The sequence below is a fragment of the Dakarella massiliensis genome, assembly GCF_001182045.1.
GTDB classification, from domain to species: Bacteria; Pseudomonadota; Gammaproteobacteria; order Burkholderiales; family Burkholderiaceae_F; genus Mesosutterella; species Mesosutterella massiliensis.
Genome location: NZ_CVTY01000005.1, coordinates 1 through 52,168, shown reverse-complemented (window position 1 = coordinate 52,168; position 52,168 = coordinate 1). Strand labels below are relative to the sequence as shown.

The following is a 52,168-nucleotide window of genomic DNA, read 5'->3' as shown; positions in this document are numbered from 1 at the left end:
GCTTTCTCCCGTACGGGACCAATACTGTCCGCATTTTGCGGCATAAGTTGGGTATTTGTAGCCATGATTCAGATGCAAACCAATCTGGACGTCGCCGACAACACCGGCGCTCGTTCAGTAATGTGTATCAAGGTGCTTGGCGGCTCAAAGCGTCGCTATGCCACCGTTGGTGACATTATCAAAGTGACGGTTAAGGACGCTGCCCCCCGCGGCCGTGTCAAGAAGGGCGAAGTCTATGACGCAGTCGTAGTTCGCACCGCCGCCGCCATCCGCCGTCCGGACGGCTCCTGCATTCGCTTCGACAAGAATGCGGCCGTTCTGCTTGACAATAAGAAGGAGCCTATCGGCACCCGTATCTTCGGACCGGTCACGCGCGAACTGCGTACCGAGAAGTTCATGAAGATCGTGTCGCTTGCTCCTGAAGTGATCTAAGGAGCGTAACGATGCAGCGTATCCGTAAAGGTGACGAAGTCATCGTTACCACTGGTAAGTACAAGGGCACCAAGGGCACGGTAACTGCCCGCGTTGATGAACGACACATCCTCGTTGAAGGCGTGAACGTCGTTAAGAAGGCTGTCCGCCCGAACCCGATGATCAATCAGCCTGGCGGCATTGTTGACAAGACCATGCCGATCGACCAGAGCAATGTCATGCTGTTCAACCCGGCTTCCAAGAAGGGTGAACGCGTGTCCTTTAAGATCGTTGATGGCAAGAAAGTCCGTGTGTTCAAGGACGGTTCTGTCGTCGGCGCCAAGGCGTAAGGAGTCAAGATGTCTCGTTTTCATACTCTGTACTCCGAAAAGATTGTTCCCGAACTGACCAAGAAGTTCGGCTACAAGTCCATTATGGAAGTGCCCCGCATCACCAAGATCACCCTGAACATGGGTGTTGGCGAAGCGGTGAATGATAAGAAGGTCGTCGACAACGCCGTTGGCGATATGACCAAGATCGCTGGCCAGAAGCCGGTTATCACGTACACCCGCAAGGCCATCGCGAACTTCAAGATCCGCGAAGGCATGCCGATCGGCTGCATGGTCACGCTGCGCGGCGAGCGTATGTATGACTTCCTGGACCGCCTCGTGACGATCGCCTTCCCGCGCGTTCGTGACTTCCGTGGCGTTTCTGGCCGTGCTTTTGACGGCCGCGGCAACTACAACATCGGTCTCCGTGAACAGATCATCTTCCCGGAAATCGAGTACGACAAGATCGATGCTGTCCGCGGTATGAACATCAGTATTACTACTACGGCGAAGACCGACGAAGAGTCCAAGGCTCTGCTCGCCGGGTTCAACTTCCCGTTCCGCAATTGAGGCAGGTAACAAATGGCTAAACTCGCACTTATTAATCGCGAAAAGAAGCGTGAAGCAACTGTCGCTAAGTTCGCTGCCAAGCGTGCTGCCCTCAAGGCGATTATCAATGACGCTACCCGCTCTATGGAAGAGCGCATGGAAGCACGTGCCCAGCTGCAGGCTCTGCCCCGCGATACCTCCCCGGTTCGCCTGCGCAACCGCTGCACCCTGACGGGCCGTCCGCGTGGAAACTTCCGCAAGTTCGGACTTTCCCGTTCCATGATTCGTGATGCCGCTATGCGCGGTGACATTCCCGGCCTGGTCAAGGCTAGCTGGTAAGCGAGGAGATACGCAATGAGCATGAGTGATCCGATCGCCGATATGCTGACCCGCATTCGCAATGGTCAGATTGTCGACAAGACGGAAGTGGCGATGCCCTCCTCCAAGCTGAAGGTGGCTATTGCCCAGGTTTTGAAAGACGAAGGCTATATCGACGGTTTTTCTGTTGTCGCTATTGACGGCAAGGCTGAACTGCACATTGGCCTGAAGTACTATGCCGGTCGCCCGGTGATTGAGCGCATTGAGCGCGTCTCTCGCCCTGGCCTCCGTATTTACAAGAACCATCAGGACATCCCCCAGGTCATGAACGGCCTTGGTGTTGCGATCGTCTCCACCCCGAAGGGTGTTATGACTGACCGTGCTGCTCGCGCTGCTGGCGTGGGTGGTGAAGTCCTGTGCTACGTCGCTTAATCGGGAGATAAAGAATGTCGCGAATTGCAAGAATTCCGGTCGTCCTTGCTTCCGGTGTCGACTGCAAGATTACTGCCGATAGCCTTACCCTCAAGGGCAAGGTCGGCGAAGTTTCGACTCACATCCTTCCGCTTGTTGAAATCAAGCAGGACGGCAACACCCTTCACTTCGCTGCGAAGGATGAATCCCGTGAATCGAACCAGAACTCCGGCACGATGACGGCTCTCGTCCGTTCGATGAACACCGGTGTTTCTGTTGGCTTTACCAAGACTCTGACGCTGGTTGGCGTGGGCTATCGTGCCCAGGCTCAGGGTCAGAAGCTTAACCTTTCTCTCGGCTTCTCCCACCCCGTCGTGCATGAAATGCCCGAAGGCGTGACTGTGAAGACCCCGACGCCGACCTCCATCGTGCTGTTCGGTGCCGATAAGCAGAAAGTTGGCCAGACTGCAGCTGTCATTCGCAACTACCGCAAGCCGGAACCCTATAAGGGCAAGGGCATTCGGTACGAGAACGAAGTTGTGATCCTGAAAGAAACTAAGAAGAAATAAGCGAGACGGATATGATTAACAAAGAGAAAAGCCGTCAGCGTCGCGCGCGTGCTACGCGTGCCCGCATCAAGCTGCAGAAGGTGAATCGTCTTTCGATCCATCGTACCAACCTGCACATCTACGCGAGCATCATCAGCGCCGACGGCGGCCGCGTGCTCGTTTCTGCCTCCACGGTTGAGCGTGAAGTTCGCGACCAGCTGGCTGCTGCTAAGAGCAACGGCGGCAACGTGAATGCAGCCAAGATCATTGGCACCCGCATCGCTGAAAAGGCGAAGGCGGCTGGCATTGAATCCTGCGCTTTCGACCGTTCCGGATACCGTTATCACGGCCGCGTTGCTGCGCTGGCCGAGGCCGCGCGCGAAGCCGGTCTCAAGTTCTAAGGACTGAGCACAATGGCTAAGTTTCAAGGTAAGAATGCGGCAGCTGCTGATGACGGCTTCCGCGAGAAGATGATTGCGGTCAACCGCGTCACCAAGGTCGTCAAGGGCGGCCGTATCCTGGCGTTCGCCGCTCTCACGGTTGTGGGTGATGGCGAAGGCCGTGTTGGCATGGGCAAGGGCAAGTCCCGTGAAGTCCCCGCTGCCGTTCAGAAGGCCATGGATCGTGCCCGTCACGACATGAAGAAGTTCCCGCTGAATCACGGAACCGTCTTCCACACCGTCGAAGGCCATCACGGCGCTTCCCGCGTGATGCTCCGTCCGGCCCCTGAAGGTACCGGTATCATTGCCGGCGGCCCGATGCGCGCTGTCTGCGACGCGATCGGTATCACCGACGTGTACGCCAAGTGCTACGGCTCCTCGAATCCCTACAACATGGTTCGTGCGACCTTTGATGCTCTGAACAACATGCGGTCTCCGGCTGAAATTGCTGCCAAGCGCGGCAAGACGGTCGAAGAGATTGTTGGCTAATTCAGGAGATATTGGAAATGGCTGACAAGAAGACTGTAAAGGTTACCCTGGTCCGCAGCCCGATCGGCTGCAAGGCCGATCACCGCGCTACGGTGCTGGGCCTGGGACTCAAGAAGATCCGTCAGACTCGCGAGCTGGAAGACACGCCCGCGGTCCGTGGCATGATCAACAAGGTTTCGTACCTTGTCCGTGCCGAATGATCCGAGGATAAAAAATGCGTTTGAATACGATTAAGCCCGCTGAAGGCTCCAAGGCTTCGATCCGCCGTGTCGGTCGTGGCGTTGGTTCCGGCATGGGCAAGACTGCGACCCGTGGTCACAAAGGTCAGAAGTCCCGTGCTGGCGGCTTCCACAAGGTTGGTTTCGAAGGCGGCCAGATGCCGATTTATCGTCGTCTGCCGAAGCGTGGCTTTACTTCCCTTACCCATCGGTTCGTGGAAGAAGTCCGCCTGAGCGACCTCGAAGCGCTGCCCGTTGAAGAGATTGATCTGCTCGTTCTGAAGAACGCGAATGTCGTGTCTCCTCTCACCGCTGAAGCCCGCGTGATCCTGTCCGGTGCCATCACCCGCAAGGTTACGGTTCGTGGTCTCAAGGTGACGAAGGGTGCCAAGGCCGCCATTGAGGCTGCCGGTGGCACGGTGATCGCAGAGTAATTTCTTCACTAGGGGCAGAACGTGGCGTACAGCCGTAAAACTAAGGAGCAGAGCAAGGGGAAGTACACAGACCTGAAACAGCGTCTGGTGTTCCTTGCGCTTGCGCTCGTCGTCTACCGGATCGGTGCTCACATACCGGTTCCGGGAATTGATCCTGATATGCTCCAGCAGCTGTTCAATCAGCAGCAGGGCGGCATTCTCGGGCTGTTCAACATGTTCTCCGGTGGCGCTCTCTCGCGGTTCTCGCTTTTCGCGCTGGGTATCATGCCGTACATTTCTGCAGCCATTATTCTGCAGATGCTGTCCTACGTGATGCCCTCGCTCGAAGCTCTCCGCAAAGAGGGAGAGTCCGGACGAAGAAAGATCACTCAGTACACGCGTTACACGACGCTCTTCCTGGGTCTGTTCCAGGCTTTCGGTATTTCCGCGGCCCTTCAGACCCAGCCTGGCCTGGTTATCAATCCGGGCTTCGTGTTCCAGTTCTCCTGCGTTGTTTCCCTCGTCACGGGGACCATGTTCCTCATGTGGCTTGGTGAGCAGATTACGGAACGCGGTCTTGGCAACGGTATCTCCATCATCATCTTCGCTGGTATTGTGGCGGGTCTCCCCAACGCAGCTACCGGCCTGATGCAGTTGGTGAGCACCGGCGCTATCAACCCGCTCGCGGCGATCTTCGTGATCGCTGTCGTGCTGGCTGTGACCGCCTTCGTGGTGTTTATGGAACGCGGACAGCGCCGTATTACGGTGAATTACGCGCGTCGGCAGGTTGGCCGTCGGATCATGGGAGGCCAGTCTACGTACCTGCCTCTCAAGATCAATATGGCGAACGTGATTCCGCCGATTTTCGCTTCCTCCCTGATTCTGTTCCCGGCTACGGTCGCGGGCTGGATGACGGCCAGTGATTCCAATCGCTGGCTCCGTGACCTGGCTGCGTCTCTCGCTCCGGGACAGCCGATCTACACGCTGCTTTATGCAACGCTGATCGTGTTCTTTGCCTATTTCTATACGGCTCTGGTTTTCAATCCGAAAGAAACGGCAGACAACCTGAAGAAGGGTGGGGCGTTCATCCCCGGCATTCGTCCTGGCGACCAGACTGCCAAGTACATCGATCGTGTGCTTCAGCGTCTGACCCTGAGTGGTGCAATTTACCTGGTGTTCGTCTGCTTGGTTCCTGAGTTCCTCAATCTGAAGTTCAATGTGCCCTTCTACTTCGGCGGCACTTCCCTGCTGATCGTTGTGGTGGTCGCGATGGACTTTATGAGCCAGGTTCAGGCCTATCTGATGTCCCACCAGTATGAAAGTTTGCTGAGGAAGACTAACTTCCAAGGTTTTGGCCGGGGGATGTGATCCCGGCGTAATAAAGGATGCAGGCGGTTTCTGCAAACCGCTGATCTGGCGAAACGGGGAGCACCCATCCAGTAGGAATTGCGCCTAAAGAGTTGAAAAGGATGCACTACATCCCTTTTCAGCTTGTGCAAAACTGAAAAATGGTTTATGCTCGCTCGTTTCTGTCAGAATGCATCAGATCTCATGCCCGTGAGGGTATGGATGGAGATGAAAATGAAGGTAGCAGCTTCGGTTAAACGCATGTGCCGTAACTGCAAGATCGTTAAGCGCAAGGGTGTTGTGCGCGTGATCTGCAGCGACCCGCGTCACAAGCAGCGTCAAGGCTAAAGAGGTAAAGTAAAAAATGGCTCGTATCGCCGGTATTAATATTCCGCCGAATCAGCATGCCGTGATCGGTCTGACCGCCATCTATGGTATCGGTCTCACCCGTGCTCGCGACATCTGTGATGTTTGCGGAATCCCGCAGTCCAAGTTGGTCAAGGACCTCAATGATGAAGAACTCGAAAAGATCCGTGATGCGGTCTCGAAGTTCGTCGTCGAGGGTGACCTCCGTCGTGAAATTCAGCTTTCGATCAAGCGTCTGATCGACCTCGGTACTTATCGTGGCATGCGGCATCGTCGCGGTCTGCCCTGCCGTGGTCAGCGTACCCGCACCAATGCCCGTACCCGCAAGGGCCCGCGCAAGGTTGGTGTCACGCTTAAGAAGTAATTTAGAGGATTAGCATGGCTGGCAACACTAATAAAAATTCCGCGGCTTCGGCTCGCGGTCGTAAGAAGGTTCGCAAGGTTGTGACGGAAGGCGTCGCTCACGTCCACGCGTCCTTCAACAACACTATCATCACGATCACTGATCGCCAGGGCAACGTCATTGCGGCGTCCTCCTCCGGCGCTCAGGGTTTCAAGGGCTCCCGTAAGTCCACGTCTTTCGCTGCACAGGTTGCTAGCGAAAAGGCTGGCCGTACGGCTCTTGAATATGGTCTTAAGAACGTTGACGTTCAGGTTTTCGGGCCCGGCCCGGGACGTGAAAGCAGCATCCGCGCTCTGAATGCCCTCGGCATCCGCGTTACCTCCATCCAGGATGTGACCCCGGTTCCGCACAATGGCGTTCGTCCGTCGAAGCGCCGTCGCGTTTAATTTCTTTTAATTTTTCCGTGTCCTTTCTCCACAACCGGGAGAAAAGACTGAATGCGGTTTTATCCGCAGGATAAGAGAGGCTAATTTTAAATGGCACGTTATCTCGGTCCCAAGCTCAAGCTTTCGCGTCGCGAAGGGGGCGATCTTAACCTTAAGAGCGCCCGCCGTCCCTTCGAAGACAAAGTGAAGGATGCTAATACTAAGCCGGGCCAGCACGGCAAAGTTTCCGGCACTCGTATGTCGGACTACGGCAACCAGCTTCGCGAAAAGCAGAAGGTCAAGCGTATTTACGGTCTGCTCGAGCGTCAGTTCCGCCGTTATTTCAAGAACGCCGAAGCGATGCGCGGCAACACCGGTACCAACCTGCTGCTGCTCCTCGAGAGCCGTCTTGACAACGTGGTTTACCGTATGGGCTTTGCATCCACCCGTGCAGAAGCTCGTCAGCTTGTGAGCCACGGCGCGATCGCTGTCAATGGCAATCGCGTGAATATTCCTTCCGCCTCGGTTAAGCCCGGGGATGTTGTCTCCATCCGCGAAAAGGCCCGTAAGCAGGCCCGTATCGCTGAGGCTCTTGAACTCGCCGCCGGCTCTATGCCCAGCTGGGTTGCCGTCGATGCCAAGAAGTTTGAAGGCACCTTCAAGAACCTGCCTGAGCGTCAGGAATTCGATCCTGATGTGAACGAACAGCTCGTCGTCGAACTGTACTCTCGTTAATCAGGCCCCTGATGGTCCGGATCGTAGTGCGATCCGGTCCGTCAAGTGCAGGAAAAGCGCGGATAGTCCTTTTGGGGCACTGTCCGCGTTTCTTTACTTTTAAGCCCCTGACCTCCATCAGCCTTATCGGTGTAACGAGCCGAGGGTATTGAATAGGAACGTCGATTTATGTTTAATGCAGAACTGCTCAAGCCGAACAACATTGATGTCGCGCTTGATGAGAAGAATCCGAACCGTGCCGTGATCACGCTCGAACCGTTCGAGCGCGGCTATGGCCATACCCTGGGCAATGCGCTTCGCCGTATTCTCCTCGCCTCCATGGTGGGCTATGCTCCGACCGAGGCTGAGATCACGGGTATCGTGCACGAATACTCCCAGATTGAAGGCGTGATGGAAGATGCCGTCGACGTCCTCCTCAATCTGAAGGGCGTGATCTTCAAGCTTGAAGGCCGTGAGGAAGTTTCTCTGGTTCTCCGCAAGAAGGGCAATACCGTTGTGACGGCGGCCGACTTCGACCTGCCCCATGACGTCGTGGTGCTGAATCCCGATCACGTGATCGCTCACCTTACCGGCGGCCGTCTTGAGCTGAAGGTGAAGGTTGAGAAGGGCCGCGGCTATCAGCCGGGCAACGTGCGCGCTTTCGCTGACGATCATTCCCGTCAGCAGATTGGTCATCTCCTGATGGATGCTTCCTTCAGCCCGATCGTCCGTGTCGCCTATCAGGTGAGCCCGGCCCGTGTCGGTCAGAGAACTGACCTTGATAAGCTCGCGCTTGAGATCGTGACGAACGGCGTTATCACGCCGGAAGAAGCGCTCCGCGAATCCGTCCGCATTCTCCAGGATCAGCTGTCGATCTTCGGTTCCATCAAGACCGCTGCTGCTGACAAGGCTGAACCCGAGGAAGAAAGCTCCGTCAACAATCCGCCGCCGCTTGATCCGGTTCTTATGCGCCCGATTGATGACCTCGAACTCACGGTCCGCTCTGCGAACTGCCTGAAGGCCGAGAGCATCTCCTACATCGGCGATCTGATCCAGCGCACCGAGAACGAACTCCTGAAGACCCCGAATCTGGGCCGCAAGTCCCTGAACGAGATCAAGGAAGTCCTCGCTGCCCACGGTCTCACGCTCGGCATGAAGCTCGAGAACTGGCCGCCCCAGGGTCTTGAGCGTTAATTTGTAATTGCAGTTGCGCAAAGCCGGCGTTTGGTGTAATCTCCGCCTGCTTTGCGCTTTGCAAAACATTGCTTTACCCGTCCGCCTCCCGGTTTCCCGCGAGGATAGAAGAGTCGGGATTCTTCTGCCTTTGCCGGCAGATCACAAAACTAATAGGAATTTTCAAAATGCCTCATCGTTTAGGTCTTCGTAAGCTTAACCGCACCAGCGCCCATCGTCTGGCCATGTTCCGCAACATGTCCGTCTCCCTGCTTCGTCACGAAGCCATCAAGACGACCCTGCCGAAGGCGAAGGAACTCCGCCGCGTGGTTGAGCCCCTGATCACCCTTGCCAAGAACCCGACCCTGGCCAACCGCCGCCTCGCGTTCAACCGCCTCCGTGATCGCGAGATCGTTCAGAAGCTGTTCGATGAAATCGGACCGCGCTTCGCCAACCGCAACGGCGGCTACACCCGCATCCTCAAGATGGGCTTCCGCCCGGGCGACAACGCTCCGATCGCCTACATGGAACTGACCGAAAAGGCTGCTCCGAAGGCTGAGCCGGTTGAAGAAGAAAACAAGTAATTTCTGATTCAGCTTAAAGCCGCCGGCTGTCTCCGGACTGCCGGCAGTTTGAATCGAACGGGTCTTTTCCTGCGAAGGGGAAGATCCGTTTTTTCTTGCGGGGAACGCCGTGGATCAGTCTGAGAATTCAACTGTCAGAATCGATAAGTGGCTCTGGGCCGCCCGTTTCTTCAAAACGCGGAGCCTTGCGCAGGAGGCGCTTGAGCTTGGCCGCGTGCGTGAGAATGGCGATCGGATCAAACCGTCCCGGCAGCTCCGAACCGGAGAGCTCCTGTCGGTTACCCGGGGCGAGGATACGATGGAAGTCCTTGTCACGGGGCTGAGTGACAAGCGGGGATCGGCCACAGACGCCGCGAAACTTTATGAGGAAACCGAGTCGAGCAAGGCGCTGAGGCGCTCAAGGAAGGATATCCTGAAGCTCGCCGCGGAGCCCGCGGTGACCATCCGGGGAGGGCGTCCCACGAAGCGTGAAGGGCGGAAGCTCCGGAACTTCAGAAACAGCTTCTGAGAAGGCAGCAAAAAAAACCTGGCTTGCGCCAGGTTTTTCTTTACCGGAAAGCGAGTCCGGATCAGTACTCGTAGCCTTCCTTCAGCCAGCGGGCTACATCGAGCGAGCAGTACGTGAGAATACCGTCAGCGCCGGCGCGCTTCGCGCAGATCATCGTTTCCATCGTAATCTTCTTCTCATCGATCGCGCCCGCAGCCGCCGCGAACTTCAGCATGGCGTATTCACCGGACACGTGGTAGAGGAAGGTCGGAGCCTTGAACTCTTCCTTCACGCGCCACAGCACGTCGAGGTACGGAATGCCAGGCTTCACCATGACCATATCCGCGCCTTCCTGCAGGTCGTAGCCGACTTCCCAGAGGGCTTCGTTGCCGTTCGCCGGATCCTGCTGGTAGACGTTCTTGTTCGAGCGGCCGAGGTTCGAGGAGGAACCCACGGCGTCGCGGAACGGGCCGTAGTACGCGGAGGCGTACTTCGCGGAGTACGCCATGATCCGGGTGTAGATCAGGTTCTCTTTCTCAAAGGCGCGGCGGATCGTGCCGATACGGCCGTCCATCATGTCAGACGGGGCAATCACGTCAGCGCCCGCGCGGGCCTGGCAGAGGGACTGTAGCACGAGCTGTTCCACGGTCTCATCATTCATGATGAAGCCCGTGTCGTCGATCAGGCCATCCTGGCCGTGCGTCGTGTAGGGGTCGAGCGCGACGTCAGTCATGATGCCGAGCTCAGGGAACTTCTCCTTCACCGCCTTGATCGTGCGGGGAATGAGGCCATCCGGGTTGTGGGCCTCGCGGCCGTCCGGAGTCTTCAGTTCCTGTTCAATATGCGGGAAAAGCGCGATCATCGGCACGCCGAGATCAACGCACTCCTGGCAGACTTCGAGCAGTTCATCGATAGAAAGACGGGAAACACCCGGCATGGTCGGGATGGGATCACGGCGGTGTTCGCCCTCCTGGACAAAAACCGGCAGGATCAGATCGTTCGGAGAAAGCGTCGTTTCACGGACGAGTCTGCGGGAAAAGCTGTCATGACGGTTGCGGCGCATGCGCACCATAGGAAACTGACCAAGAGTCTGCATCGAATTGCCTCAAAGGTATTAAAAGAAGAGCGTCCGCAGGCGGGCTGCGCCGCGCGGAACGCGTCTATTGGGATTGGCCGGAAGGATCAGAGGCCGAGCCACCCGTCAAGGGTTGCACGGAGCTCTTCCACCCCGGTCTTCTTCAGCCCGGAGAAGTATTGCACGGAGACCGGATTCACGCAGGTTTCCGCGCGCTTCTTCACGGCCGCTATTACATCACGCCGTTCTGAAACCGTCCTTAACTGATCCTCCTTATTGATGAGCCAGACCATCTTCGCAGTAGGGCGGTTCTTCATGAATTCAATCACCCATTCGTCGGAGGGCATGAACGGACGGCGGGCATCCATGATGAGCACAACGCCGAGCAGCGCGCTGCGCTCCGAGATGTAGCCGCCGACGAGGTCAGACCAGGAGGAACGGATGTTCGATGTGGTCTTCGCGTAGCCGTAGCCCGGAAGGTCGACGAGATACGCGACGGGATGCCGTTCGTGGGTCACCTTGTCCTTGGTCGCGAGCTCAAAGAAGTTGATGAGCTGGGTGCGGCCGGGGGTCTTCGAAGCGAAGGCAAGCTTTCCCTGACGGGTGAGCGTGTTGATCGCGGTGGACTTACCGGCGTTGGAACGGCCTGCAAAGGCGATCTCCGGCACGCTCGCCGGCGGAAGGTTGTCGAGCTTGCTCGAGGAAACAGTGAAGACAGCGCTTTCGTAGATGCTCACGACGGATCCTATCGGGTATGTATGAGGTTGAATGTTCAGCTGAAGATTATCGCATTAACGGCAATCAGGATTTGCCGAACACCTCGTTCAGCTGCTGCGTCACGCGCACGAAAGTCGTACGGAGCGTGAGCTCCTTCAGACGGCGGGCGCCGACATAGGTGCAGGCCGAGCGCAGGCCGCCGAGGATCTCCTGGACGGTGCCGGCAACCGGGCCGCGGGACGGCAGGAAGACTTCCTTGCCTTCGGAGGCACGGTACTTCGCGACGCCGCCGGACCACTTCTCCATCGCCTGCTCGGAGCTCATGCCGTAGAACTGCTTCATTGTCTTGCCGTCCTTCGTGATCGTCTTGCCGGCGCATTCATCGTGGGCCGCGAACATGCCGCCGAGCATCACAAAGTCAGCGCCGCCGCCGAAGGCCTTCGCGATATCGCCCGGGGTCGTGCAGCCGCCGTCCGCACAGATGCGTCCGCCGAGACCGTGCGCGGCGTCCGCGCATTCAATAACGGCGGAGAGCTGCGGGTAACCGACACCGGTCATCTTGCGGGTGAGGCAGACAGAGCCCGGTCCGATGCCGATCTTCACGATATCGGCGCCGGAGAGGAGGAGCTCTTCGGTCATGTCGCCCGTCACGACGTTGCCCGCCATGATGACGAGATCCGGATACGTGTCGCGGACTTTCTTGATGAAGTTCACGAACCGTTCCGTGTAGCCGTTTGCGACGTCGATGCAGACATACTGCACGGCGCCCGGGGCCTTGCGGTTCACGCTCTGGAATTTCTCCCAGTCCTCGTCCCCGATGCCGAGCGTATAGAAGGCGGAGGCCTTGCGCTCGAGCTCCGTGAAGAACTTCACGAGCTCATCCTCGCTGTAGTGCTTGTCAAGCGCGGCTGACAGCATGAAGGGGTCGAGCGCCTTCGCCATTTCAAAGGTTCCCGTCGTGTCCATGTTGGCCGCGATGACCGGGATGCCGTGATAGGCAACAGGCGCATGCAGAAACTTGAAGTCGCGCGTGATATCTACTTCCGAGCGGGAAATAAGGGTGGAGCGCTTCGGACGGATCAGTACGTCCTTGAAGTCGAGCCGCAGGGTGTTGTCAATATGCATTAAAAAAATCTCCTAACCAAAATCTTGCGCGCGCAAAAAACGCCGGTTCCTTTCACAGAACCGGCGTTAACCTAGTGTACCTTGAAACAAGGCGCAGTGGGAAGCTTTTTTAGAGCGTCGGGAGATGCTCGCCGCGCCAGAGGTCTTCCGGCTTCTCACGCTCGCGGATCACCTGCGAGGTGCTGCCGCTCACGAGCACTTCAGCCGCGCGGGGACGGGAGTTGTAGTTGGAGCTCATCGCCATGCCGTAGGCGCCGCAGGACGTGATCGCGAGAACGTCACCCGGCTCAATGCAGAGCTCACGGTCGCGGCCAAGCCAGTCACCGCTTTCGCAGATCGGACCGACGACATCATAGGTGCGGGTGGCGCCATCCCGGGGCACGGCCGGCACGATACCCATCCAGGCCTCGTAGAACATCGGGCGGCCCATATCGTTCATGGCGGCGTCGACGATCGCGAAGTTCTTCGTTTCACCGGTCTTATCGCGGATCACGCGGGTAATCAGGATGCCGGCGTTCGCGATGATGGAGCGGCCCGGTTCGAGCGTCACGGCGAGGTGCTTGTAGCCGCGGGCTTCGAGATGATCGAGGATCAGGCGCACGAATTCGCGCTTGGAGGGCGGCACTTCGTCCTTGTAGCAGACGCCGAGACCGCCGCCGAAGTCGATGTGTTCGAGCGGAATGCCTTCAGCCGCGAGCTGATCAACGATATCGAGGATCTTTTCCTCAGCATCCGCGAAGGGGGAAAGCTCCGTGATCTGACTTCCGATATGGCAGTCAATGCCGACCACGCGGATGGAGGGCATCGCGGCGGCCTGCTTATAGAGTTCCACGGTCTTCTCGTAGGCGACACCGAACTTGTTGTTCTTGAGGCCGGTCGAGATGTAGGGATGGGTCTTCGCGTCCACGTTCGGATTCACACGGACCGCGATCGGCGCCACTTTCCCGAGAGAAGCGGCCACGCGGGCAATGTCATTCAGCTCCGGGACGCTTTCGATATTGAAGCAGTGGATGCCCTTTTCGAGCGCGAGAGCGATTTCCTTATCGGTCTTGCCGACGCCGGAATAAACGACCTTCGACAGGTCGCCGCCCGCGGCCTCAACGCGCAGCAGCTCTCCGCCCGACACAATGTCGAAACCGGAACCAAGCTTCGCGAGCAGGCTGATGATGCCGATATTCGAGCACGCCTTCACGGAGTAAAGAATGTGGTGCGGGTGAGAGCCGAACGCGCCGTCGTAGTCGCGGAAGGCGGTCTCAATAGCCTTGCGGCTGTAGATGAAGGACGGGGTGCCATACTTGTCGGCGAGTTCTGCTACGGGAACGTCCTCACAGAAAAGCGCGCCGTTCCGATAGGAAAATCCCGTTTCATCGGGGAGCCAGAAGGAAGTCATGATGTTTTTTCCTGATGTAAGTAAGTGCGGCGGTGCAGGGGAATCAGCGCTTCGGCGAGGGGGCCTCGGCTGCCTGGCTGCCGCCGGGCGTGAGAGTAATTCTGGTTTCAGTAGAATCGGAAGCGTTCGAAGCAGATCCGCCGTCCGTGTCTTTCTTCTCGATCGGTGTATTCAGAACGGGAATACTGTCCCCCGCCCCGTTTGGAACGGATCTCTTCTTCGGGAGATAAAGCGGCCCCTTCAGTCCGCAGCCCGTCAGCAGAAGCGGGGATGCAAGACCTAAGAGCAGGGCAGTACGTATAAAGGTTCTTTTCTGGATCATGAATCAGACTCTTTTCATTGAAAAAGCGGAGGCGCTCCTTCAGAAAGTTGAAGACTCCGATGCGCTTTCCATGGCTGACGCGGATCGCTCCGGCAATGTTCTCACTATCGAATTCGACAGTGGTGAACAAATTGTAATCAACATTCAGACACCGACTGAGCAGGTGTGGCTTGCGTCGAGAGTGACGGGAGGCTTTCACTTCTCCTGGGACGGCGAAGCCTGGAAGGATTCAGACGGTGAGGATTTCTGGAGTGTGCTCGGCCGGGCAGCTTCTCAGCTGTCCGGCGAGACTGTGACGTTTGAGTAACGGATCTAGAAGAGCTTTAGGAGGGAGTTGAGCGGATCGCTGGACTCACTCTTCTCTCCGCTCGGGGAGGCGCTGTCATGCGACACCTCTCGCGATTCGGAGTAGACCCATTCGCCGTCGCTCTGCCTTACGCCAGGCGGCGGCAGGCGGTTGAAGATCGGCTGCCCGCGGGTAGCGGTCTTCATGAAGTCAATCCAGACCGGCTGCACAAGCGTGCCGCCCGTGGCTCTCGAGCCGAGGGAATGCATCTGGTCATAACCCATCCAGCCGACCGCGACGAGGTTGCCGGCGAAGCCCGCGAACCACGCGTCGTTCGAGTCGTTCGACGTGCCGGTCTTCGCGCCGACATCCGGGCGCCCCAGAGCGGAGCCCCCAGAGCGGAGCCCGCGCGGGCCGCGGTGCCGCGGCGCGCGACGTCATTCAGAAGCGTCGACATCACAAAGGCATTGCGGGCAGGAATCGCGCGGATCGTTTCATCGCCCGACTCGCGGTTCGCCTGCGTCATGATGACGCGGCCGCTTTCATCCACGATCTTGTCGATCAGGTAGGGCTGCACGCGGTAGCCGCCGTTCGCGAAGATTGAGTAGGCTTCGCACATCTGCCAGATCGTCACCGTGCCGGAACCGAGCGCGGTGGAGAGGGTCGGGCTGTGGCGCGAGGCGGGGAAGCCGAAGCGAGTGATGAATTCCTGCGCGTACTTCGGGCCGATCGCGTCCATCACACGGACCACCGGGATGTTTTCCGACTTCTCAAGCGCGGTGTGAAGGGGCATCGGGCCCTCGAACCGGCCGTTGTAGTTCTTCGGCGACCAGGCTGTGCCGCCCGCCTGACGGGCGTCCACCGTGAACGGCGTGTCCTGCAGAATCGTGTTCGGCGTGAAGCCCTTCTCGAGGGAAGCCGAGTAAACAAACGGCTTGAAGCTCGAACCCGGCTGACGCCAGGCCTGCGTCACGTGGTTGAACATGTTGAGGTCGTAGTCGAAGCCGCCGACAAGAGCGCGTGTCGCGCCGTTCCGGAAGTCGGTTGCCATGAAGCCGGTCTGAACCTGCGGCACCTGGCCGAGCGTCCAGCCGCTGTTCGTGTGGCTCACGCGGATCACCGCGCCCGGACGGATCCGGAGCGCTTCCGGAGCGCTTGACTTCAGATAGGCGGCGCCGAAAGAGTTCGACGCGCGGTCCAGCGTGATCGTTTTGCCGGAGGCGAAAACCGCCTTGATCTGCGGCGAAGTGCTGAGCACCACCGCCGGGAGCAGGTTCGGGCTCGAAATCACCTTGCGGAGCGCTTCCTTCACGGCCTTTTCCTGATCCGCGGGGTTAGCGGGCAGCGTCATCTGGGCCTCAGCGCCGCGGTAACCGCGGGCGCGGTCAAAAGCAATGCTGTTCGCACGGACCGCGTTATAAGCGGCCTTCTGATCATTCGAATTGATCGTGAGGTAGACGTTGAGACCGCGCGTGTAGGCGTCATCCTTGAAGATGTCGTAAACCAGCTGGCGCGCGAGTTCCGTCGCGTACTCGGCGTGGAGCTGCACAGAGTGGCGGCCGGCGATCGCTTCCGCGATCGCGTCCTTCACGTAAACGGGTTTCGCCTGTTCCTGCTGGCTCGTCTGCTCGCTGATGAAGCCGAGGGTAGCCATGCGGCCGAGAACGTAATTGCGGCGCATGGTAGCGCGGCGGTTATTCACAACCGGGTTATAAGCGGAAGGCGCGACCGGAAGGCCCGCGAGCGTCGCGGCCTCACCGACCGAGAGGTCCTTCAGGGGCTTGCCGAAGTAGGTCTGCGAGGCAGAGCCGAAACCGTAAGCGCGCTGACCGAGGTAGATCTGGTTCACGTAGATTTCGAGAATCTGATCCTTGGTGAGTTCATGCTCAAGCTTCGTCGCGATCGCGATTTCGTAAAGCTTACGCATGTAGCTCTTCTCGGACGACAGGAAGCAGTTACGCGCCACCTGCATGGTGATCGTGGAACCGCCCTGGCCCTTGCGTCCGGTGATGATGTTCGTGATGAGCGCGCGGCCGATGCCGGAGAGATCAACGCCCGAGTGCTCATAGAAGTCAGAGTCTTCAGCCGCGAGGATGGCGAGCTTCACCTGGCGCGGGAGCTCCTGAATCGGGACATAGTCCCGGCGCTCCTCGCCGTACTCCGCGAGCAGCTGACCGTCCGCTGACCAGATCTTCAGCGGCAGCTTCGGCTGATAGGTACGGAGAGACGTCATGTCAGGCAGCTGCGCGTAGACAATGGCGAAGAGGAAAGTGAAAAGGAGCAGGCCGCAGGCGACACAGGCCGTGATCATCCCGCCGAGCCATACGAGGGTGCGGGACAGACTGCGCTTCTTCTTTGGTGTGTTGTCCAGATTATTCACGGAAGCAGAAATGCCGGCCGGGATATCACGCAATCAGGCGTTTTATCGCATCCGGTTTGCAAAGGAACCATGGGAAGCTTCATTATAAGAGGGAAAAAGTTTCTCCCACTGTCAGGTATTTACCAAGGTGTGAGAAATCATGAACGTTGCAAAAATATCCGTGACCGGGGAGAAGGCGGGCGGCATGAAGCAGGTGATCTACATGATCGGCATGATGGGAGCCGGAAAGACCACAGTGGGGCGGACGCTCGCGCAGCGGATCGGCTGGGACTTCATTGATATGGACCGGGAGATCGAGCGTGAGCAGGGGAAGCGGATCTCAGAGATCTTCAGTTCAGAGGGGGAGCCCGCGTTCCGCGCGATGGAGACTGACCTCCTGAAACGTCTCGCCGGATGCCGTCGGACGGTGATCGCGACAGGCGGGGGCGCGGCGCTCTCGCCCGAAAATCAGCGGATCCTCTCTCAGAGCGGTCTTGTGATTTATCTCCGGGTGTCGCCTGACGATGTCCTCGCCCGCACGCAGGGGGACGCCACGCGCCCGAATCTGATGGCGGACGATAAGCGCGCCCGGATTGAGTCGCTTCTCGAAATCCGTTCCCCGATTTACTGCGCCACCGCCGATATCAGTTTCCGGAGTTCCGGCGCCTCATCCGGTTCTCTCGTCGCCAAAATACTGAAGCATCCCAAGCTGAAGAAGCTGATCGAGGATGCCGCTAAGAATCCATAGGGAGCAGCTGATGGTTGAAATAACAGTCGAACTTGGAAGCCGGAGCTATCCGATTGAGATCGGTCCGGGGCTTCTCGCGACGATCGGTGAGCGGGTGAAGACTCTCCGCCCCACCCGGATCGTGATCGTGACGAATACCACGGTAGCGCCGCTATACCTTGCCGCGGTCGAAACTTCCTGCCGGAGCGCCGCCCTGGTGTCGAGTGTCGTGCTTCCGGATGGCGAGAGCTATAAGACGTTTGCCGCCGTGCAGCAGGTGCTCGACGGTCTGGTGGCCGCGGGAGCCGACCGCAAGTCTCTCATCATCGCGCTTGGCGGCGGGGTGGTCGGAGACATTTCCGGGTTCGCCGCGTCGATCTGGATGCGCGGGATCCGATTCGTGCAGGTGCCGACAACGCTTCTCGCCCAGGTGGACAGTTCGGTGGGCGGAAAGACCGGTGTCAATCTCCCGGCCGGCAAAAACCTGATCGGCTGCTTCCATCAGCCCTCCGCGGTTTTCGCGGATACGGAAACGCTGCAGACGCTTCCCGCGCGCGAGATTTCGGCCGGGCTCGGCGAAATCGTGAAGCATGGGCTTCTCGGGGACGCCGCTTACTTTGATGAGGTGGAGCGCCGGATGAAGGATCTCCGCTCGCTTGACCACGAGGCGCTTGCGTCCGTGATCGCAGGCTCCTGCCGCCTGAAAGCCTCCGTCGTCGCCCGGGACGAAACGGAGGAAGGGATCCGCGCGACGCTGAACCTTGGGCACACCTTCGGGCACGCGATTGAGAAGCTCGCGGGGTTCGGTACGTGGCTGCACGGCGAAGCGGTCGGCTGCGGTCTTGTGCTTGCCTCGGATCTCTCGCGCCGCCTCGGCTACCTGACAGACGCCGATGTCTCGCGGATTGAGTCTGTCGTCTCGGCGGCCGGTCTCCCGGTCCGGATCCCGGGGCTGCCGCTTGAAGCCGCCATCCAGTCGATGCAGGGCGACAAAAAGAGCTTCGGAGGTCATATCCGCTTTATCGTGCTGAAGCGAATCGGCGAAAGCGCCATTCAGGAGGTGCCGGACGCGATCCTCCGCGAGACGCTCCTTCAGGGCGGTTACATTCCCTGACCGGGAGCCGCTATGGCAAGGCTCGCGAGGCTCACGATTCCGGGGCTCCCGCACCATATCCTGCAGTGCGGGGCCGGGGTGCCGGTCTTCCGGAGTGATGACGACTGTCTCTTCTATATTGAGTGTCTGCAGCGCTGTGCCCGGGAGTCCGGTGTGGCGCTGTACGCCTACCTGCTCCTGCCGGAAAGTGTCCGGCTGATTGCGTCACCGCGGTCAGTGTCCTCTCTCAGCACCTTTATGCGGTGGTTATCCCGCCGCTATGCGGTCTGGTATAACCGGGTGCACTCGCATACGGGATCGGTCTGGAGCGGACGGTTTCACTCGTCGGTGCTGGAGCCGGCGTCGCTTCAGAGGCTCACTCTGTATATGGAGGGGCTGCCTGTGAGAGAGGGGTACGTGAAGGAGCCTGAGCAGTACGTCTGGTCCAGCTACGCGCATCACGCGGGATTCAGAACGGATCCGTTTCTTACCGAGCCGGACACGGCAGGAGAGCCCCGAACCGCAAGGCGAGCTGCGTGCAGGGTTTACCGGGAGCTCTTTAATATGGAGTCCCTTCTGCCGTTCGGCGAGGAGGCGGAGTGGAAGACAAGACGCGGCTGGCCGATCGGTTCAGCGCCGTTCGTTGACTCGCTTCCGGTGAGTGAAGGAAGAAAAAGAGCCGCGCGGGGCCGGGGCCGGCCGCGGCGGGAAGGAATCTAGAGAAATGGCAATCGCAATTTATGAGAAGAAGATCGTGGTCACGGAGGCCTCGATCGATATCCTCGGCCACGTGAATAACCGCGAGTATCTGCGGTGGATGGAAGAAGTGGCGATCGAACACTCCGCGGCGCTTGGCTGGCCGCAGGAACGCTATATGGCGGAGCAGCATGTGTGGGTCGCGCGCGAGCACTGGATTGAATACCTCCGCCCGGCGCTTCTCGGGGATCATCTCTCGGTTTACACCTGGCTTCAGGAAACAGCGGGTCCGATCTGCCTCCGCCGTTACGCGGTGGTCCGAGGCCGCACCGTGCTCACGCGCGCCGCGACCGAGTGGGCGCATATCGACTTCAAAACGAAGCGCGCCGTGATGCCGCCCGATAACCTCATCAATGACTTCCCGGTCGTACCGGCCGATTCCCCGGAACTGAAGGCGCTCGGTCTTGCCCGTCCTGTGAGATGGCTCCCCGTGAGCCTGTCGGAGCATTCCGGGAATTAAAGACCCCCAAATCCGGCATTTACAGTCCTGAGAAGCCTGCTTTTCTGTGCGATAATCCTCTCAAGCTATACCTGAACGATCGTTCAGGCAGAAACAATAATAAGGTTCGGGCGGCCCTCAGCCGCTGGACAGAAGGCTGATGCAAGAATTTCTCAAAATTGATCATATGACCTTCGGGTTCGGATCCCGCGTGATCCTGGACGATGTGTCGCTTTCCTTCGGAAAGGGGCAGGTCGTTGCGGTGATGGGCGGTTCAGGCATGGGCAAAACCACGATCCTGAAGCTGATCGGCGGACTCCTGAAGCCCTGGAGCGGTCATATTTATATGGCGGGCGAAGATGTCCACGCGCTGAGCCGGGAGAAGCTCTTCGGGCTTCGCCGCCGCATGGGTATGCTCTTTCAGTTCGGAGCGCTCTTCACGGATCTTTCGGTGTTCGAGAACGTGGCGTTTCCGATGCGTGAGCAGACGTCGCTCGACGAAGAAGCGATCCGTGACCTCGTGCTCCTCAAACTCAATACGGTCGGACTCCGTGGCGCGGCTCACCTGATGCCGTCCGAGGTGTCGGGCGGCATGGCGCGCCGCGTGGCGCTCGCCCGCACGATCGCGCTTGACCCGGAGCTGCTCCTTTATGACGAGCCTTTTACCGGTCTTGACCCGATTTCAACGGGGGTCACGGCAAGGCTGATCAAGAATCTCAACTCGGCTCTTCACGCGACGAGTGTCGTTGTGACGCATGACGTGAAGACCACGTTTGAGATCGCTGACTATGTTTATATGATTTCCAATAAGAAGGTTGCGGCCCAGGGGACGCCTGATGAACTGATGAAGTCGGACGATCCGTATGTCCGTCAGTTCCTCGGCGGCCTGCCTGACGGTCCGGTGGCGTTCCACTATCCGGCGCCGCCCCTTGCTGAAGATCTGGGGGTGTCGCGATGACTTGGCTGACAGAGCAGATCAGCGCGGTGGGCGCCTGGGTCCTGAATCAGATTGTCTACACGGGGCGCTTCGGGCACTTCTCATGGCAGGTGATCCGGAAGTTCCCAGCGAGCCTGAAGCGTTTCTCGATTGTCGTGCAGCAGATGATGTTCCTCGGGAACCACTCGCTGCTCATTATCGCGGTGTCGGGTTTCTTCATCGGCGCGGTGCTGGGGCTGCAGGGCTATGACATTCTCGTTACCTACGGGAGCGAAGAGGCGCTCGGTGTTCTCGTCGCGCTCGCGCTGATCCGCGAGCTCGGTCCCGTGGTGACGGCGCTTCTTTTTGCCGGGCGTGCCGGCACGTCGCTCACCGCGGAGATCGGTCTCATGCGGTCCGGTGAGCAGCTTTCCGCCATGGAGATGATGGGCGTTGACCCGATGCAGCGCGTGATCGCGCCGCGGTTCACCGCCACGATGATTTCGCTTCCGATCCTCACGATGATCTTCAACGCGGTCGGCATTATCGGCGGCTACGTGGTCGGCGTGTGGCTGATCGGGTCTGACAGCGGCGCGTACTGGTCTCACATGCAGGCCTCGGTCGATGTCTTCTCCGATATCGGCAACGGCGTTATCAAGAGCATTGTTTTCGGCATGATCGTGGGTCTGGTGGCGCTCTTCCAGGGCTACACCTCGCGCGCCACGCCGGAGGGAGTCTCGCGGGCGACTACCCGTACGGTGGTTGTTTCCTCGCTCCTCATCCTCGCATTTGATTTCATTATGACGGCGATGATGTTCGCTTCATAAAGAGAAACGGTATAAAAAAATGGAACAGAAAAAAACGGATTTTCTCGTCGGCTTATTCGTGATCCTCGGAGTGATCGCGCTTCTCTTTATGGCACTGAAGGCCGGCAACATGCTGTCGCTGAATATCGGGCAGAAGACCTATGAAGTCACCGCGGTCTTCGCGAACGCCGGCGGCCTGAAGCCCCGGGCCGCGGTGAGCAGCGCGGGTGTCACCGTGGGACGTGTGAAGTCGATCGAGCTCGACCCGAAGACCTTCCAGGCCGTGGTGACACTGGATATTTACAGCCAGTACCAGTTCCCGGCTGATAGCCAGGCCCGCATCCTGACCGCGGGGCTGCTCGGCGAAAAGTATATTGGGCTTGAGGCGGGCAGCGATGACGCCAACCTGAAGAACGGCGGCCGCATCGAACAGACGCAGTCCGCCATAGTGCTTGAGAATCTGGTGAGCCAGTTCCTTTTCAATACGGCTGAAAAGAGAGGAACGGCACCGGAAAAGGCGGAATAAGATGCGAACGATGAAGAGAACAGCACTGATTGCATCGCTTGCCGCGGCGATGCTCGCGGGATGCGCAAGCGTTCCGCCGAATTCGGGTGAAAACAAAGCGGACCCGTGGGAAACGATGAACCGTCAGACGTACGCCTTCAACACCACGGTGGACCACTATGTGTTCCGCCCGGTGGCGAAGGGCTACAAGGCGGTGACACCGAAGCCCGTGCGCACCTGTGTGAGCAACATGATGGATAATCTCACCGAACCCCGGAACGCCGTGAATAACGTGCTTCAGGGGAAGGGGAATGGCGCCTTCGTGTCCTTCATGCGCTTTATTGTGAATTCGACGTTCGGCGTCTTCGGCTGCTTTGATGTCGCGAGCATGGGAGACCTCACGCCTCACTATGAGGACTTCGGCCAGACGCTCGGCACCTGGGGGGTCGGGAACGGCCCGTACCTCGTGCTGCCGCTCCTCGGCCCCTCCACGGTCCGCGATACGGTGGGTCTCGGAGGCAACTATGTAACGTCGATCCAGAGCTGGATCGATCCGGACTGGATCGGCTGGACGATCTGGGGCGTCGATATGCTCGACACGAGGACAAGGCTCCTCGATCTCGATGAGGCGATTGACTCCGCGATTGACCCGTACGCCCAGATGCGGAACGGTTACCTCCAGTACCGCGCGACGCTCGTGAACGACGGCGTCCCGCCTGATAATACGTTCCTCGAGGATCCGGGTGACAGCCCGGCGCCTGATGAACCCGCGGCTTCCGCGAAACCTCAGGCGGCGGCTGCCGAACCTGCTCCTGCCGCAGCGGCCCCCGCTCCCGCTCCCGCGGCAAAGCAGAACTGACTGATTTTTGTATAAGGAAAAGAATTAAAAATGCTGACCCGTCGTAGTTTTATTGCCGGCGCCGCGCTCGGCGCTGCCGCTGTGCTGTCGCCCGCTGCGTTTGCCGCGTCCGCGACTGACAAGGATCCGTCCGCCTGGATCGTTGAGCTGATGAACGACACGCTGAATGACATCCGCAAGGATCCGGCGCTCGTGAAGGCTGATCCGACTCGGGTTCACACCTTCGTGAATAACCGCATCATGCCGGTTGTCGACTTCGCGAAGATGACCCGCACGGCTGTCGGGCCCCAGTGGCGTCAGGCCACCGCGTCCCAGCGTCAGCAGCTGCAGGATGGATTCCGCAGCCTGCTTACGCGCGTGTACTCGGGCGCTTTCAGCTCCGTGAAGGACTACAAGGCTGAGCTCGTGCCGAGCCGCGCCGCTGCCTCCTCCACGCCGATCATTCAGACCCGCATGGTCTCGAAATCCGATAAGCCGGTTTCGGTCGAGTACCGCATGCAGCGCGAAGGCAACACCTGGAAGATCATTGACGTGAATGTCGGCGGCGTCTGGATGGTGCAGAACTATCACTCCCAGTTCGCGAGCGTTCTTGCGAACGGCGGCATCCCCGCTCTGATCCGTTCCATGAACGACAAGACTTCGTCCCTCAATCAGAAGGCGAAGAAGTAAGAGGCGGAAATGAAGATTCCAGGCTCTGAGATCACGATGAGTAATGCGCCCGAGGTCATGAACCTCGGAGCGAAGGCCGTGTCGGAAGGTGACGGGGTCTTTGATTTTGCGGGGATTTCCCACGCGGATTCCTCTGCCGTCGCAGCGCTGCTGCGATGGAAACGGCTCTGCGAAAAAGGCCATGTCGCCTTTGAGATCCGCAATATTCCCTCCGGCCTCCGCGATCTCTGTCTGCTGTACGGTGTCACGGATATTCTGGGATCGGACGCTCCCGGCAGCACACGGGATCCCGCTTGATCCCGGCCAAGGTCCGTCCCGGGTTATGATTTACGGAAACTGCCCCAAGCTATAAGGGCGGTTTCCGTTTTTTATTTTTCAGCTGGTCAAATTTTTTTCTATGGAAAAGCTCAGGATTATCGGCGGCAATCGCCTCTCCGGATCTGTCAGGATCTCCGGAGCCAAAAACGCAGTACTTCCCATCTTGGCCGCAAGCCTGCTTACAGCGGACGAGCTGGTGCTGCATAACGTGCCGCATCTCGCGGACGTGAAGACGATGCTGAGCCTGCTTGAAGGCATGGGCGTTACCTGCCATCAGGAAGGGGAAACCGTCCGGCTGTGTGCCGCGAACGTGACGAGCACCGTCGCCCCTTATGAGCTCGTGAAGACCATGCGGGCGTCGATCCTCGTGCTCTGCCCGCTCGCTACGCGGTTCGGTGCCGCCCGGGTGTCGCTCCCCGGCGGCTGCACGATCGGTGCCCGTCCGGTCGATCAGCACATTCAGGCGCTTCTCAAGATGGGAGCGGATGTGCAGATTGATCACGGGTTCGTGGATCTGAAGAGCGGCCGGCTGCAGGGAACGAAGATCGTGACCGATATGGTGACGGTCACCGGAACCGAAAACATCATGATGGCGGCAGTCCTCGCTGAAGGCCGCACGGTGATTGAAAACGCCGCGCGTGAGCCTGAAGTGGTGGATCTCGCGAACTGCCTGCGCGCGATGGGGGCGAAGATTGAGGGCGACGGCACGTCGACCATTGTGATTGATGGCTGCGACTCGCTTCACGGCGCCGAGCACTCGGTGATTCCGGACCGTATTGAGGCGGGCACCTTCATGGCGGCAGCTGCCGCGACGAAGGGTGATGTGACGCTCACCAATGTCGCTCCTGACACGCTTTCCGTTGTGATCGACAAGATCCGCGAGGCGGGGGCCGAGATCGAAACGGGCCCGGACTGGATCCACGTGACGATGAACGGCCGTCCGAAATCGGTGTCGATCCGCACTGAGCCGCATCCTGGATTCCCCACCGACATGCAGGCCCAGATCATGGCGCTTGACTGCGTGGCGGACGGCACGGCTCAGATTACCGAGACGATCTTTGAAAACCGCTTCATGCATGTGCCTGAGCTCCAGAGACTGGGTGCCGATATCCAGGTGGAAGGGCACACCGCGGTGGTGCGCGGCGTGGAGCAGCTGCAGGGTGCACGCCTCATGGCGACTGACCTCCGGGCCTCAGCGTCGCTTGTGATCGCCGCGCTTGCCGCTGAAGGCGAATCAATTGTCGACCGTATTTATCACCTTGACCGCGGCTACGACCGCATGGAGCTGAAGCTTCAGGCTCTCGGCGCGGATATCCGGAGATTCTCAGAATGATCACCATGGCCCTCGCCAAAGGGCGGATTTATCAGGAAACGCTTCCCTTCCTCGCCGCGGCTGGAATTTACCCGGTTGAGGATCCCGAAAAGAGCCGCAAGCTCATGATTGCGACGAACCGCGATGATCTTCGCATTGTCGTGATCCGCGCGACCGATGTTCCGACCTACGTGCAGTACGGGGCCGCTGACATCGGTGTCTGCGGCTGGGATACGCTGTATGAGCACGGCGGCAACGGCCTTTTTATTCCGGTGGATCTGCAGATCGCAAAGTGCCGGATGAGCGTCGCGGCGCCGAACGGCCTCGACTACGACGGACTCGTGAGACGCGGCGGACGCATCCGCATTGCCACGAAGTTCATGAAGTGGGCAAGAGATTATTTCGCGCAGCAGGGCGTGCATGTCGATCTGATCAAGCTCTATGGATCGATGGAGCTCGCGCCGATCGCGGGACTGGCCGACGCGATTGTTGACATCGTGGCTACAGGCGCCACCCTGAAAGCGAATAATATGAGAGAAGTGCGGCAGATCGCCCCGATCAGCTCGCGCCTGATTGTCAATCAGATTTCAATGGGGCTTAAGCGTGTTGAGCTGAGCCCGATTATCGAGAACATCAGAAAGGCAAGCAATAAAAATGATTAAACAGTTATCCACCCTTGATCAGGATTTTGAGCCTCAGTTTGAGAAGCTCGTGGCCCGGGACGCTTCGGTTGACCCGGAAATCACGCGCCGTGCGGAAGCGATCGTGCAGGACGTCGCGGCCCGCGGTGATGAAGCCGTGATTGAATACACGAACCGCTTCGATCATCTGAATCTGAAGACGATGGAAGACGCCATCGTCACGCGTGAAGAGATGCTGCAGGCTCTTGAAACGCTGCCCGCGGACCAGAAGCAGGCGCTTGAGACCGCGGCGAAGCGTATCCGCGAGTTCCACGAGCACCAGCTTGAGAAGGGCTGGACCATCACGGACTCCTATGGCAGCGTGCTCGGCCAGCGCATCACGGCGATTGACTCGGTCGGTCTCTATGTGCCGGGCGGCAAGGCCGCTTATCCGTCCTCCGTGCTGATGAACGCGATGCCGGCCCACGTGGCGGGTGTTCCGCGGATCGAAATGGTGTTTCCGACCCCGGGCGGCGAGCGTAACCAGCTCGTGCTCGCGGCGGCGGCTCTTGCGGGTGTCTCCCGCGCCTTCACGATCGGCGGCGCTCAGGCGGTTGCAGCTCTCGCCTATGGCACGAAGACCCTGGATCCGGTTGATAAGATCGTCGGCCCGGGCAACGCCTATGTGGCAGCCGCGAAGCGCTACGTCTTCGGCCGCGTCGGCATTGATATGATTGCCGGCCCCTCCGAAATTCTCGTGATCTGCGACGGCAAGACGCCGGCTGACTGGATCGCGATGGACCTCTTCTCGCAGGCTGAGCATGATGAGCTTGCGCAGGCAATTCTGCTGACGCCTGACGCGGCCTTTGCTGCTGAAGTCCAGAAGTCGATCGAAAAGCTCCTTCCGACGATGCCCCGCAAGGCGATCATCGAGAAGAGCCTCGCGAACCGCGGCGCCATCATCGTGACGCGCGATCTGCTCGAGGCCTGCAAGGTGGCCGATACGATTTCGCCTGAGCATCTTGAGATCTCGACCGAGAACCCCGAGCAGTGGGTGGATCATCTTCGCCACGCCGGCGCGATCTTCATGGGCCGCTGGTCTGTTGAGGCGCTCGGCGACTACTGCGCCGGTCCGAACCACGTGCTTCCGACCTCCCGCACGGCCCGCTTCTCCTCGCCGCTCGGTGTCTATGACTTCCTGAAGCGCACGAGCATCATCCACGTGTCCGAAGCCGGCGCTCAGGCGCTTGCCCCGGTCGCTGATGTGCTTGCCCGCGGCGAACACCTGATCGCTCACGCGACCAGCGCCGATTATCGGCTGAAGAAGTAACTTCTGAACGTCTGAAATAACCGCCAGGAGGTGGCGCTTATGCAGTCACTACGGACCGCGGAAGTGAGCCGCAAGACGCAGGAGACCGCGATTGACGTCCGCATCAATCTCGACGGCACAGGCCGCTCCGAGATTGATACGGGAATCGGGTTTCTTGATCACATGCTCGATCAGATCGCCCGCCACGGGCTGGTGGACCTCACCATCAGCGCGAAGGGCGATCTGCAGGTCGACGGGCATCATACGGTCGAGGATATCGGCATTACGCTTGGCGAGGCGCTTCTGAAGGCGCTCGGCGACAAGCGCGGCATCCGCCGCTACGGCTTTGCCTATGTGCCGCTTGATGAGGCGCTGTCACGCGTCGTGATTGATCTCTCGGGCCGGCCCGGGCTGGTGTTTGAAGCCCCGTTCACGGCTCCGATGATCGGAGAGCTCGATACGCAGCTCATCCGTGAATTCTTCCAGGGCTTCGTGAACCACGCGCAGGTCACGCTTCACGTTGATAACCTGCGCGGCATCAATGCCCACCATCAGGCCGAGACGATCTTCAAGGCCTTCGGACGCGCGCTCCGCATGGCGCTTGAGCCTGATCCGCTCATGTCGGGCGTGATTCCGTCTACGAAAGGAACGTTATGAAGAAGGTCGTCGTCGTTGACTACGGCAGCGGGAATCTCCGCTCCGTTTCCAAGGCGCTCGAGGCGGTCGCGGGAAGCGACGCCTCAGTTGTCGTTTCTTCTGACCCGGCGGCTGTCCGGGCGGCTGACCGCATTGTGCTGCCGGGCCAGGGCGCCATGGCGGACTGCATGCACCATCTGCTCGGCTCGGGGCTCGCGGACGTGGTGCGCGACGCGCTCGTGAATAAGCCCGTTTTCGCGGTCTGTATTGGCCTGCAGATGCTTTTTGAGGAAAGCGAGGAAGGGGACGCGAAGGGCTTCGGTTTCTTCCGCGGCCGCGTGATCCGGTTCCCCGCAAGCGCCATGCGCACTGCTGACGGCTCCCGGCTGAAGGTCCCCGAAATGGGCTGGAACCGGGTGTATCAGACGCAGAAGCACCCGGTCTGGGCCGGTGTCGAAAACGGCGCCTGGTTCTACCTCGTGCACAGCTACTTCGCGGCGCCTGAAGACATGAGCATCGTTGCCGGCATGACGAGCTATGGGCTTCCCTACACCAGCGCAGTTGCCCGGGACAATATTTTCGCAACGCAGTTTCATCCGGAAAAGAGCGCGGCCGACGGCCTGAAGCTCTATGCGAACTTTATCCACTGGAATCCCTGATTCCTACACTCAATCTCATTCATCAAGACTGATTCCAAGAGGTTCACAAGATGCTTGATCTCATCCCTGCCATTGACATCAAGGACGGCGCCTGCGTGCGTCTGGTCCAGGGGGATCTCGATAAGAACATTACGGTCTACTCCAAAGACCCCCGGGACATGGCCCGGCACTGGGCAGAGCTCGGTGCGCGCCGTCTCCACGTGGTGGATCTTGACGGTGCCCGTCGCGGCCGCTCGGTGAATCACGGTGTGATCGCCGACATCATCCGTGACTTCAGCGGCGTGATGGAGATTGACCTCGGAGGCGGACTCCGCGATCTCGATACGATTGAGTCCTACATGGACGCGGGTCTCGCCTACGCGGTGATCGGCACGGCCGCGATCAAGCAGCCGGGGTTCCTCGCGAACGCCTGCGACGCGTTCCCCGGCGCGATCATCGTGTCGCTCGACGCCCGGAACGGCAAGATCGCGACGGACGGCTGGGAGAAGACCTCCCGGATCGACGTGCTCGATATCGCGAAGAAGTTCGCGGCGCATGACCCGGCGGCGTTCCTCTACACGGATATTTCCCGCGACGGCATGCTCTGCGGCGTGAATGTCGAAGCGACGAGCCGCCTCGCGCAGGCGACACCGATTCCGGTAATCGCTTCGGGCGGCGTGAAGAATATCGATGACATCGTTTCCCTCATGCAGGTGGAGTCTGACGGCGTCTCAGGCGTCATCCTTGGCAAGGCGCTTTACGAAGGCACGCTCGACTTCCGCGAGGCGTTTGAGTACGTCACCGGCGGCGGCCCGATCCGGGACGACGACGAGCTTTAAGAAAAGCGCCAATCCTTTTGATAAGAGGTTTTTCATGCTAGCTAAGCGGATCATCCCCTGCCTTGACGTCACTGCCGGACGCGTGGTGAAGGGCACGAATTTCGTTGATCTCCGGGATGCCGGGGATCCGGTGGAAATTGCCCGGCGCTACGACCGCGAAGGGGCGGATGAGCTGACGTTCCTCGACATCACGGCGAGTTCCGATAACCGCGACATCATCCTTTCGGTGATTGAAGCGGTGGCCTCTCAGGTGTTCATTCCGCTCACGGTGGGCGGCGGCGTGCGTCAGGTGTCGGATATCCGCCGGCTGCTGAATTCGGGCGCCGACAAGGTGTCCATCAACACGGCGGGCGTGCTGAATCCTGATCTGATCGGAGACTCAGCGGCGCTCTACGGCAGCCAGTGCATCGTGGCCGCGATCGACGCGAGAAAGAACGTGTCGGGCGAAGGCTGGGAAGTGTTCACGCACGGCGGCCGGAAACCCACGGGGCGTGACGCGGTCGAGTGGGCAAAAGAGGTGGAGCGGCTCGGTGCCGGTGAGATTCTTCTTACCAGCATGAACGCGGACGGAACGAAGGAAGGTTTCGATCTGGAACTCACGCGCGCGGTGAGCGACGCCGTGAATATTCCGGTGATCGCCTCGGGCGGCGCCGGGAACCTGCAGCATCTCGCGGACGCTGTGCTGAAGGGGCACGCGGACGCGGTGCTTGCCGCGTCGATTTTCCACTTCGGTGAGTACACGATTGAAGAGGCGAAGCGCTTCATGGCGGCTCAGGGAATCTGCATGAGGCTCGGCGCGGAGGCTGCGGCATGACGGACGCCTGGATTGAAGAAGTAAAGTTTGACAGCCGCGGGCTCGTGCCCGTGGTGGCACAGGATTCGGAGAGCGGGCGCGTGCTGATGCTCGCCTGGGCAGACCGCGAGGCGCTGCTCGAAGCGGTGAAGACCCGCCGCGGGGTGTATTTCTCACGTTCCCGGAACCGCCTCTGGCGGAAGGGCGAGGAGAGCGGCAACGTTCAGGAGCTGCTCTCGGTGCAGCTTGACTGCGACGGAGATTCCGTGATTTACGAAGTCCGGCAGCTTGGCGGCGCCGCGTGCCACACCGGGCATCAGAGCTGCTTCTACCGGACGCTTGATGAAAACGGCGTCTGGAAGGAAAACGCTCCGGTCCTCCGCGATCCGAACGCGATGTACGGTCATCACTGAAAAGAAGAGAATCGTATGGAAGAAAAAAACTGCACAGGCATTCTCGAAGAGATTGCCGATACCATTGATTCGCGCCACGGGGCAGACCCGGCGAAGAGCTACGTCGCGCAGCTCTTCTCGAAGGCTCCCGACGGCATGCTGAAGAAGGTGGGGGAGGAGGCGACTGAAGTCGTCATGGCGGCGAAGGACGTCGCGGACGGCAAGAAGGCGAAAGAGCATCTCGTCTACGAGGTGGCTGACCTCTGGTTCCACTCGATGGTGGTGCTTTCCTGCTACGGGCTGCGCCCTGAGGATGTCGTGCGGGAACTCGCGCGGCGTGAGGGCGTTTCCGGTCTCGTCGAGAAGGCGAACCGCAAGACCCAGGCCCCGAAAGACTAAAATCCAACCTTGGAGGATGTTTTATGCAGAATGATGACTGCCTGTTTTGCAAGATCTCCCGCGGGGAAATCCCCAGCAAGAAGATCTATGAGGATGAGGAAGTTTTTGCCTTCCACGACATTAATCCTGCCGCGCCTGTGCATTTCCTTATCATTCCCAAGCGCCACATTACGTCTCTCGCTGAAGTTTCTCCCGAAGACGGTCAACTTTTGGGTAAAATGCTAGTTCTTGCCAAGAAGCTTGCTCTCGAGCAGGGTTGCGGCAATGGTTTTCGCATCGTAATCAACACAGGCCGCGACGGCGGTCAGGAAGTACCTCATTTGCATATTCATGTGCTGGGTGGACCTCAGCCTTGGAAGCGTAGGAGCTAATAATCATGGGTTCTCTCTCTATTTGGCACTGGCTGATTGTTCTCGCCATCGTTGTCCTCGTTTTCGGTACCGGCAAGCTCAAGAACATGGGCAAGGATCTCGGCGGCGCCATCAAGGGTTTCAAGGAAGGCATGAGCGATGCCACCGACGACAAGAAGCCGGCTGCTGACGCCAAGGCTGCTGTCGCTTCCGACGCCGCGAAGCCCGCTGCCGCTAAGGAAGAAAAGGCTCCTGAAGAAAAGAAGCAGGCCTGATTCTTCTGAGTCTCTCAGACATGCTCCCCCGGCCCACACTGGACCGGGGGTTATTCCACTTTTGCCAGCGACTGGTTAGGCATTTATGTTTGATTTCGGTTTCAGTGAACTCGTAGTCTGTGGCATTGTCGGACTGGTGGTACTCGGTCCGGAAAGGCTCCCTGTCGTCGCCAAGACGGCCGGTCAGTGGATCGGAAAGGCCCAGCGGTTCGTCCAGCAGATGAAGGACGATATCAACCGCGAGTCGGAGCTTGCCGAACTGAAGAAAATCAAGGACGATGCCCAGCATATCGCTGAGGATCTGAATGAGTCGGTCCGCTCGGCCGCGCTCGGAATTGAGAAGGATGTCAATTCCGTGGCGGGCGAAGCTCAGAAGAATCTGAATGACGCCGAGAAGGCCTACGAGGCTGATAAACCGAAGGTAGCCACGGGGATTGATTCGTTCAACGACACGCCGTCTGCCGGCACACCGACCACCGCGGTTGGTGAAAGCACCGGCGCGGGAGCCGAGCAGTACAGCGGCACCGAGTTCGACAGCAGCGACTTTGCCTGGGACGACTCGGGCTCCAGCTCCAACACCAAGATTTTCGACAAGCGGTATATCGCCGGTCCTTCGGTTGATGAACTCGCCGAAGAGGTGGAGAAGATGCAGCAGCGTCTGCAGCTTGAACGCCACCAGTTCGTCGGCAACAACCGGAAGTACGCACCCCGGGCCCGCGTCAACCGTCCCCGCATTTACCGCTAGCCAGGTTCCCCCATGAGCGAGAATTCTGATAAAAATTTGCCGATCGAGGCGCCGGATGATCCGAGGAACGAAAAGCCTCTGGTCGAGCACCTGATCGAACTGAGGAACAGAATGGTGAAAGCGATCCTTGCGATCGTGATCGTGTTCCTCGTCCTCTCCCCCTTCATGAAGCAGCTGTTCGACGCGCTTTCCCATCCGCTGATGGTGGCGCTTCCGGCGGGAACGAAGCTGCTGTCAACCGGCGTCGTGGCGCCGTTCCTCGTGCCGCTGAAGGTGACGCTCTTTGTCTCATTCCTGATCGCGCTCCCTGTGGTGCTCTATCAGGCCTGGGCCTATGTGGCGCCCGCGCTTTACCGGCAGGAGAAGAAACTCGTGCTGCCGGTGCTCGTGTCCTCGGTCGCGATGTTCTTCGTCGGCGTGATGTACTGCTACTTCGTCGTGTTCCGGTTTGTCTTCCGGTTCATCGCGCAGTTCTCGCCTGAGTCCGTCAACTTCGCGCCGGATATCGATTCGTACTTCAGCTTTGTGATCACGATGTTCTTCGCCTTCGGCCTCACATTCGAAGTGCCAATCGTCGTCATGGTGCTGAACCACGTGGGTATCGCGTCGCTTGAGGCGCTGAAGAAGGCCCGTCCCTACATCATCGTGGGCGCGTTCGTGATCGCGGCTATCTTCACGCCGCCGGATGTGCTCTCGCAGACGCTGCTCGCTCTGCCGCTCGTGATCCTGTATCAGGCCGGCATCTGGCTCGTGCAGCTTTTCGGGAAGAAGAACCCGAAACCCTTCATGGAAGCTGAGCAGGAAGAAATCGCTGAGCTTGAGAAGCGTGAGCGGGAAGAGGCTGAGAAGAAGGCGGCGGAACAGAACGCTGGTTCTTCCGGATCCTGAGACCGCTGATGCAGTCAGAAAAAATGGGAGCCCCTTCGGGCTCCCATTTTTTATTCCCGATGTCTCCCCCTCTGCGTCAGACGGGGTTATCGATATCGATATGCGTTACCTGCAGCCCGCAGTTCTCCTCTACCCAGGCGCCGAGCGCCTGAATGCCGAAGCGCTCTGTCGCGTGGTGACCGCACGAGAGATAGGGAACTCCGGTTTCCTCCGCGATGTGAACGGTGGGCTCGGAGATTTCGCCTGAGAGGTAGAGATCCGCGCCCTGATCCACGGCTTCCTCGAAGAACCCCTGAGCGGCGCCTGAGCACCAGCAGATGCGGCGGACCACCTTATCCTCGGGACCGACAAGAAGCGGTGTCCTCCTGAAGGTCTTTTCGCAGAGGCGGGCAAACTCCTTCGCGGTGAGGCTGCCAGCGGACAGCGTCCCCGTCCAGCCGAGATCCATTTCGCCCCACTGGCCTTCGGGGATGATGCCGAGACGCTTCGCGATCTGAGCGTTGTTGCCGAGCACCGGATGAGCATCGAGCGGCAGGTGGTAGGCAATGAGATTCAGACCGGCGCTGAGCGCGGTCTGAATCCGCTTATAGCGGATTCCGGTAATGCAGGGTGTATCCCGTTTCCAGAACCAGCCGTGATGCACAAGCACAGCGTCGGCGTGGAGATCCGCCGCGGCCTCAAGCAGCGCGAGGCTCGCGGTAACGCCAGTCACAACGTGAGAAATTTCACCCTTTCCCTCGACCTGCAGTCCATTTGGCGCATAATCATGGAAGCGCTCCGGTTCGAGCAGCGTATTCAGTTTTTCTACGAGCGTTCGGTTCCGCATGGATTTTCCTTATGTTTAAAAGGCTCTGGCTTATTTTCGCCCAAGCAGTGACAGTCTGCGCTGCCGCGGCGCTCGTATGGGTGCTGCTCGAGCATTTCACGCATGAAGATCACGCGCCATGGCAGCCGCCCCGGACAGACAGCGTTGTGGTGTCCTACTCAGACGCGGTGCAGCGCGCGGCGCCGTCTGTCGTCAATATCTATACGACGCAGCCCGTGGATGATGAAGACCGGGAACTCGGCCAGACTCCTTCCGGCCACTCCGGTACGTCGCCCCTCGGATCCGGTGTGATCGTGAGCCGCACGGGTTTCATTCTCACGAATAACCACGTGATTGACGGTATTTCGGATATCAAGGCGGCGCTTCCTGACGGACGTGACTGTTCAGCAAAGCTCGTCGGCACGGATCCGGAAACAGACCTCGCTCTTCTTAAGATCGATGGAAACGATTTTCCGGCGATTGAATTCGGGAGCAGCGACGTGCTTCACGTGGGCGATGTCGTGCTCGCGATCGGGAACCCCTTTAATGTCGGACAGACGGTCACGATGGGTATTGTGTCCGCGCTTGGCCGTCACGGTCTTGGACTGAACAGCTTTGAGGATTTCATTCAGACAGACGCCGCCATTAACCGTGGAAATTCAGGCGGCGCACTCGTCAACACCGCGGGGCAGCTGGTCGGCATCAATACCGCGATCTTTTCGCCTGACACCAATTCGGGCGCCTCGGTCGGCATTGGGTTCGCGATTCCGTCCGCTCTCGTGAACGAGGTGCTCCCCGCGCTGATGAAGAACGGCAAGGTGCGGCGCGGCTACCTTGGACTTGTGCCTCAGGCGATCACGCCCGAGATCGCTGCCGCGAAGCATATCGAGGCCGGAAAAGGGGTCCTCGTTTCGGTGGTGAAGAAAGACGCCGCGGCCTGGGCCTCCGGGATCCGCGAAGGCGATATTCTCACGAGCATCAATGGGCAGCCGGTCTCTGACGTTGCCGCCATGATGCGTCAGGTGGCCGCGATTCCTCCTGGCACCACGGTGGATGTCAATTTCACCCGTGACGGCCGCCGGTGGAAAACCAAGGTGACGCTCCAGGTGAGACCGCCGCTCCAGCAGGCTCCCGCCGCTGACCGGCAGTAAAAGAACGCCCCGCATGAATTTCATGCGGGGCGAACTGTTTTATCCGGAATCAAGAGGCAGGCGGTCAGGCCTTCGGCTGATTCTTCATGAGGTCGCGGATTTCACGCAGCAGAGCGATATCTTCCGGAGTCGGGGCGGGAGCGGCCGGAGCTTCTTCCTTCTTCTTCTCGGCAGCTTCACGCATCGAATTCATGCCCTTCACAAGAAGGAACACGACGAACGCGAGCAGCAGGAACTGGATCACCGCGGTGAGGAAAGCGCCGTAACCGAAGACGGTGGCGCCAGCCTTGGTAAGAGCGTCGTACGTATACGCGCCGGTGTAATTCTCAGGGGCCTTCAGAACCCAGAAGAGGTTCGTGAAGTCAGGCTTCCCGACGAGGAAACCGAGGATCGGATTGAAGATATCCTTCACGAGACTCCCGATAATCTGGTTAAAAGCGCCGCCGACAATGACGCCGACAGCCATGTCCATCACGTTGCCCTTGGAGATGAAGGTCTGAAATTCTTTAAAGAATGACATACTGAGAGGATCCTTAGAGTGTGATACTGAAAATAGTAAAGCGAGTGCGCGGTTAGCGCTACCCCCTCTCTGCGGCTCCTCTATTCTCGCGATTGATTTAAAATGACATCTTTAAAACCGCATGAAAGCACTTTGACTTTTGTGTGCCGGACTGCCGGTAACCGGTAAGTTCTGTCTTTTGGTAGGGAAAAGCTTTTTATGATGGTACTGTATTCAGGCACGACGGATCCGTTCTCCCATCGCTGCCGCTTCGTGCTCTTCGAGAAGGGCATGGACTTCGAAATTCGCGATGTCGATATGTTCAACATTCCGGCTGAGGTACGGGCAATGGCCCCGTACGGAACGGTTCCTGTCCTGAATGAACGGGATCTGATCCTCTACGAAGCCAATGTAATTGATGAATACATTGATGAGCGTTTCCCGCATCCGCAGCTGATGCCGCCGGATCCTATTACCCGTGCCCGTACGCGCATGTTTATTTACGGCTTTGAGCGTGAGCTCTATCAGCCGGTCCGCGTGCTGGAAAATCACGCCGCTTCGGAAGAAGCGAGGGAAGCTGCCCGCAAGTCGATTTCGGCTCAGCTGCAGCAGTTCTCCGGTCACCTTGCGAAGAACAAGTACTTCCTTGGCGAAGACTTCTCGATGCTGGATATCTGCATCGCTCCGCTCCTCTGGCGTCTCGACTACTACAAGATCGAGCTCCCGAAGACCGCGAAAGCGATCCAGATCTATGCTGAGCGTGTCTTCTCGCGCCCGGCGTTCATGGAATCGATGACGCCTTCTGAAAAGGTTATGCGCCGCTGATATGGCTGAAGCAGACGACAACCAGATCCCCTTCAAGCCCTACATTCTGAGGGCGATGATCGACTGGTGTGAGGATAACGGGTTTGAGCCGTATCTTCTCACGCAGGTGGATGATGAAACGGTCGTTCCCCGGGAGTTTGTGCAGGATGGGAAGATCACGCTCAGCGTGGCGTCCGAAGCCGTGCATAACCCTGACTTCGGGAATGATGAGTTCCGGTTCGACGCCCGCTTCGGTGAGGCTTCGCGTCAGATCGTTCTTCCGGTAAGAGCGATCATTGCGGCTTATCCGGCCGAGCATCCTGAGAGCGCCATCGGTTTTCCCTACGAACCGCCGACGGCCGCTCCTGAAGCCCAGGAAGGGAAGCCCGCTGAGGCAAAGCGCCCGACTCTGATACAAAAGATCAAATAAATCGGGTATAGTTTCACTCTCTGCCCGTTTAGCACAGTTGGTAGTGCATTCGCCTTGTAAGCGAAAGGTCGTCTGTTCGAGTCAGACAACGGGCACCAGAATTTATCCCGTACCGCCGAAAGCGGTGCGGGATTTTTCTTATCTGTTCATCGAGTTACGTAAGATCCTGCCATTGCTTCGGGCGTGGGATCCGGCTTTTTTCCTTCGAGGGGGCCGATAGGCGGCCGTATTTAATCGGAAATTCAGCAGCCCCGTGTATTCTCTCTGCCGGATCGGTTTCTCCCGGCCCCTGGCAGAGGGAGTTCCCATCCGTCATCAGCCGCAGGTCATAGGTCAAAAGCACATATAATGTTGCAGACCCGCAGACTGATGATTTTTATCCTCAAAAATCCGGCTGCCCGGCGGTCAGAAAGGCTCGGAGAAGCCCCGCTGTCCAGGCCCAGGGTTTGAGGTGTCCGCCGCGCGGCGGACGCAGTTTCAGAATCTCAGTTTCAGAATGCCCTGTGGTAATCAGGGTTGATTACAAAAACAGATAGAAGACGGCGTTCTTCCCTCTCCTGAGGAAGAGACAGCCGTCTCAGACGCCTCCGATGCAGCTGCTTGCTTTAGGTTTAAACCATACGACGGCCCCGCTTTCCATCCGGGAAGCGGTGGCATTCTCTCCGGAAGAGATTCCCGGAGCGCTTTCTGCGCTCCGCACTACCTATGCCCGTCCTGAAGAGGGCGGAATACGGGAAGCGCTGATTCTGTCGACCTGCAACAGAACTGAGTTCTTCCTTGCGGCAGAAAACGGTGATGCCGCGCTGCATTCGCTCTGCAGCTTTGTTGCGCGGCAGAAGGGCATTGACCTGAAGGAGTTCCTTCCGCACACCTACGAGTACCGCCAGTCGGATGTGGCCCGTCACACGTTCCGTGTGGCGAGCGGCCTCGACTCCATGGTGCTCGGCGAAACGCAGATTGTGGGCCAGATGAAGAAGGCCTGGCGTATTGCCCGCGAATCGAAGTCTCTCGGGCTGATGCTGGGGCATCTTTTTGACGGTACCTTTGCTGCGGCAAAGGAAGTCCGTACGGCGACCGCGATCGGCTCTCACTCGGTGTCGCTCGCCGCGGCCGGTGTCGGACTCGCGAACCAGCTTTTCGGCAGCCTCGCCAATCAGAATGTGCTCTTCGTCGGTGCCGGTGAAATGATCGAGCTCTGCGCGGCGCACTTCTGCGCGCAGCATCCGAAGAAAGTGACGGTGGCGAACCGCACGCTTGAGAAAGGAGCGGCGCTTGCCCGCCGGTTCGGCGCTGAAGCGGTTGAGCTTCGGACGCTGCCGGAAATTGTCTCGCAGTATGACGTGATCGTGAGCTGCACCGCGTCTTCTCTCCCGATTATCGGGCTTGGCATGATGCAGCGCGCTGTCGCCGCCCGGCGCCATCGCCCGATTCTCATCATCGATCTCGCGGTGCCGCGTGACGTTGAGGAGGATGTGTCGCGGCTTGACGATGTCTACATCTACACGATTGACGACCTCGGCAAAGTGGTGGCATCCGGCAAGGAAAGCCGCCGTATGGCGGTGACGAAGGCAGAGGACATCATTGAGTCCCGGGTTCAGGCGTTTGAGGGGTGGCTCGCCGCCCGCGACGCGGTGCCCGCGATCCAGGCGCTCCGCTCGAGAGCCGAGGCGATGCGGGAGGCTGAAGTTAAAAAGGCTCAGCGTCATCTCGCGGCCGGCCGCGACGCGGCTTCCGTGATTGAGGAGCTGTCCCGCGCGCTCACCAATAAGCTGATTCACGATCCGACGACGCTGCTTCGCAACGGTACGGGCCTCAGCGCTGAGGAGCGCGCCCGCGAGAACGATATTCTGAATGAGTTCTACCGCAGCAGCCGGGATGGCGGCGTGGCGTAAAATCCGCCCTTTGAGCAGCTGCACTGAAATACCGTTACCGGGCGCTTGTCGCCCGGTAACTCACTGGAACGGATTAAAAAGTTATGAATGAATCAATGCGCGCCAAGCTGAGCTCGCTCGGCCGACGGCTCGAGGAAATCGACGCGATGCTGTCCTCCCCCGAGGTGGGAAGCGATATGAATAAGTTCCGCGATCTCTCGCGTGAACGCGCCGAAATCGAACCCGTGGTGCAGAAGGTGCGCGAGTACGAGAAGTATGAGAAGCAGCGCGCGGAGAGCGAGGAGCTCCTGTCGGACCCCGATATGAAGGAACTCGCCCAGGCGGAGTTCACGGAGTGCCGCGAGAAGCTTGAGCAGCTCGATAAAGATCTCGAGATCATGCTGCTGCCGACTGATCCGAACGATAAGCGGAACATCTTCCTTGAAATCCGTGCCGGCACGGGCGGTGATGAGTCGGCGCTTTTCGCGGGCGACCTCCTTCGCATGTATATGCGCTACGCCGAGCGCCAGGGCTGGAAAACAGAGATCGTATCGAAGAGCGAGAGTGATCTCGGCGGCTATAAGGAAGTGATCGTCCGCGTGATCGGGGATGGCGCCTATTCGAAGCTGAAGTTTGAGTCGGGCGGACACCGTGTGCAGCGCGTGCCGGCGACCGAATCCCAGGGCCGTATTCACACCTCTGCCTGCACGGTGGCGGTGCTCCCGGAGCTTGACGAGGTGGAAGAGGTTCATATCGATCCCTCTGAACTCCGTATCGACGTCTACCGAGCGTCAGGTGCCGGCGGTCAGCATGTGCAGAAGACGGACTCCGCGGTCCGAATCACGCACCTCCCGACTGGTCTCGTCGTGGAGTGCCAGGATGAACGAAGCCAGCGCCAGAATAAGGAACGCGCGATGCAGGTGCTCGCCTCCCGCCTCTACGCCATGCGGGTCGCGGAGCAGCAGCAGGCTGAAGCCTCCGAGCGAAAGAGCCTTATCGGTTCCGGAGACCGCTCTGAACGCATCCGTACCTACAACTATCCGCAGGGCCGCGTGACGGATCACCGCATCAACCTCACGCTCTATAAGCTCGATCAGATCATGGATGGGGATCTCGACGAAATCATTTCAGCGCTGATCACAGAGCATCAGGCTGAGCAGCTCGCGGCGCTTGCTGAGCGCAAGTCCTGAAAGAAGCGGCGCGATGGCTCAGGTTGAGGAACTGCTCCGCGAAACGCGGCAGACACTAGGGATCTTTGAGTCCCGGCTTCTTCTCGCGCATGCCATGCAGGTACGGGTAGAGAGACTCGTGGCGCATCCGGAGGATGAGGTGACGCCGGAGGCGGAATCATCCTTCCGGGACTACGCCGCGAGACGCCTTGCCGGTGAACCCTATCCCTACATCGCGGGTGAGCAGGAGTTTTACGGCCGAAGCTTCCGCGTGACGCCGGACGTTCTTATTCCGAGACCCGACACCGAGCTCATTGTGGAGCTCGCGCTTGAGGAACTGAAGCGTTTCACGAGTCCGACGGTGCTCGACATGGGAACCGGAAGCGGCTGCATCGCGATTACCGTGGCGCTTGAGAATCCGAAGGCGGAAGTCTGGGCGAGCGATATGTCCGAGGCGGCGCTTGAAGTGGCGCGTGGAAACGCCGGGAAGTCCGGAGTCCGGTTTCTTCAGGGAAGCTGGTACGGGGCGCTCCCGCCTGACGCTCCGAAGTTTGATCTGATTCTTTCCAATCCACCGTATATTGACCCCGAGAGTCCGTATCTCAGTGACCTGACGTATGAGCCGCAGACCGCTCTCGTGAGCGGGAATCACGGAATGGATGACCTGAAGGCGATCGCGGAAGGCGCCGCGGCGCATCTAGCGCCGGGCGGCTGTCTCATGGTGGAGCATGGTTTTGATCAGGGCGAGGCCTGCCGGAAGGTGTTCACGGAGGCGGGACTCTCTGACGCCGAGACGCTGAAGGACCTGGGAGGCAATGACCGCGTGACGCGCGGCCGCCTTCGCTGATTCCCGTAAGAGCCGGATGAAAAGAAAGGAGCATCGCGCGATGCTCCTTATTTTTTGACCGGAAAAACGAGAAAAGCCGCAGATCTTTCGATCTGCGGCTTTTGAAATCCGTGGTGGTCGGGGGCGGAATCGAACCGTCGACACGCGGATTTTCAATCCGCTGCTCTACCGACTGAGCTACCCGACCACGCATAGGAGTTGAACTTTACCATAAAAAAATTAAAAAAGCCAATTTATTTTCACTTTTTGCATTTGGTGAGGAAAAAAGTCTCAGATAAACCTGCATTGTCGGGTAATGTTCTCGTTGAATTGATTGATTCAGGAATTTGATATGCCGCGTATGTCCCAGATTGCTGCGGGCGCTCTCGCCGCAGCGCTTGCTTTCACCAGTGCCGCCTCCTTTGCGACCAGCTCCTCTGACCCGGAAACGGATCAGGTGAAGAGCCGCGTCGTGGAGCGTCTCGGCGTGAGGCCGACCACGGTTGCGAAAACGCCTTTCGGGCTCTGGGAAATTTCGGTGGCGCCGGATCAGGTGTTTTATGTCGACGGGAATGTCCGATATCTGCTCCTCGGGAACGCGGTTGACATCGCGACGCGTGAAAACCTGACAGAGAAGCGGATTGCCGAAATCAGCCGCGTGGACTGGAAGACGCTGCCGCAGAAGGACGCGATTCGCGTGGTGCACGGCACCGGGCGCTATCAGGTGGCAGTGTTCGCGGATGCTACCTGCATGTACTGCCGGCTGCTTGAATCGTATTTCGCGAAGATGAATGATGTCACGGTCTACACCTACGTCTTCCCCATGAAACAGTCGAGGAATCTCGCGAAGAATGTGGTCTGTGCGAGGAACCCGGGCGCGGCCTGGGGGAATCTGATGACGAAGGGAGTGAAGCCCGCCGAGGCGAACTGTGATGACAGCGTGCTTGACCGCAATACAGTGCTGTCGCAGAAGATCGGCGTGGCGGGAACCCCGACTCTCATCTTCCCGGATGGGAGCCGGCTGGGCGGTGTGCCTTCGTACGAGAATCTCGTGAAGGCACTGCGTGAACGGAATCCCGGGAAGTAACTCCGGATTATTTCCGGAGCACTTCAGCGGGCGAATGTCCCTTAGGCACCATGACCCAGGCGGTCACGGTGCTTTTTTGTCGTCCGGCGTTTTCACCGGCCTGGTTTCCGGAGCCCCAGAAGTAGTCGAAGCGGATGATGCCGCGGATCGCGCCTCCCGTATCCTGTGCGATGACCGGACGGTTGAAGTGCAGATCCGGGTTCTGCTGCGAGACGGAAACAAAGAACGGTGTCCCGTAGACCCAGACATGACGGTCAATGGCGACTGAGGCGCCTGGCGTGAGCGGCACGCCCTGACCGCCCTGGGGGCCGGCCGAGAGATCGGTGACAGGCGCCCGGCGGAAGAAGACATAGCTCGGGTTATAGGCGAGAAGCTGCGGGACCTGATCCGGATGGGCCTTCGCCCAGGCCCGGATGCTCTGCATCGAGGCCTCGCGCGCTGTCATCTGATTCCGGTCAATCAGCCATCGGGCAACCGCGCGGTACGGGTATCCGTTCTGATCGTCATAAAAAACGCGGATAAGGCCGACGCCTTTCACCCGCAGCTGCCCCGAGCCCTGGATTTGAAGGAAAAGCTGATCAATTGGGTCGGCGAGCCAGGCGATCGCATAGGGGTAAAGATCGGTGCGCTGATCGATGGAAGAGCGGGATCCGTAGGGAATCAGTTTCCGGCCAGAAATCTTGCCCCGGATCCGCTTTCCCTTGAGTTCGGGGTAGAGCGACGAGAGTTCAACGTCGATCAGATCGGGCGGCGTCGCGAGAACGGGCCAGGTGTAGTGAGACGTCCGGGTGGGCGACGCGTCGAGAATCGGTTCGTAGTACCCCGTCATGAGGCCCGTGGTATCCGAGGACACCGTGGCGCCATTCTCTTTCTGGTCAGAAGAGACAGCCCAGAGGTCGAAATTCTGCTGGAAGAATTCAGGCGCCGACACCGCGGCGCGGGCATTCTGGCAGGCCGTGCTCCAGAGCGGGGAAGAGGCGAAGGAGCGGGAAGCGCAGGAGCGGCGGAACGCCTTCCGGGCGTTATCCCAATCAGGGGCGTCAGAAACCGGGAGACGGCCGAAATTCGCAGGCGTAAACCCCGGGACCGGTTTCCCTTCTGCGGCCGGCGTGACAGAAGGCCCCGCGGGCGTTGTCTGGGTAGTCGGCTGTTTCACGGTCTGGCAGCCTGCCAGAACCAGAGCGGCCAGTGCGGCCAGCGCGGAAACCTTGGTCAATCGGCGCATCATTCATTACTCCTCAACCGTCTTTTTTGCGTTCAGGCTCGGACCCATCTCTGCCTGCTCTCTTACAATACGTTCCACTGAAGAAAACAAGGCTTTGGAGAATACCATGCAAGATATCCGCATCGCCCCGTCTATCCTTTCCGCTGACTTTGCCCGGCTTGGCGAAGAGGTTCGCGACGTCATCGCTTCCGGGGCGGACTGGATTCACTTCGATGTGATGGACAACCATTATGTACCGAATCTCACGATCGGCCCGTGCGTGCTGAAGGCAATCCGCCCGTATACGGAGGCGGATATTGACGTGCATCTGATGGTGGAGCCGGTGGATAGCCTCGTGCCGGAATTCGCGAAGGCGGGCGCTGACTGGATTACCTTCCACGTTGAAGCGAGCCGCCACATTGACCGCACGCTGCAGCTGATCCGCGACTCCGGCGCGAAGTCGGGGCTCGTGCTGAATCCCGCGACTCCGGTGGAGAGCCTGAACTATGTGATCGATAAGGTCGACATGATTCTGCTGATGAGCGTGAATCCGGGCTTCGGCGGCCAGAAATTTATTCCGGGCGTCCTCCGTAAGATCCGTGAGGTGCGCGCTCTCGCCGACCGCCATTTCGAGGAAACCGGCCACGCGATCCGGGTTGAGGTGGATGGCGGCGTGAAGACCGATAACATCGGTGAAATCGCCCGCGCCGGCGCTGATACCTTTGTGGCGGGCTCCGCGATCTTTGGCCGCAAGTCGAAGGAAGGCTACCGCGAGGTGATCGAAGCCATGCGGGCGGCAGTGAAGTCTGTTCAGGCCTGAGAAGCAGGAAAAAGGAAGGGAAATACATGCTGAGTTTTGATGCGCGCCGTGTCCAGGGAGCGCTTTTCGATCTGGACGGAACGCTGGTGGATTCACTGCCGGATCTTCACTACGCGGTCTGCGAAGTGCTGAAGACCTGGGGGCTCGAGCCGATGGAAGAGGAAGAAGTGGGCCGCTACATCGGAAAGGGCGCTATCCATCTCGCGGCCGAAGTGCTGCGCGCGAGAAAGCCGGACGCCACGAATGAGGAGCGGGACCGTTTCGTGAAGGAGTACGTGGATACGCTTGCCGGCATGGGCTGCTCACACACCCGATCGATTCCGGGTGTTCTCGAAGCGCTTGAAATTTTCCGCTCAGAAGGGCTGAAACTCGCTCTCGTGACGAACAAGGACGGTGTCCTGATCGACGCTGTGCTCGAGCAGGCAGGACTCTCCCCGTATTTTCCGAAGGATCTCAGGTTTTCCGCGGACGATGTGCCGACGCCAAAGCCTGCGCCTGACATGCTGCTTCTTGCCGCGTCCCGCATGGAGCTTGATCCCGCGGACTGCATGATGCTCGGTGATTCGAGAAACGACGCTCAGGCCGCGGCGAACGCTGGTATGCCCGTGATTCTGCTGGAAACAGGGTATAACGAAGGTGAACCGATCGCTAAGTGGGGACCGCAGAACGGTTTTTGTGATATATTCAAATCCATGGATCTCGCCGCGAAGAGTTTTTCCTCCTCACGGCATTAACTTTCAGCATCCAACCAAACATCTTTACCCAACCATGCAGACGATTGCCACATTGATGATTTCAGCAGTGCGCAGCGTCCGGGTCTCCGCCACTTCCGTCGGCCAGACCCGGGGAGCATGGTCATGGCGTCTCTAAACGCATCCTGTCTGTAGGTTTTCCGCCGCGCCGCAATGGTGCGGACCGAAAGCCACTCTGCTTCACCTCAGTTTTTTCCTGATTTACTACTGACAGCGCTGTTGCCGTATCTGTGCACTCACCTGACACGCACGGAACGGATCCCGAGAGGCCTAACTGTATCCAATATGGTCTGCCGACGGCGCTGCTGCAACCGGAGCACATCATGCTGGAGTCTGAATTCAAGGCACTCGCCTCCCAGGGCTATAACCGTATTCCGATGGTCGCCGAATGCCTCGCCGATCTCGATACCCCGCTTTCCATTTACCGGAAGCTTGCTGACTGTCCGGACAGCTTCCTGCTCGAATCCGTCGTCGGAGGTGAACGCTTCGGGCGCTATTCCTTCATCGGACTCCCGGCGAAGCGCCGGATTGAGGTGAGGATCGGCGAAAACGGTCCCGAGACGATCGTGAAGGAGGCCGGGAAGACCGTTGAGACGCTGGAAGGAAATCCGCTTGACGCGATTGAAGCCTATCTCGGCCGTATCCGTGTCGCCCCCCGTCCCGGGCTTCCGCGGTTTTCGGGCGGACTTGTCGGATACCTTGGCTACGACACGATCCGCCTGATCGAGAAAAAACTCGCGAAGCCGAAGAAGGACGATCTCGGAGTTCCCGATATTCTTCTCCTGCAGACAGAGGAAATCGCGGTGGTCGATAACATCTCGGGCCGCATCTACCTCATCATCCACGCGGACCCGAATGAGCCGGAAGCTTTCCAGAAAGGCATGAACCGGCTGCGGGAACTGAGAAGCCGTCTGCACCGGCCGGCCGAAAATCTTTATGCCGGCCCGAGCGCCCGCCAGGCGGAGCGCCGTGACTTCCATAAGGCTGACTATCTGAAGGCCGTGGAAAAGACGAAGGACTATATCGCGCACGGTGAAGTAATGCAGGTGCAGATCGGGCAGAGAATTTCCCGCCGCTTCGCGGACGCCCCGATTTCCCTCTACCGCGCGCTCCGGTCCCTGAATCCCTCGCCCTACATGTACTACTACGACTTCGGAGACTTCCACGTGGTCGGCGCGTCGCCTGAAATCCTTGTCCGGGGTGAAGTCGGAAAGGACGGCGAGAAGCATGTCTGCATCCGTCCGATTGCCGGTTCCCGCCGCCGCGGCCTGACAGCGGAGCAGGACGCGGCGCTCGAGCGCGATCTCGCCACGGATCCGAAGGAGCGCGCTGAACACCTGATGCTGATTGATCTTGCCCGGAACGATATCGGCCGCGTGGCGGAGATCGGTTCGGTCACGGTACCGGATCAGTTCGTGATTGAGAAGTACAGCCATATCCAGCACCTCGTGAGCGAAGTGGATGGGAAGCTGCGCGGCGGTCTGAATAATTTCGATGTCTTCAAGGCGACTTTCCCCGCGGGGACGCTTACCGGCGCCCCGAAGATCCGGGCGATGGAAATCATCGATGAGCTTGAACCCGTGAAGCGCGGCATCTATGGCGGGGCGGTCGGCTACTTCTCGTTTGCCGGCGATATGGATATGGCGATCGCAATCCGCACTGCGGTGATCAAGGACAAGATCCTCTACGCGCAGGCAGCCGCCGGCATCGTGGCGGACTCTGTTCCGGAAAACGAACACCGGGAAACGGAAACCAAGGCAAGAGCCGTGCTCCGCGCAGCCGAAATGGTGGAAGACGGTCTGGAATCGGCGATCTGAGGGGAGGAAAAGAAAATGCTCGCGATGATCGATAACTACGACAGCTTTACCTATAACCTCGTGCAGTACTTCGGAGAGCTTGGAGAGGATGTCCGGGTGTTCCGGAATGATGAAGTGACAATCGCGGATCTCGAGGCGCTGAAGCCGGACTACCTCTGCGTTTCTCCGGGGCCGAGCGTTCCGTCAAACGCTGGGATTTCGGAGGAGGCGATCCGGCACTTTGCCGGAAAGCTCCCGATTCTCGGCGTGTGCCTCGGGCACCAGGCGATCGGGGAAGTGTTCGGCGGAAAGATTGTGCTTGCCCGACAGGTGATGCACGGAAAGACCGACGCGATCACTGTCACAAATGAGGGAGTCTTCACGGGAATCCCACAGGGAACCCGGGTGGCTCGCTATCATTCTCTTGTCATTGATTCTCAAACGCTTCCAGCCTGCCTCGCGGTGACGGCAACGAGTTCCGACGGAGAAATCATGGGTATCCGGCACCGGGAGCTTGATATTCAGGGGGTGCAGTTCCACCCCGAATCCATCGCGACAGAGCATGGCATGGAGATGCTTAAAAACTTTCTGCATATAAGGATTTGATCATGAAAGGATTCTCGAAATCGGCTGTGGCTCTGGTGCTCTTGGCAGTCGCCGGCGCCGCTTCGGCAGATGCCCTTTCGGACTGCTACAAAACAGCTGATAACCGCGTTCAGGTCCGCCAGTGCCTTCAGAAGGAACTGGACCGGACCCAGCGAGACTACGCGGACACCCTGGCTGCTGTGAAGGATCAGGCGAAGCAGCTTGATCAGGCGTCAGGAGATTCGGGAAAGAAGTCTCATACGGCAGGTCCCGTTTCGCGGGACTTCGCGGAAGCGAACAAGGCATTTGATCTTTATCTGCGCCGCCAGTGCGGGTTTGAGTCCGCAATGTCCGGTTCAGGAACCAGCGCGGGCAATCAGTACATCGCCTGCCGAATCAATCTTATGAAGCTCCGCATGGGAGCTTTGGGGAACTTTTCAGGGCCGTCATCGCCTGAACCATCAGGCAAGTGACCCTCACTTTTAAGGAGCAGCGTCATGGCAATCACTATTTCTGAAGCAATCCAGAGAACTGTTGAACATCGCGAAATCTTCGCAGACGAGATGACGAGCCTCTGGATGGATCTGATGACCGGCAAGCTCACACCGGCACAGATCGCCGGCCTTATCGTCGGACTCCGCGTCAAGAAGGAAACCATCGGGGAAATCACAGCGGCAGCGAAAGTGATGCGTGATCTCTCCACGAAAGTGAATGTCAGGGATCCCGAGTCGCTGCTCGATATTGTCGGAACCGGGGGAGACGGTGCCCGCACGTTCAATATTTCAACGACCTCGATGTTCGTGATTGCCGCTGCCGGCGGCCGCGTGGCGAAGCATGGCGGCGGTTCTGTCTCCTCGAAGTCCGGTGCCGCGGATGCCCTGAAGGCAATCGGCGCGAACATCATGCTGAAGCCGGAGCAGATTGCGCAGTGCATTGAAGAAACCCATATGGGATTCATGTTCGCGCCGCTCCACCACGCCGCCATGAAGTACGCGGCTCCGGTCCGCAAGGAACTCGGAATCCGGACGATCTTTAATATTCTTGGACCGCTCACGAATCCGGCAAACGCGGGCTGCGAGATGCTCGGTGTTTTCCACCAGGATCTCGTTGGCATCTGCGTGCGCGTGCTGCGGGATCTCGGCACCAAGCGTGCCGTGGTGGTGTTCGGCTGCGACGGCATGGATGAGGTGAGCCTCGGCGCCACGACGATGGTGGGTGAGCTGAAGGACGGTGTGGTGACTGAGTACAACATCCATCCGGAAGACTTCAATCTTCCGATGAGCTCGGTGCGTCATCTCCAGGTGAATAACCCCGAAGAGTCTGTGGCGAAGATGATGAGTGTGCTGCACGCGGAAGAAGGCCCCGCGATGAACAGCGTGATCTTCAACGCCGGTGTCGGTCTCTTCACACTGGGTACGGCGCCCTCTATTGAGCAGGGCATCGCAATGGCGAGAAAGGCGATCGAGTCGGGTGAAGCGCTCGCGAAGATGAAGCTCTTCGTCGAAAAGACGAATGAACTCGGCGGCACGGCGGTCAAAGCCTGATCAGAACCGGAGAACGGAGAAAGCATGCAGGGAATTCTCAGGACTATTTGGGATCACAAACGGGAATCTGTCAGGCGGGCGAAGGAGCGGCTTCCTGAAGCGGCGCTTCTCGCGGAAGTGAAGCCGCTTCTGGAAACTCCCTGCCGGGGGTTCGCGGAGGAGCTTCGCCGTACGGCGTCCGAGCGGGGGGCCGCGGTGATTGCGGAGGTGAAGAAGGCGAGCCCCTCAAAGGGGTTGATCCGACCGGATTTCAGACCCGCGGAAATCGCTGCGTCCTATGCGGAGGGCGGTGCCGCCTGCCTCTCGGTGCTTACCGAGGAGGAGTTTTTCCTTGGGGGACCGGAAGTGCTGCGCGAAGCGCGGCAGACCGTTACTCTCCCGATTCTCCGGAAGGACTTCGTGCTCGATCCGTATCAGGTGCTGGAAGCCCGCGCCTGGGGAGCCGACGCGGTACTTCTGATCGCGGCGGCGCTTTCCGCGGATCAGATGCGGGAACTCGCCCAGACGGCTTCCGAAGTTGGAATTGATGTGCTGATCGAATCCCATAGCGAACCGGAAATAGAGCAGGCGCTTCAGATTCCAGAAGCGATGATCGGTATCAACAACCGGAACCTTGAAACATTTGAGGTGTCGCTCGCGACGACTGAGCGTCTGAAGCAGCTGATTCCGGACGACCGGTTTGCTGTGTCGGAAAGCGGCATTCACCAGAGAGCGGATGTGGACCGTGTTCTCGCGGCCGGCGTCAGCGCGTTCCTCGTCGGTGAGGCTTTCATGAGGAAGGAGAATCCGGGAGAGGCCCTGAAGGAACTTTTCTATGCTTGATATTCAGTCCGCAGATCCAAGCTGGCAGCCGCTCCTGAAGGATTTCTTTGAATCCCCCGAAGGGAAAAAGCTGGACGCTTATCTCGACGCGCGCAGGGAAGCCGGGGCCGTGATATTTCCCCCGACTCCCTTCCGGGCTCTGACGCTCACTCCCGCGGACGCGGTGCGGGTGATCATCGTCGGACAGGATCCGTATCACGAGCAGGGACAGGCGCAGGGCCTCGCGTTCTCGGTTCAGAAGGGAGTAAGGGTTCCGCCGTCTCTTCGGAATATCTATAAGGAAATCGCGCTTGAGTTCGGATGCGATATCCCGGCTGACGGCGATCTTTCCGGCTGGGCGTCGCAGGGCGTCCTGCTTCTGAACGCGGTTCTGACTGTCGAAGAAGGCGCGGCCGGAAGCCACGCGAAAAAAGGGTGGGAAATTCTGACAGACCGGATTATCCGAACGCTTGCCGAGAAGGCGCCGCCCAAGGCGTTTCTCCTCTGGGGCGGCTATGCGCAGAAAAAGAAGGAGCTGATTGAGGCGAGCGGCATTCCGCATCTCGTGCTCTGCTCAAACCACCCGTCGCCGCTCTCCGCGAGACGGGGACCGGTGCCTTTTATCGGCTGCGGGCACTTCGCGAAGGTGAATGACTGGCTTCTCTCCAGGGGAGAAAAGCCAGTCGACTGGACAAAGAGAGGACTCTGATTTCTCAGCGGGGCTGAGAAAGACCGGCAGACGGCCAGCCGTGTTCCATCGGCGTCTTCCTTTCAAAGCGGGACTTCGGAGACGCTGTATCGAGAGGGCCGATATCAACCGTCATCATCCGGTCCGTGCGGAAGAAGGTGAGTTTATGCGGGGTCTGGGTTCCCAGCTGCCGGAAGACTTCCGGAAGTGTGGCTTTGGAAACACGGAAGGCATCCAGAGCGATCAGCTGATCGCCCGGGAGAATGCCTGCGCGAGAGGCGGGGAGGCCGGCAGTCACGCTGCTGACCGTGGGGAATCCGTCAGACGCGGTGAATCTGAGACCGAGCCCGTCCCGTACAAGGTCAAACGGTTCGGACTTCATCTCAAGCCCCTGCAGTGAGAGGAGATTGTTCCAATCCGGACGCTCGCCGGCAACTCTCGTAAACCGACGGATCCATTGCGCGACAGCGACAGCCGGGCGATCCACGATTTCGCTGATGGCGTCGGAAAGCTCGACCGCGTCCTCGGATAGTCCAAGGCACTCATCAGTCCGGAGATTCCAGATTTTCCGCATCACATCGTCGAGCGTGATGCGATTCTCCGTGACGTTACGGATATGAAGATCCAGCGCGAAGGCGAGCATGGCGCCTCCCTGGTAGTAGCTCACGCCGTGGGAGGCCGATCCTGCGTCCGGCCGGTAGTACTTGATCCAGGTGTCAAAGCTTGAGGCTGCCACGGACTGATGCTTCCAGCCTGACTGACCGTATACCGTGAGCGCCATGGCGGAAAGACGGTCAAGGATTTTCTTTTCAGTGGCGAGCCCGGACCGATAGAGAATGATTTCCTCGTAGTACTCGGTGAACCCTTCAAAGAACCAGAGAAGACGCGTGTAGTTTTCCTTCGTGAGGTCATAGGGAAGGAAGGTGGCGGGCTTCAGCCGCTTGACGTTCCAGGCGTGGAAGTATTCGTGCGCCATGAGAGCGAGAAGATCGGTGTACCGGTCAGGGGCCTCAGCTCCCGTCATGGGAAGAGCGGAGAAAGGCGCCTCGGCAGCCACGCTGTTCCGATGCTCAAGCCCTCCCCAGCGGCCGCTGACGGTGAGGAGGAAGAGATAGTCTGAGAAAGGTGGTTTTTGGGTTTCCGGCTCCCAGAGTTCGATCGTTGTGGCGCAGATTTTTTTCAGATCTTCAGTGAGGCGCTCGGCGTCAGCTTCGGGGCAGCCGGCAATCACGAGACGGTGAGCGGCGCCATGAACGGAAAACTCCGTGGTCAGGGTGTCGGAATCCCGTGAGAGCAGAATCGGGCAGTCAATCAGATGGTCATAGTCCCTTGCGGTGAAAAGAAAGGGTTCACTGTCTCGGCTGATCGGAAGTGCTGTGGAAACCCTGTCCCAGGGGGCGGGAGAAACCGCGATTCGGCAGGGGGTATTTTCTTCGCCTGAAATCTGCAGAAAAGCCGCGGCGCCGGAAATAAAAGCGCGGTCCTGGCTGATCCAGGTCTTCCTGACAGAAGGATCAACAGCGCTCAGCGCGTAGCGGATCGTCACCGGGGTTCTGTCACCGGAAGTATTCGCGAGAACGAAGGTCGCTTTGTCAGACTTGATGACATTCAGCTGCGTCCCACCCTGAGTTGCTTCTATATCGGAAATTGATCCGGCGTATTCCCGCAGCAGATAGCTTCCGGGGGTCCAGGCCGGCATGCGGAGCGTAATCGGATAGTTTTCCTTTCGGGGTGTGAAATGGATCGCAATGTGAAACTCGCGTCGGTCGGTGTCAGCAGACTCAATCCGGTATTCGATTTCAGGCATATTCAGTTTTGGCTTAATAATTCGTAGGTTTCAATCAGGTTCGGTAGCTGTGATATTAGATTTTTCCGGATGGATAAAAAAGACTTTCAGAAAAATTTGACATTTTAAAAAAGCATCTGTAATATTCATATCCTCGTTGCTACCGCAGCGATGTTCTTTAAAAACACAATAACGAACCGATAAGCGTGGGCATCTGATTTTGATCGAGTTTCAACTCATAAAAAATCAGGTGCTTGAAAAGACGAATGGAATGATGCAGAAGCGAAAGCTTCTGAGAAATACCAGTCGATAATTTTGAGCGCGACGCTTCAGGAAACTGAAGCAAATGAAGTAATAGCAGTGATTGAACTCAAGAGTTTGATCCTGGCTCAGATTGAACGCTGGCGGCATGCCTTACACATGCAAG

General features: G+C 58.9%; 68 protein-coding genes and 2 tRNA genes. 58 read left to right on the top strand and 12 right to left on the bottom strand.

Annotated elements, in window-relative coordinates:
• Positions 1-63: 63 nt before the first annotated feature.
• The 18 genes from rplN (at position 64) to BN1936_RS01820 (ending at position 9,586) form a co-directional block, all read left to right on the top strand.
• A complete protein-coding gene (gene rplN, locus BN1936_RS01905; protein ID WP_022442982.1) occupies positions 64-432 on the top strand; it encodes a 50S ribosomal protein L14 in 369 nt (122 codons plus the stop codon).
• Between the two features lie 11 nt (positions 433-443).
• Positions 444-761: a 50S ribosomal protein L24 gene (gene rplX, locus BN1936_RS01900; RefSeq protein ID WP_022442981.1), complete on the top strand. Its 318-nt coding sequence runs from the start codon at positions 444-446 to the stop codon at positions 759-761.
• 9 nt (positions 762-770) lie between these two features.
• Positions 771-1,310 carry a 50S ribosomal protein L5 gene (gene rplE, locus BN1936_RS01895; RefSeq protein WP_022442980.1) on the top strand — a complete coding sequence of 180 codons (540 nt, stop codon included), beginning with the start codon at positions 771-773 and terminating at the stop codon, positions 1,308-1,310.
• 12 nt (positions 1,311-1,322) lie between these two features.
• The gene (gene rpsN / locus BN1936_RS01890; protein ID WP_022442979.1) at positions 1,323-1,628 is read left to right on the top strand and encodes a 30S ribosomal protein S14; all 306 of its coding nucleotides are present in this window, start codon (positions 1,323-1,325) and stop codon (positions 1,626-1,628) included.
• A gap of 15 nt (positions 1,629-1,643) precedes the next feature.
• On the top strand, positions 1,644-2,039 hold the full coding sequence (gene rpsH / locus BN1936_RS01885; RefSeq protein WP_022442978.1) for a 30S ribosomal protein S8: 396 nt from the start codon (positions 1,644-1,646) through the stop codon (positions 2,037-2,039).
• A 14-nt stretch (positions 2,040-2,053) separates the two neighbouring features.
• Complete coding sequence (rplF, locus tag BN1936_RS01880; protein WP_022442977.1) at positions 2,054-2,587, top strand: 50S ribosomal protein L6; 534 nt, start codon at positions 2,054-2,056, stop codon at positions 2,585-2,587.
• A gap of 11 nt (positions 2,588-2,598) precedes the next feature.
• Positions 2,599-2,967, top strand: a complete 369-nt coding sequence (rplR, locus tag BN1936_RS01875; protein ID WP_022442976.1) for a 50S ribosomal protein L18 — start codon at positions 2,599-2,601, stop codon at positions 2,965-2,967.
• Between the two features lie 12 nt (positions 2,968-2,979).
• Positions 2,980-3,495 carry a 30S ribosomal protein S5 gene (gene rpsE / locus BN1936_RS01870; protein WP_022442975.1) on the top strand — a complete coding sequence of 172 codons (516 nt, stop codon included), beginning with the start codon at positions 2,980-2,982 and terminating at the stop codon, positions 3,493-3,495.
• Between the two features lie 17 nt (positions 3,496-3,512).
• The gene (rpmD, locus tag BN1936_RS01865; RefSeq protein ID WP_022442974.1) at positions 3,513-3,695 is read left to right on the top strand and encodes a 50S ribosomal protein L30; all 183 of its coding nucleotides are present in this window, start codon (positions 3,513-3,515) and stop codon (positions 3,693-3,695) included.
• Positions 3,696-3,709: 14 nt separating this feature from the next.
• Positions 3,710-4,147, top strand: a complete 438-nt coding sequence (rplO, locus tag BN1936_RS01860) for a 50S ribosomal protein L15 (RefSeq protein ID WP_022442973.1) — start codon at positions 3,710-3,712, stop codon at positions 4,145-4,147.
• A gap of 21 nt (positions 4,148-4,168) precedes the next feature.
• Complete coding sequence (gene secY / locus BN1936_RS01855) at positions 4,169-5,494, top strand: preprotein translocase subunit SecY (RefSeq protein ID WP_049686529.1); 1,326 nt, start codon at positions 4,169-4,171, stop codon at positions 5,492-5,494.
• A 213-nt stretch (positions 5,495-5,707) separates the two neighbouring features.
• A complete protein-coding gene (gene rpmJ, locus BN1936_RS01850) occupies positions 5,708-5,821 on the top strand; it encodes a 50S ribosomal protein L36 (RefSeq protein ID WP_049686664.1) in 114 nt (37 codons plus the stop codon).
• Between the two features lie 16 nt (positions 5,822-5,837).
• Positions 5,838-6,203 carry a 30S ribosomal protein S13 gene (gene rpsM / locus BN1936_RS01845; RefSeq protein WP_022442759.1) on the top strand — a complete coding sequence of 122 codons (366 nt, stop codon included), beginning with the start codon at positions 5,838-5,840 and terminating at the stop codon, positions 6,201-6,203.
• A gap of 14 nt (positions 6,204-6,217) precedes the next feature.
• Positions 6,218-6,628, top strand: a complete 411-nt coding sequence (gene rpsK, locus BN1936_RS01840; protein ID WP_022442758.1) for a 30S ribosomal protein S11 — start codon at positions 6,218-6,220, stop codon at positions 6,626-6,628.
• Between the two features lie 90 nt (positions 6,629-6,718).
• Positions 6,719-7,342, top strand: a complete 624-nt coding sequence (rpsD, locus tag BN1936_RS01835; RefSeq protein ID WP_022442757.1) for a 30S ribosomal protein S4 — start codon at positions 6,719-6,721, stop codon at positions 7,340-7,342.
• Positions 7,343-7,510: 168 nt separating this feature from the next.
• A complete protein-coding gene (locus tag BN1936_RS01830) occupies positions 7,511-8,515 on the top strand; it encodes a DNA-directed RNA polymerase subunit alpha (RefSeq protein ID WP_022442756.1) in 1,005 nt (334 codons plus the stop codon).
• Positions 8,516-8,682: 167 nt separating this feature from the next.
• On the top strand, positions 8,683-9,078 hold the full coding sequence (rplQ, locus tag BN1936_RS01825; RefSeq protein WP_049686528.1) for a 50S ribosomal protein L17: 396 nt from the start codon (positions 8,683-8,685) through the stop codon (positions 9,076-9,078).
• A gap of 109 nt (positions 9,079-9,187) precedes the next feature.
• Positions 9,188-9,586, top strand: coding sequence for an RNA-binding S4 domain-containing protein (locus BN1936_RS01820; protein WP_022443508.1), 399 nt, complete (start codon positions 9,188-9,190; stop codon positions 9,584-9,586).
• A 61-nt stretch (positions 9,587-9,647) separates the two neighbouring features.
• On the opposite strand, the gene hemB is transcribed toward BN1936_RS01820, so the two are convergent.
• The 5 genes from hemB to lptM all read right to left on the bottom strand — a co-directional run bounded on the left by hemB (position 9,648) and on the right by lptM (position 14,194).
• Entirely contained in the window at positions 9,648-10,661 is a 1,014-nt protein-coding gene (gene hemB, locus BN1936_RS01815) for a porphobilinogen synthase (protein WP_049686527.1), read from the bottom strand.
• A gap of 86 nt (positions 10,662-10,747) precedes the next feature.
• On the bottom strand, positions 10,748-11,377 hold the full coding sequence (gene yihA / locus BN1936_RS01810; RefSeq protein WP_022443505.1) for a ribosome biogenesis GTP-binding protein YihA/YsxC: 630 nt from the start codon (positions 11,375-11,377) through the stop codon (positions 10,748-10,750).
• Positions 11,378-11,441: 64 nt separating this feature from the next.
• Entirely contained in the window at positions 11,442-12,482 is a 1,041-nt protein-coding gene (locus BN1936_RS01805; protein ID WP_049686526.1) for a GMP reductase, read from the bottom strand.
• 109 nt (positions 12,483-12,591) lie between these two features.
• Complete coding sequence (gene lysA, locus BN1936_RS01800; protein ID WP_022443503.1) at positions 12,592-13,872, bottom strand: diaminopimelate decarboxylase; 1,281 nt, start codon at positions 13,870-13,872, stop codon at positions 12,592-12,594.
• A gap of 43 nt (positions 13,873-13,915) precedes the next feature.
• Positions 13,916-14,194, bottom strand: coding sequence for an LPS translocon maturation chaperone LptM (gene lptM / locus BN1936_RS01795; RefSeq protein ID WP_049686525.1), 279 nt, complete (start codon positions 14,192-14,194; stop codon positions 13,916-13,918).
• Here lptM and cyaY point away from each other — a divergent pair.
• Positions 14,193-14,501: an iron donor protein CyaY gene (gene cyaY, locus BN1936_RS01790; protein WP_049686524.1), complete on the top strand. Its 309-nt coding sequence runs from the start codon at positions 14,193-14,195 to the stop codon at positions 14,499-14,501. The genes lptM and cyaY overlap by 2 nt on opposite strands.
• 5 nt (positions 14,502-14,506) lie before the next feature.
• Here the strand turns inward: cyaY and BN1936_RS11160 are convergent, their stop codons facing one another.
• Positions 14,507-14,686 carry a hypothetical protein gene (locus BN1936_RS11160; protein WP_053101778.1) on the bottom strand — a complete coding sequence of 60 codons (180 nt, stop codon included), beginning with the start codon at positions 14,684-14,686 and terminating at the stop codon, positions 14,507-14,509.
• The gene (locus BN1936_RS01785) at positions 14,683-16,893 is read right to left on the bottom strand and encodes a penicillin-binding protein 1A (RefSeq protein ID WP_053101775.1); all 2,211 of its coding nucleotides are present in this window, start codon (positions 16,891-16,893) and stop codon (positions 14,683-14,685) included. Before BN1936_RS01785 ends, BN1936_RS11160 begins: the two co-directional genes overlap by 4 nt.
• 106 nt (positions 16,894-16,999) lie before the next feature.
• Here BN1936_RS01785 and BN1936_RS01780 point away from each other — a divergent pair, with 106 nt between their 5' ends.
• The 23 genes from BN1936_RS01780 to tatC all read left to right on the top strand — a co-directional run bounded on the left by BN1936_RS01780 (position 17,000) and on the right by tatC (position 33,123).
• On the top strand, positions 17,000-17,587 hold the full coding sequence (locus BN1936_RS01780; protein ID WP_022443500.1) for a shikimate kinase: 588 nt from the start codon (positions 17,000-17,002) through the stop codon (positions 17,585-17,587).
• Between the two features lie 10 nt (positions 17,588-17,597).
• Positions 17,598-18,680, top strand: a complete 1,083-nt coding sequence (gene aroB / locus BN1936_RS01775; RefSeq protein WP_049686523.1) for a 3-dehydroquinate synthase — start codon at positions 17,598-17,600, stop codon at positions 18,678-18,680.
• Between the two features lie 12 nt (positions 18,681-18,692).
• Positions 18,693-19,379, top strand: coding sequence for a transposase (locus BN1936_RS01770; protein WP_022443902.1), 687 nt, complete (start codon positions 18,693-18,695; stop codon positions 19,377-19,379).
• Positions 19,380-19,383: 4 nt separating this feature from the next.
• A complete protein-coding gene (locus tag BN1936_RS01765; protein WP_022443903.1) occupies positions 19,384-19,875 on the top strand; it encodes an acyl-CoA thioesterase in 492 nt (163 codons plus the stop codon).
• A gap of 139 nt (positions 19,876-20,014) precedes the next feature.
• Positions 20,015-20,812, top strand: a complete 798-nt coding sequence (locus BN1936_RS01760; protein ID WP_049686522.1) for an ABC transporter ATP-binding protein — start codon at positions 20,015-20,017, stop codon at positions 20,810-20,812.
• On the top strand, positions 20,809-21,597 hold the full coding sequence (mlaE, locus tag BN1936_RS01755; protein ID WP_022443905.1) for a lipid asymmetry maintenance ABC transporter permease subunit MlaE: 789 nt from the start codon (positions 20,809-20,811) through the stop codon (positions 21,595-21,597). Before BN1936_RS01760 ends, mlaE begins: the two co-directional genes overlap by 4 nt.
• Positions 21,598-21,616: 19 nt before the next feature.
• On the top strand, positions 21,617-22,102 hold the full coding sequence (gene mlaD / locus BN1936_RS01750) for an outer membrane lipid asymmetry maintenance protein MlaD (protein ID WP_049686521.1): 486 nt from the start codon (positions 21,617-21,619) through the stop codon (positions 22,100-22,102).
• A gap of 10 nt (positions 22,103-22,112) precedes the next feature.
• Complete coding sequence (locus tag BN1936_RS01745; protein WP_082164447.1) at positions 22,113-22,940, top strand: MlaA family lipoprotein; 828 nt, start codon at positions 22,113-22,115, stop codon at positions 22,938-22,940.
• A 30-nt stretch (positions 22,941-22,970) separates the two neighbouring features.
• Positions 22,971-23,609, top strand: a complete 639-nt coding sequence (locus BN1936_RS01740) for an MlaC/ttg2D family ABC transporter substrate-binding protein (RefSeq protein WP_022443907.1) — start codon at positions 22,971-22,973, stop codon at positions 23,607-23,609.
• A 9-nt stretch (positions 23,610-23,618) separates the two neighbouring features.
• Positions 23,619-23,906, top strand: a complete 288-nt coding sequence (locus BN1936_RS01735) for an STAS domain-containing protein (RefSeq protein WP_022443908.1) — start codon at positions 23,619-23,621, stop codon at positions 23,904-23,906.
• A gap of 100 nt (positions 23,907-24,006) precedes the next feature.
• The gene (murA, locus tag BN1936_RS01730; RefSeq protein ID WP_049686520.1) at positions 24,007-25,260 is read left to right on the top strand and encodes a UDP-N-acetylglucosamine 1-carboxyvinyltransferase; all 1,254 of its coding nucleotides are present in this window, start codon (positions 24,007-24,009) and stop codon (positions 25,258-25,260) included.
• Positions 25,257-25,901 (top strand): ATP phosphoribosyltransferase, encoded by a 645-nt coding sequence (gene hisG, locus BN1936_RS01725; RefSeq protein ID WP_022443911.1) that lies wholly within the window; start codon positions 25,257-25,259, stop codon positions 25,899-25,901. The genes murA and hisG overlap by 4 nt, the downstream gene beginning before the upstream one ends.
• Entirely contained in the window at positions 25,888-27,189 is a 1,302-nt protein-coding gene (gene hisD / locus BN1936_RS01720) for a histidinol dehydrogenase (protein ID WP_049686519.1), read from the top strand. The genes hisG and hisD overlap by 14 nt, the downstream gene beginning before the upstream one ends.
• Before the next feature lie 39 nt (positions 27,190-27,228).
• Positions 27,229-27,825, top strand: coding sequence for an imidazoleglycerol-phosphate dehydratase HisB (hisB, locus tag BN1936_RS01715; RefSeq protein WP_022443913.1), 597 nt, complete (start codon positions 27,229-27,231; stop codon positions 27,823-27,825).
• Positions 27,822-28,463, top strand: coding sequence for an imidazole glycerol phosphate synthase subunit HisH (gene hisH, locus BN1936_RS01710; protein ID WP_022443914.1), 642 nt, complete (start codon positions 27,822-27,824; stop codon positions 28,461-28,463). The genes hisB and hisH overlap by 4 nt, the downstream gene beginning before the upstream one ends.
• A 50-nt stretch (positions 28,464-28,513) precedes the next feature.
• Positions 28,514-29,281 carry a 1-(5-phosphoribosyl)-5-[(5-phosphoribosylamino)methylideneamino]imidazole-4-carboxamide isomerase gene (hisA, locus tag BN1936_RS01705; protein ID WP_022443915.1) on the top strand — a complete coding sequence of 256 codons (768 nt, stop codon included), beginning with the start codon at positions 28,514-28,516 and terminating at the stop codon, positions 29,279-29,281.
• Between the two features lie 34 nt (positions 29,282-29,315).
• Positions 29,316-30,095 (top strand): imidazole glycerol phosphate synthase subunit HisF, encoded by a 780-nt coding sequence (hisF, locus tag BN1936_RS01700; protein ID WP_049686518.1) that lies wholly within the window; start codon positions 29,316-29,318, stop codon positions 30,093-30,095.
• Positions 30,092-30,487, top strand: coding sequence for a phosphoribosyl-AMP cyclohydrolase (gene hisI / locus BN1936_RS11635; RefSeq protein ID WP_022443918.1), 396 nt, complete (start codon positions 30,092-30,094; stop codon positions 30,485-30,487). Before hisF ends, hisI begins: the two co-directional genes overlap by 4 nt.
• Before the next feature lie 15 nt (positions 30,488-30,502).
• The gene (locus BN1936_RS11630) at positions 30,503-30,865 is read left to right on the top strand and encodes a phosphoribosyl-ATP diphosphatase (RefSeq protein WP_022443919.1); all 363 of its coding nucleotides are present in this window, start codon (positions 30,503-30,505) and stop codon (positions 30,863-30,865) included.
• Positions 30,866-30,888: 23 nt separating this feature from the next.
• Positions 30,889-31,236 carry a histidine triad nucleotide-binding protein gene (locus tag BN1936_RS01685; RefSeq protein WP_022443920.1) on the top strand — a complete coding sequence of 116 codons (348 nt, stop codon included), beginning with the start codon at positions 30,889-30,891 and terminating at the stop codon, positions 31,234-31,236.
• Positions 31,237-31,241: 5 nt separating this feature from the next.
• Positions 31,242-31,490, top strand: coding sequence for a Sec-independent protein translocase subunit TatA (gene tatA / locus BN1936_RS01680; protein ID WP_022443921.1), 249 nt, complete (start codon positions 31,242-31,244; stop codon positions 31,488-31,490).
• A gap of 85 nt (positions 31,491-31,575) precedes the next feature.
• Positions 31,576-32,235, top strand: a complete 660-nt coding sequence (tatB, locus tag BN1936_RS11155) for a Sec-independent protein translocase protein TatB (RefSeq protein WP_022443922.1) — start codon at positions 31,576-31,578, stop codon at positions 32,233-32,235.
• 12 nt (positions 32,236-32,247) lie between these two features.
• Entirely contained in the window at positions 32,248-33,123 is an 876-nt protein-coding gene (gene tatC, locus BN1936_RS01670; protein WP_022443923.1) for a twin-arginine translocase subunit TatC, read from the top strand.
• Positions 33,124-33,199: 76 nt separating this feature from the next.
• Here the strand turns inward: tatC and BN1936_RS01665 are convergent, their stop codons facing one another.
• Positions 33,200-33,949 carry a Nif3-like dinuclear metal center hexameric protein gene (locus tag BN1936_RS01665; RefSeq protein WP_022443924.1) on the bottom strand — a complete coding sequence of 250 codons (750 nt, stop codon included), beginning with the start codon at positions 33,947-33,949 and terminating at the stop codon, positions 33,200-33,202.
• Between the two features lie 11 nt (positions 33,950-33,960).
• On the opposite strand from BN1936_RS01665, the gene BN1936_RS01660 reads away from it, so the two are divergent.
• Entirely contained in the window at positions 33,961-35,079 is a 1,119-nt protein-coding gene (locus tag BN1936_RS01660) for a S1C family serine protease (RefSeq protein ID WP_022443925.1), read from the top strand.
• Between the two features lie 64 nt (positions 35,080-35,143).
• Here BN1936_RS01660 and mscL read toward each other — a convergent pair whose 3' ends face one another.
• Entirely contained in the window at positions 35,144-35,599 is a 456-nt protein-coding gene (gene mscL, locus BN1936_RS01655) for a large conductance mechanosensitive channel protein MscL (RefSeq protein ID WP_049686517.1), read from the bottom strand.
• Positions 35,600-35,797: 198 nt separating this feature from the next.
• Between mscL and BN1936_RS01650 the strand changes: the two genes are divergently transcribed.
• From BN1936_RS01650 to prmC, 6 genes are all read left to right on the top strand, one after another.
• Positions 35,798-36,403: a glutathione S-transferase N-terminal domain-containing protein gene (locus BN1936_RS01650; protein ID WP_022443927.1), complete on the top strand. Its 606-nt coding sequence runs from the start codon at positions 35,798-35,800 to the stop codon at positions 36,401-36,403.
• Between the two features lies 1 nt (position 36,404).
• The gene (locus BN1936_RS01645) at positions 36,405-36,812 is read left to right on the top strand and encodes a stringent starvation protein B (protein WP_022443928.1); all 408 of its coding nucleotides are present in this window, start codon (positions 36,405-36,407) and stop codon (positions 36,810-36,812) included.
• Between the two features lie 22 nt (positions 36,813-36,834).
• Positions 36,835-36,910, top strand: a tRNA-Thr gene (locus BN1936_RS01640).
• A 492-nt stretch (positions 36,911-37,402) separates the two neighbouring features.
• Positions 37,403-38,704 (top strand): glutamyl-tRNA reductase, encoded by a 1,302-nt coding sequence (gene hemA, locus BN1936_RS01635; RefSeq protein ID WP_049686516.1) that lies wholly within the window; start codon positions 37,403-37,405, stop codon positions 38,702-38,704.
• Positions 38,705-38,787: 83 nt separating this feature from the next.
• Positions 38,788-39,873, top strand: coding sequence for a peptide chain release factor 1 (prfA, locus tag BN1936_RS01630; RefSeq protein ID WP_049686515.1), 1,086 nt, complete (start codon positions 38,788-38,790; stop codon positions 39,871-39,873).
• A 13-nt stretch (positions 39,874-39,886) separates the two neighbouring features.
• Positions 39,887-40,699, top strand: a complete 813-nt coding sequence (gene prmC, locus BN1936_RS01625) for a peptide chain release factor N(5)-glutamine methyltransferase (RefSeq protein ID WP_049686514.1) — start codon at positions 39,887-39,889, stop codon at positions 40,697-40,699.
• A 111-nt stretch (positions 40,700-40,810) separates the two neighbouring features.
• Here prmC and BN1936_RS01620 read toward each other — a convergent pair.
• Positions 40,811-40,886, bottom strand: a tRNA-Phe gene (locus tag BN1936_RS01620).
• A 144-nt stretch (positions 40,887-41,030) separates the two neighbouring features.
• Here BN1936_RS01620 and BN1936_RS01615 point away from each other — a divergent pair.
• A complete protein-coding gene (locus BN1936_RS01615; protein ID WP_022444499.1) occupies positions 41,031-41,765 on the top strand; it encodes a DsbC family protein in 735 nt (244 codons plus the stop codon).
• A gap of 7 nt (positions 41,766-41,772) precedes the next feature.
• Here the strand turns inward: BN1936_RS01615 and mltA are convergent, their stop codons facing one another.
• Positions 41,773-42,993 (bottom strand): murein transglycosylase A, encoded by a 1,221-nt coding sequence (mltA, locus tag BN1936_RS01610; RefSeq protein ID WP_022444498.1) that lies wholly within the window; start codon positions 42,991-42,993, stop codon positions 41,773-41,775.
• Positions 42,994-43,096: 103 nt separating this feature from the next.
• Here mltA and rpe point away from each other — a divergent pair, with 103 nt between their 5' ends.
• The 8 genes from rpe (at position 43,097) to BN1936_RS01570 (ending at position 49,976) form a co-directional block, all read left to right on the top strand.
• The gene (gene rpe, locus BN1936_RS01605) at positions 43,097-43,789 is read left to right on the top strand and encodes a ribulose-phosphate 3-epimerase (RefSeq protein WP_022444497.1); all 693 of its coding nucleotides are present in this window, start codon (positions 43,097-43,099) and stop codon (positions 43,787-43,789) included.
• Positions 43,790-43,815: 26 nt separating this feature from the next.
• Positions 43,816-44,523 (top strand): HAD-IA family hydrolase, encoded by a 708-nt coding sequence (locus tag BN1936_RS01600; RefSeq protein ID WP_022444496.1) that lies wholly within the window; start codon positions 43,816-43,818, stop codon positions 44,521-44,523.
• Between the two features lie 341 nt (positions 44,524-44,864).
• Positions 44,865-46,358 (top strand): anthranilate synthase component I, encoded by a 1,494-nt coding sequence (gene trpE / locus BN1936_RS01595; RefSeq protein ID WP_049686513.1) that lies wholly within the window; start codon positions 44,865-44,867, stop codon positions 46,356-46,358.
• A 15-nt stretch (positions 46,359-46,373) separates the two neighbouring features.
• Positions 46,374-46,943: an anthranilate synthase component II gene (locus tag BN1936_RS01590; RefSeq protein WP_022444494.1), complete on the top strand. Its 570-nt coding sequence runs from the start codon at positions 46,374-46,376 to the stop codon at positions 46,941-46,943.
• A gap of 2 nt (positions 46,944-46,945) precedes the next feature.
• Positions 46,946-47,395, top strand: a complete 450-nt coding sequence (locus tag BN1936_RS01585) for a lysozyme inhibitor LprI family protein (RefSeq protein WP_022444493.1) — start codon at positions 46,946-46,948, stop codon at positions 47,393-47,395.
• Between the two features lie 24 nt (positions 47,396-47,419).
• Positions 47,420-48,466, top strand: coding sequence for an anthranilate phosphoribosyltransferase (gene trpD / locus BN1936_RS01580; RefSeq protein WP_022444492.1), 1,047 nt, complete (start codon positions 47,420-47,422; stop codon positions 48,464-48,466).
• A 24-nt stretch (positions 48,467-48,490) separates the two neighbouring features.
• Entirely contained in the window at positions 48,491-49,288 is a 798-nt protein-coding gene (gene trpC, locus BN1936_RS01575; RefSeq protein WP_022444491.1) for an indole-3-glycerol phosphate synthase TrpC, read from the top strand.
• Complete coding sequence (locus tag BN1936_RS01570; protein WP_049686512.1) at positions 49,281-49,976, top strand: uracil-DNA glycosylase; 696 nt, start codon at positions 49,281-49,283, stop codon at positions 49,974-49,976. The genes trpC and BN1936_RS01570 overlap by 8 nt, the downstream gene beginning before the upstream one ends.
• Positions 49,977-49,980: 4 nt before the next feature.
• On the opposite strand, the gene BN1936_RS01565 is transcribed toward BN1936_RS01570, so the two are convergent.
• Entirely contained in the window at positions 49,981-51,762 is a 1,782-nt protein-coding gene (locus BN1936_RS01565) for a M61 family metallopeptidase (protein WP_022444489.1), read from the bottom strand.
• Positions 51,763-52,168 lie beyond the last annotated feature (406 nt).

What these genes read in the sequence shown, in the direction of transcription:
- hisH (WP_022443914.1), top strand. Translation starts at nt 27,822, where the DNA reads ATGAAGAAGGTCGTCGTCGTTGACTACGGCAGCGGGAATCTCCGCTCC.
- BN1936_RS01765 (WP_022443903.1), top strand. Translation starts at nt 19,384, where the DNA reads ATGGCAATCGCAATTTATGAGAAGAAGATCGTGGTCACGGAGGCCTCG.
- BN1936_RS11160 (WP_053101778.1), bottom strand. Translation starts at nt 14,686, where the DNA reads ATGAAGACCGCTACCCGCGGGCAGCCGATCTTCAACCGCCTGCCGCCG.
- hisF (WP_049686518.1), top strand. Translation starts at nt 29,316, where the DNA reads ATGCTAGCTAAGCGGATCATCCCCTGCCTTGACGTCACTGCCGGACGC.
- mlaD (WP_049686521.1), top strand. Translation starts at nt 21,617, where the DNA reads ATGGAACAGAAAAAAACGGATTTTCTCGTCGGCTTATTCGTGATCCTC.
- aroB (WP_049686523.1), top strand. Translation starts at nt 17,598, where the DNA reads ATGGTTGAAATAACAGTCGAACTTGGAAGCCGGAGCTATCCGATTGAG.
- BN1936_RS01660 (WP_022443925.1), top strand. Translation starts at nt 33,961, where the DNA reads ATGTTTAAAAGGCTCTGGCTTATTTTCGCCCAAGCAGTGACAGTCTGC.
- tatC (WP_022443923.1), top strand. Translation starts at nt 32,248, where the DNA reads ATGAGCGAGAATTCTGATAAAAATTTGCCGATCGAGGCGCCGGATGAT.
- BN1936_RS01745 (WP_082164447.1), top strand. Translation starts at nt 22,113, where the DNA reads ATGAAGAGAACAGCACTGATTGCATCGCTTGCCGCGGCGATGCTCGCG.
- trpD (WP_022444492.1), top strand. Translation starts at nt 47,420, where the DNA reads ATGGCAATCACTATTTCTGAAGCAATCCAGAGAACTGTTGAACATCGC.
- rplF (WP_022442977.1), top strand. Translation starts at nt 2,054, where the DNA reads ATGTCGCGAATTGCAAGAATTCCGGTCGTCCTTGCTTCCGGTGTCGAC.
- mscL (WP_049686517.1), bottom strand. Translation starts at nt 35,599, where the DNA reads ATGTCATTCTTTAAAGAATTTCAGACCTTCATCTCCAAGGGCAACGTG.
- BN1936_RS01805 (WP_049686526.1), bottom strand. Translation starts at nt 12,482, where the DNA reads ATGCATATTGACAACACCCTGCGGCTCGACTTCAAGGACGTACTGATC.
- trpE (WP_049686513.1), top strand. Translation starts at nt 44,865, where the DNA reads ATGCTGGAGTCTGAATTCAAGGCACTCGCCTCCCAGGGCTATAACCGT.
- BN1936_RS01735 (WP_022443908.1), top strand. Translation starts at nt 23,619, where the DNA reads ATGAAGATTCCAGGCTCTGAGATCACGATGAGTAATGCGCCCGAGGTC.
- BN1936_RS11630 (WP_022443919.1), top strand. Translation starts at nt 30,503, where the DNA reads ATGGAAGAAAAAAACTGCACAGGCATTCTCGAAGAGATTGCCGATACC.
- BN1936_RS01615 (WP_022444499.1), top strand. Translation starts at nt 41,031, where the DNA reads ATGCCGCGTATGTCCCAGATTGCTGCGGGCGCTCTCGCCGCAGCGCTT.
- mlaE (WP_022443905.1), top strand. Translation starts at nt 20,809, where the DNA reads ATGACTTGGCTGACAGAGCAGATCAGCGCGGTGGGCGCCTGGGTCCTG.
- BN1936_RS01760 (WP_049686522.1), top strand. Translation starts at nt 20,015, where the DNA reads ATGCAAGAATTTCTCAAAATTGATCATATGACCTTCGGGTTCGGATCC.
- BN1936_RS01685 (WP_022443920.1), top strand. Translation starts at nt 30,889, where the DNA reads ATGCAGAATGATGACTGCCTGTTTTGCAAGATCTCCCGCGGGGAAATC.
- rpsN (WP_022442979.1), top strand. Translation starts at nt 1,323, where the DNA reads ATGGCTAAACTCGCACTTATTAATCGCGAAAAGAAGCGTGAAGCAACT.
- hisB (WP_022443913.1), top strand. Translation starts at nt 27,229, where the DNA reads ATGCAGTCACTACGGACCGCGGAAGTGAGCCGCAAGACGCAGGAGACC.
- cyaY (WP_049686524.1), top strand. Translation starts at nt 14,193, where the DNA reads ATGAATCAGACTCTTTTCATTGAAAAAGCGGAGGCGCTCCTTCAGAAA.
- BN1936_RS01590 (WP_022444494.1), top strand. Translation starts at nt 46,374, where the DNA reads ATGCTCGCGATGATCGATAACTACGACAGCTTTACCTATAACCTCGTG.
- trpC (WP_022444491.1), top strand. Translation starts at nt 48,491, where the DNA reads ATGCAGGGAATTCTCAGGACTATTTGGGATCACAAACGGGAATCTGTC.
- BN1936_RS01665 (WP_022443924.1), bottom strand. Translation starts at nt 33,949, where the DNA reads ATGCGGAACCGAACGCTCGTAGAAAAACTGAATACGCTGCTCGAACCG.
- rpmD (WP_022442974.1), top strand. Translation starts at nt 3,513, where the DNA reads ATGGCTGACAAGAAGACTGTAAAGGTTACCCTGGTCCGCAGCCCGATC.
- BN1936_RS01600 (WP_022444496.1), top strand. Translation starts at nt 43,816, where the DNA reads ATGCTGAGTTTTGATGCGCGCCGTGTCCAGGGAGCGCTTTTCGATCTG.
- prmC (WP_049686514.1), top strand. Translation starts at nt 39,887, where the DNA reads ATGGCTCAGGTTGAGGAACTGCTCCGCGAAACGCGGCAGACACTAGGG.
- BN1936_RS01570 (WP_049686512.1), top strand. Translation starts at nt 49,281, where the DNA reads ATGCTTGATATTCAGTCCGCAGATCCAAGCTGGCAGCCGCTCCTGAAG.
- hemA (WP_049686516.1), top strand. Translation starts at nt 37,403, where the DNA reads ATGCAGCTGCTTGCTTTAGGTTTAAACCATACGACGGCCCCGCTTTCC.
- BN1936_RS01780 (WP_022443500.1), top strand. Translation starts at nt 17,000, where the DNA reads ATGAACGTTGCAAAAATATCCGTGACCGGGGAGAAGGCGGGCGGCATG.
- tatA (WP_022443921.1), top strand. Translation starts at nt 31,242, where the DNA reads ATGGGTTCTCTCTCTATTTGGCACTGGCTGATTGTTCTCGCCATCGTT.
- lptM (WP_049686525.1), bottom strand. Translation starts at nt 14,194, where the DNA reads ATGATCCAGAAAAGAACCTTTATACGTACTGCCCTGCTCTTAGGTCTT.
- BN1936_RS01565 (WP_022444489.1), bottom strand. Translation starts at nt 51,762, where the DNA reads ATGCCTGAAATCGAATACCGGATTGAGTCTGCTGACACCGACCGACGC.
- rplQ (WP_049686528.1), top strand. Translation starts at nt 8,683, where the DNA reads ATGCCTCATCGTTTAGGTCTTCGTAAGCTTAACCGCACCAGCGCCCAT.
- BN1936_RS01770 (WP_022443902.1), top strand. Translation starts at nt 18,693, where the DNA reads ATGGCAAGGCTCGCGAGGCTCACGATTCCGGGGCTCCCGCACCATATC.
- rpsM (WP_022442759.1), top strand. Translation starts at nt 5,838, where the DNA reads ATGGCTCGTATCGCCGGTATTAATATTCCGCCGAATCAGCATGCCGTG.
- hisG (WP_022443911.1), top strand. Translation starts at nt 25,257, where the DNA reads ATGATCACCATGGCCCTCGCCAAAGGGCGGATTTATCAGGAAACGCTT.
- rpsD (WP_022442757.1), top strand. Translation starts at nt 6,719, where the DNA reads ATGGCACGTTATCTCGGTCCCAAGCTCAAGCTTTCGCGTCGCGAAGGG.
- rpsE (WP_022442975.1), top strand. Translation starts at nt 2,980, where the DNA reads ATGGCTAAGTTTCAAGGTAAGAATGCGGCAGCTGCTGATGACGGCTTC.
- rplE (WP_022442980.1), top strand. Translation starts at nt 771, where the DNA reads ATGTCTCGTTTTCATACTCTGTACTCCGAAAAGATTGTTCCCGAACTG.
- BN1936_RS01830 (WP_022442756.1), top strand. Translation starts at nt 7,511, where the DNA reads ATGTTTAATGCAGAACTGCTCAAGCCGAACAACATTGATGTCGCGCTT.
- rplO (WP_022442973.1), top strand. Translation starts at nt 3,710, where the DNA reads ATGCGTTTGAATACGATTAAGCCCGCTGAAGGCTCCAAGGCTTCGATC.
- rpmJ (WP_049686664.1), top strand. Translation starts at nt 5,708, where the DNA reads ATGAAGGTAGCAGCTTCGGTTAAACGCATGTGCCGTAACTGCAAGATC.
- BN1936_RS01645 (WP_022443928.1), top strand. Translation starts at nt 36,405, where the DNA reads ATGGCTGAAGCAGACGACAACCAGATCCCCTTCAAGCCCTACATTCTG.
- hemB (WP_049686527.1), bottom strand. Translation starts at nt 10,661, where the DNA reads ATGCAGACTCTTGGTCAGTTTCCTATGGTGCGCATGCGCCGCAACCGT.
- BN1936_RS01585 (WP_022444493.1), top strand. Translation starts at nt 46,946, where the DNA reads ATGAAAGGATTCTCGAAATCGGCTGTGGCTCTGGTGCTCTTGGCAGTC.
- rplN (WP_022442982.1), top strand. Translation starts at nt 64, where the DNA reads ATGATTCAGATGCAAACCAATCTGGACGTCGCCGACAACACCGGCGCT.
- BN1936_RS01740 (WP_022443907.1), top strand. Translation starts at nt 22,971, where the DNA reads ATGCTGACCCGTCGTAGTTTTATTGCCGGCGCCGCGCTCGGCGCTGCC.
- hisA (WP_022443915.1), top strand. Translation starts at nt 28,514, where the DNA reads ATGCTTGATCTCATCCCTGCCATTGACATCAAGGACGGCGCCTGCGTG.
- hisI (WP_022443918.1), top strand. Translation starts at nt 30,092, where the DNA reads ATGACGGACGCCTGGATTGAAGAAGTAAAGTTTGACAGCCGCGGGCTC.
- prfA (WP_049686515.1), top strand. Translation starts at nt 38,788, where the DNA reads ATGAATGAATCAATGCGCGCCAAGCTGAGCTCGCTCGGCCGACGGCTC.
- rpsK (WP_022442758.1), top strand. Translation starts at nt 6,218, where the DNA reads ATGGCTGGCAACACTAATAAAAATTCCGCGGCTTCGGCTCGCGGTCGT.
- rplX (WP_022442981.1), top strand. Translation starts at nt 444, where the DNA reads ATGCAGCGTATCCGTAAAGGTGACGAAGTCATCGTTACCACTGGTAAG.
- rpsH (WP_022442978.1), top strand. Translation starts at nt 1,644, where the DNA reads ATGAGCATGAGTGATCCGATCGCCGATATGCTGACCCGCATTCGCAAT.
- rpe (WP_022444497.1), top strand. Translation starts at nt 43,097, where the DNA reads ATGCAAGATATCCGCATCGCCCCGTCTATCCTTTCCGCTGACTTTGCC.
- lysA (WP_022443503.1), bottom strand. Translation starts at nt 13,872, where the DNA reads ATGACTTCCTTCTGGCTCCCCGATGAAACGGGATTTTCCTATCGGAAC.
- rplR (WP_022442976.1), top strand. Translation starts at nt 2,599, where the DNA reads ATGATTAACAAAGAGAAAAGCCGTCAGCGTCGCGCGCGTGCTACGCGT.
- BN1936_RS01650 (WP_022443927.1), top strand. Translation starts at nt 35,798, where the DNA reads ATGATGGTACTGTATTCAGGCACGACGGATCCGTTCTCCCATCGCTGC.
- tatB (WP_022443922.1), top strand. Translation starts at nt 31,576, where the DNA reads ATGTTTGATTTCGGTTTCAGTGAACTCGTAGTCTGTGGCATTGTCGGA.
- murA (WP_049686520.1), top strand. Translation starts at nt 24,007, where the DNA reads ATGGAAAAGCTCAGGATTATCGGCGGCAATCGCCTCTCCGGATCTGTC.
- mltA (WP_022444498.1), bottom strand. Translation starts at nt 42,993, where the DNA reads ATGATGCGCCGATTGACCAAGGTTTCCGCGCTGGCCGCACTGGCCGCT.